Source organism: Rhodoferax sp. (genome assembly GCF_023700745.1).
In the GTDB taxonomy this organism is placed as follows: Bacteria; Pseudomonadota; Gammaproteobacteria; order Burkholderiales; family Burkholderiaceae_C; genus Rhodoferax.
In genome coordinates this window covers 1-57,671 of the sequence record NZ_JAMPYG010000008.1, presented here as the reverse complement: position 1 = coordinate 57,671, position 57,671 = coordinate 1, and the positions used below count along the sequence as shown (strand labels likewise).

Sequence of the window (57,671 nt, the reverse complement as noted above, 5' to 3'; positions counted from 1 at the left end):
GAGTTCGCCATAGAGTTTTTGGCCGTTGGCCTGCGGGAAATTCAGGGTGCCCCGGTCTTCGATGGTTCTGCGCAGGTGGTCGTAATAGATCGCGTACACCGCCTCGCGCGTGGCCGGGCTGATGTAGCGCTTTTTCGGGCGGGCGTTTTCCAGGTTGATGCGGCGCTCGATTTCGGCCAGCAACTTGACCAGCTGTTTCTGCTTTTGCTCGCGCTGCGCCTGTTCGGGCGTCTGCGCCTGCTGTTGCGGCTCGCTGGGCGGCAGGCTGCTCAGCAAGCGCTTGACATGGAGCAGCAAGTTTTGTTGTTCCTGCATTTCGCGCAGCTGGCGCGCCTGCTCCTGCGCCTTGTCTTCGCCGTCCAGATTCAGCAAGGCCGGCGGCAGCGGGCTTTTGGCCCGGCCGCGGGCTGCTTCACCGCCCCCCGCCATGGCCACCTGGGCAATGGCCTGTGCCTTGTCCGGGCGCTCCTGCGGGTTGGCATTGACCAGGATCACCTCCAGCGCGGTGTCCTGCATGACCTGCTTGAAGGCCTCGGGGTCAACCAGGCGCACGGTCAGCAGTGAGGCGTGTACCGCGATGGACGCGCCCAGGGCCAACTGAAGGGTGCTGAACGACGACAGCTTCACGGCGTATCGAGCGCCTCTGGTTCACCGGATTTCGGGCTGGCATCCGTGTCGTTGAGATCCACGGCAATTGCAATCGGGCCGGCCACGTCCTCCTCGTCCTGCTCTTCGTCGGCGTCAAAGACCTCGGGCTCGGCGTCAAGCCGCTCCAGCACGGTGCCGTGGATGTCAAGTGACACCAGGTCGATGTCGCCCAGCTTCACGCGCACCCGCGCGCCGCGTGGCAGCCCCTGCGCGCCCATCACCGGCAGCACCAGCGGCAGGTGGTCGGCGCGCACCAGGTTGTCCTTGAACAGGGTGGCCTCAATTTCGGTGACGCCCTGCTGCTGCACGTACTTGAGCGTCCAGAAACGCTCAATCGCGTTCTGGTAGCCGTTGTAGGCAAAGTAGGCGGCGTCAAAGCTGGAGATGATCGAAAACAGCTCGGCGTCTTTCGGTTTGAACGGCGCCACCAGGGCCGCCGTTTTGCCATGGCGGGCGCAGGCAATGATCTGCCACTGGTTCAGCAAGTCCACATAGCGGCGCAGCGGCGAGCTGCTCCAGGCGTAGCTTTTGACGCCAATGCCGGCGTGCGGCAGCGCCCGGGTGCCCATGCGCACCTTGACGCCGGGCAGCATGGAAGCCTGACTGCGGTAAATGCCGGGCACGCCAAGCTCGGCCATCCAGTTGCCCCAGGTGCTGTTGGCCAGGATCATGGCCTCCGAGACGATCAAATCAAGCGGTGCGCCGCGCTGGCGCACGCTGATCTGCACGTGCTCGGTACCCTGTGGCTCCGCACCGTCGTTACCGACCAGCCGGAAGTTGTAGTCGGGCCGGTTGAAGTTTTCGGGCTTGCCGCGCACCACTTCGCGCTTGGCCTTGAGGTCTTGCGCCAGCCGGTACAAAAACGACAGTTGCTCTCGCTTGTGCTGCAGCGGTGGTGGGTCGGTGTCGTGCATGAAAGCCGGGTCTTGCAGCCACTCCAGGGTGACCACGGCATCGAGTTGGTCGTGGCGCAAATTGGCGCCGATGTGCACCCGCTCCAGCCTGGTCTCGGAGGCCTTGATCTCCAGCGTGGTCTCGTCCAGCGTCACATAGAGCGACACCGCCGGGCAGTCGCAGCCTTCGGTCAGGGTGTAGCTTTGCACCACCTCGTCGGGCAGCATGGTGAGTTTGTAGCCCGGCATGTAGACCGTGGACAGCCGCGCGCGGCCCAGGTGGTCGATGGCGCTGCCGGGCTGGATCGCAAGGCCGGGCGCGGCAATGTGGATGCCCAGCACCACCGTGCCGGTGCCCAGGCCCTGTACCGACAGCGCATCGTCGATCTCGGTGGTGGCCGAATCGTCAATCGAGAAGGCGTGCGCCGGGGACAGCGGCAGCTCGTCCTTGATGAGCGGCGCCTCGAGTTTGGGAAATCCTGTGCCCTTGGGGAAGTTTTCCAGCAGGAAGCGTTTCCAGTGGAACTGGTAGGGCGAATCGATGGCACCGGCCTGGATCAGCAGGTCCAGCGGGCCCAGGTGCGTGGCGCGCGAGGCTTCGACCACGGCCTTGTATTCGGGCGCGTTCTTGTCGGGTTTGAACAGGATTTTGTAAAGCTGGTCGCGGATGGCTTGCGGGCAGACGCCTTCGCTCAGTTCCTTGACCCAGGCCTCAATTTGCAGCGCAATCTGTTTCTTTTTCTCGATGGCGGCCAGTGCTTGCGCCAGGATGTCGGCCGAGGCTTTGCGAAAGCGCCCCTTGCCGGCGCGGCGAAAGTAGTGCGGCGCCTCATACAGCGCCATCAGCGTGCCGGCCTGTTGCTCCTGCGTGGCGTGTTCTGAAAAATAGTCGCGCGCCAATTCAGTAAAGCCAAAGTCGCCGTCGGGCGCAAATTCCCAAGCCATGTCGAGCTCCATGCCGGCGGCCACGGCCTGTGCGCCGGCCATCAGCTCAGCCGGCGTGGGCTTGTCGAACTTGAGCAGCATGTTGGCAGACTTGACCTTGACGCGTTTGCCCGAGTCCAGCTCCACCTGTGCCGACGTGTCGGCCTCGGAGAGGATGCGCCCGGCCAGGAATTTGCCGGTTTCTTCAAATAATAAGTACATGGGCGAATTGTCCCATGGCTTGCCGGTGTTGCCCGTATGGCCGCCACCTTGCGGTCCTGTCTGGGCGATGAAGCGCCGGGCAAGGCGGGCGGTGCGTGCCGGCAATGTATTTGCTACCATCTATCTGCAAATTTGCGGGGCCTGTCCGATGGCTTGAATTTTTACCCGTGCTTCATGCAGGAATGGGGGCTATGAAAAAGCAAACATTGGCGGTAAAAAAACCGTTGTATATCGTCTTGATCAGTGTTCATGGCTTGATCCGTGGGCATGACCTGGAACTGGGCCGCGATGCGGATACCGGTGGCCAGACCAAATATGTGGTGGAGCTTGCCCGTGCCTTGGGTGAGCGCGTGGATGTTGAAAAAGTGGTGCTGTTGACACGTCGCGTGGTTGACAGCCAGGTCAGCGCCGACTATGCCGAAGTTTGGGAACCGCTTTCCGACAAGGCCGGCATCGTTCGCATTGCCTGTGGCGAAGACAAATACCTGCGCAAGGAAATGCTGTGGGACTCGCTGGAGAACTTTGCAGACAACGTCCTGCTCTACCTTAAGAGCCAGCCCCGCCTGCCGGATGTTTTTCACAGCCACTACGCCGATGCCGGCTACGTGGGTTCGCGCCTTGCACACCAATTGGGGATTCCCCTGGTGCATACCGGCCACTCCCTGGGGCGCAACAAACGCCTGCAGTTGCTGGCCAGCGGTATCCAACGCAGTGAGATTGAATCCACCTACCACATCTCACGCCGCATCGAAGCCGAAGAAACCACGTTGGGCAGCGCTGAGCGCGTCATCACCAGCACCCAGCAAGAAATTGAGCAGCAGTACGGTCTGTACGATTTTTACCAGCCCGAGCGGATGCGGGTGATTCCGCCGGGGACGGACCTGACGCAATTTTTTCCGCCACAAGGCGATGAAAAAACGAGTCCGATGGCCATGGCGCTCAAACGTTATTTGAAGCAGCCCAACAAGCCGATGATTCTGGCGTTGTCGCGCCCTGACCCGAAAAAGAACCTGGTGGCCCTGATTGAGGCCTACGGGGGCTCACCCGCGCTGCAACAAGCCGCCAACCTGGTGATTGTGGCGGGCAACCGTGATGACATTCAGGAGATGGAGAACATTTCAAAAGCGGTGCTCACCGAGATCCTGCTGGCGATCGACAAATACGACCTGTATGGCAAGGTGGCGTACCCAAAACACCACAAACCGGAAGAGGTGGCTGTGCTGTATCGCCTGGCGGCCGCCTCGGGTGGCGTGTTCGTGAACCCCGCATTGACCGAGCCCTTTGGTTTGACGCTGATCGAGGCGGCGGCCTGCGGTTTGCCGATTGTGGCCACCGAGGACGGCGGCCCGACCGACATCATCCGCAATTGCCGCAACGGCCACCTGATCAACCCGCTCGACAGGGCGGCGCTGGCGGACATGCTGCTGCAGGTCCTGGCAGACAGGGTCGCGTGGCGGCGCTTTTCCAGGAACGGGATCGCGGGCGTGCGCAGCTTCTACTCGTGGCCGGCGCACGTGGAAAGCTATCTGTCGGTGATCCGGCCGCTGGTGGAAAAAGCAGAACCCCGGACCCGCATGTCTTTGCGACGACGCTCGGGCACTTTCCGTGAACAGGCCATTTTTACCAGCCTGGACCAGAACCTGATCGGTGACACGGTGTCATTGGTGCCTTTTTTGCAAACCATGCAGGAACACCGCAAGGCAATCATCTTTGGTATTGCCACTGGCCGCAGCCTGGACGATGCACTGGCCATTTTGAAACGGCACAACATACCCCAGCCGGATGTGCTGATCACCGGACAGGGCACGCAGATTCATTACGCTCCCAACCTGACCGAGGACGCGGTTTGGGCGCGCCACATCGACCACTTGTGGAGCAGGCAGGCGGTGCACGACATCCTCAAGGAGGTGCCAGGACTGACGATGCAGCCCAAAGGCAACCAAAGCGCGTTCAAGCTGAGTTATTTCATCGATCCCGCGGCGACGGATGTCAATGCAATCCGGCGACTGTTGCTGCGCAATGAGCAAGCCGTGAACGTGATTTTTTCGTTCGGACAGTTTCTTGACGTGCTCCCGGTGCGTGCCTCCAAGGGGCTTGCCTTGCGCTGGTGCGCCGAGAAATTTGGTTTTCCGCTGGAACAGACCCTGGTCGCCGGTGTCACGGGTGCCGACGCAGACATGTTGCGCGGCAACACGCTGGGCGTGGTGGTGGACAACCGTCACCTTGGCGAGCTGGCGGATCTGGCGAATATCGAGAAGATCTATTTTTCAAAACAGCCGCACGCGGCGGGCATTCTGGAGGCCATGACGCACTACCGCTTTTTCGTCGACGACAACGCCGGAACCGCAGCATGAGGCGCTTGTTGCTTTGCACCGATCTGGACCGTACCCTGATAGCCAACGGTGCTCAGCCCGCCTCTCAGGGGGCGCTGGCACTGTTCAGGCAACTGGTGCGCCGCGAAGACGTGACGCTGGTCTACGTGAGCGGCAGGCACCGGGTGCTGATTGCGCAGGCGATGCTTGATTTCGATCTGCCAGAACCCGCTTTTGTCATCGCCGATGTGGGGACAACGATCTACCGGGTCGCGCCCTCCGGCTGGCAGCAAAACGAGGCCTGGTGTGCGCAGATCGACCCGGACTGGCATGGCCAGGCGCACGACGACCTGTGTCGCCTGCTGGCCGTGTTCCCGGCGTTGCAGTTGCAGCCTCGCGAAAAACAGAACCGCCACAAGCTCAGCTACTACGTGGCGCCGGCAGAGGATGCGCCAAGCCTGATCCGCGCGATTGATGCCCGCTTGAGACAGGCGCACATCAAGGCGAACCTGATCTGGAGCGTGGATGAACCCGCCGGGCTGGGCTTGCTTGATATCTTGCCTGCCAGCGCCAACAAGCTGCACGCCATCCGTTTCCTGATGCAGCAACAAGGCTATCAGGACGAGGAAACCCTGTTTGCGGGTGACAGCGGCAACGATCTGGACGTGCTGCTCAGCGGTATTCCGGCTGTGCTGGTGGCCAATGCCGACCCGCAAGTGAAAAATCTGGTGGCAGCCGCCAGCCCGACCGCCTTGTATATGGCAAGGGGCGGCTACCTGGGCATGAACGGCAATTACAGCGCAGGTATTCTGGAGGGCATTGCCCATTACCACCCTGCGCTCGATGCGTGGTTGCGCGCGCAAAACTGAATCTCTTGGAGAGCACTCATGTACGAACAAGCGTCCCACGCGATGTTGAACGAAATCCTGATGGAGCTCAAACCCGAGATCGGCAATTACAGGCTGCGCCATTTCTACACCCGGCTCGGGGCCAATTTTTATGCCATCCATTCCCTGTTCCACCTGCTCTATGGTGAACGCCCCGACTTCAAGGCGCAAATGGTCAGTCTGGTGGAGACGCTGGCCGTGCGCTACATGGCGCGCAGCCCCCAGTTGCGCAAGTCGGACCTGGCCAGGGAACGTGACTACAACTGGTTCCTGAGCCAGAAGTGGGTTGGCATGGCGCTGTATTGCGACCGCTTTGCCGACGACCTGAAAGGCCTGCGTACCAGGCTGCCCTACCTGCAGGACCTGGGTATCAACATGGTGCACATCATGCCGATCCTGGATTGCCCTCCGACGCATGCCGACGGTGGCTACGCCGTCAGGGATTTCTTCAAGGTGGATGCACGGTACGGCACCACGGAAGAGCTGGAAGCGTTGGCGGCCACGTTAAAGAAGCGCGACATGTTGCTGGTGCTCGATGTGGTCGTCAATCACACTTCCAACGAGCACGAATGGGCGCAAAGGGCACGCCGGGGCGAGAAGACGTTTCAGGATTACTACTACGTGTTCGACGACCGCGAGATGCCCGATACGTTCGAGGAAACCATGCCCGAGGTCTTTCCGGCCACGGCGCCTGGCAACTTCACCTGGGACGAGGTCATGGGCAAGTGGGTCATGACGGTATTCAACAACTACCAGTGGGACCTGAACTACCGCAACCCGGCCGTGCTGATCGAGATGATCGACATCATCCTGTTCTGGGCCAACCAGGGTGCAGATGTTTTGCGCCTGGACGCGGTGGCATTCCTGTGGAAAAAAATCGGCAGCACTTGCCAGAATGAGCGTGAGGCGCACTTGCTGTTGCAGTTGATGAAGGATTGCTGCCAGGTCACCGCGCCGGGCGTGCTGTTCATTGCCGAGGCCATCGTGGCGCCCAGCGAGGTGGCCAAGTATTTCGGCGAAGACGCCATCAACGCCAAGGAATGCGAGATTGCTTACAACGCCACGCTCATGTCCCTGCTGTGGGACGGGGTGGCCACCAAGAATGCCATGTTGCTGAACCTGGGCATCAAGCACCTGCCCAACAAACTGGAGCGGGCCACCTGGCTCAACTATGTGCGCTGCCACGACGACATTGGTTTGGGTTTTGATGACAACGATGCCCGACTGTCGGGCTATGACCCGGTGCAGCACCGGCATTTTCTGATCGATTACTTCACGGGGCGATACCCCGGCTCAACCGCCCGCGGGCTGCCGTTTGGCACGAACCCCAAGACCGGCGATGCGCGCATTTCGGGGTCACTGGCTTCGTTGGCCGGGCTTGAGACCGCGCTGGAAAGCGAAGATCCGGTGGCCATTGAGACCGCCATCAAAACCATTGTGCTGTTGCACGGCGTGATCCTGTCCTTTGGCGGCATCCCGCTGTTTTACTACGGTGACGCCATCGGTACGCTCAACAGTCTGGAATATCTGGCCGATCCTTTCCGGGCGAACGACAACCGGTGGATGAACCGCTCGAATTTCGACTGGGACAAGGCGGCGCTGCGGCATCAAAGTGGCACGGTGGAACAGCGCATTTTCAATACGCTGAAAAAAATGATCGCCTTGCGCAAGGAATTGAACGCTTTTGCGGACTTCGACAATCGCCAATTGTTGAACGTGGACAACCCCAACCTGCTGGTTTTCTTGCGCACGGACATACATCACGCACATAACGGGCGTAGCAGGGTGCTGGTCGTGAGCAACTTCAACACCGACGCGCAACGACTTCAGCTGGGTGCGCTACGCCCCCATGGCTTGTTTCAGCAAGTGGCCATGCGGGAGCTGTGTTCTGGCGAGCGCATCATGGTTGAAGACGATGCGGTCATGGTGCCGCCACTGACCTGTTGCTGGTTGATCGACTGAGCGCACCCACTGCAAATAATAAGTACATCGGCGAATTGTTCCATGCCCCCCTTGTGGGAGCGGCGCCCTCGCCGCGATGGTTTTCCGATCAATACGGGTTGTCAAATCCGAGTCGCGCCATGATCTCGCTCTCGCGCAGTTCCATCACTTGGGCGTCTTCGTCCTCGTCGTGGTCCCAACCCTGCGCGTGCAGGGCGCCATGCACCAGCAGATGGGCGTAATGTGCTTCCAGGGTCTTGCCCTGCGCTTTGGCCTCCTGGGCCACCACTGGCGCGCACAACACCAGGTCGGCTGTCACCACGGGCTCCAGCGTGTAGTCGAAGGTGAGCACGTTGGTGGCGTAGTCCTTTTTTCGGTAGTCGCGGTTGAGCGACTGGCCTTCTGCGGCATCGACGACGCGCACCGTGATTTCGGCATCGCTTTGCAGCGCGGCGCGCAGCCAGCGCGCGACCTTGTGGCGGGGCAGGGCTGCGCGGTGCAGCGCCACGTCGTCAAATTTGCCGAATTGCAGGGAGAGGGTGAGCTGGTTCATAGGTCGGGACCTTGGAGGCGACGGGAAGGGCGTTTGGCGGCCAGGGGTTCGGCGTCGTCGCGGCGCAGCACGCCGATGCGACCGGGGGCGTCGTAGGCGTCCACAATGCGCGCCACCAGCGGGTGGCGTACCACGTCGGCGCTGGTCAGGCGGCAGATGGCAATGCCGTCGACACCCTTGAGCACGCGCTCGGCGTCGATCAGGCCGCTGAGCTGGGTGCTGGGCAGGTCGATCTGGCTGACGTCGCCGGTGACCACGGCCTTGGAGCCAAAACCGATGCGCGTCAGGAACATCTTCATCTGTTCCGGCGTGGTGTTTTGCGCCTCGTCCAGGATCACAAAGGCGGTGTTGAGGGTGCGCCCGCGCATGAAGGCCAGCGGCGCGATCTCGATGGTCTGGCGCTCAAATGCTTTTTGCACGGCCTCAAAACCCATCAGGTCATACAGTGCGTCGTACAGCGGGCGCAGGTAGGGGTCGATCTTTTGCGCCAGGTCACCGGGCAGGTAGCCCAGGCGTTCACCGGCCTCCACCGCCGGACGCGTCAGCACAATGCGCTGTACCGTGCTGCGTTGCAGCGCATCCACCGCCATCGCCACGGCCAGGTAGGTCTTGCCGGTGCCGGCCGGGCCGATGCCGAACGTGATGTCGTGGCTGATGATGCTGTCGAGGTAATGCGCCTGGTTCAGCGAACGCGGTTTCAAGTCGGCGCGTCTGGTCTTGAGCGACGGGCCTTCGGCGCCATTGACGTCACCGTCGCCGGCCAGCATCAACTGCACCGTGCGTGGCTCGATCGGGCGTGCCGCCATTTCGTACAAGGCCTGCAGCATCTCCATGCCGCGCTTGGCGTTGGCCTTGAGGCCGTCGACCTTGAACTGCTCGTGGCGGTGTGCAATCTTGACCTGCAGCGCGGCCTCGATGGTGCGCAGGTGCTCGTCCATGGGGCCACACAGGTGGCCCAGGCGGGTGTTGTTGGGTGGCGAAAAGAGGTGTCGGAGGATCACGTTGATAATTCCATAAATACTCCTCGATGATAGGCACAAAATGATCGGTAAATTAACGGGCACCCTCGATGACAAGAATCCGCCGCAGGTCATGGTGGATTGCCATGGCGTCGGCTACGAGGTGTTTGTGCCCATGAGCACGTTTTACAACTTGCCTGAACTCGGTGTCAAGGTGAGCCTTTTGACCCACTTTGTGGTGCGTGAGGATGCGCAGATTTTGTACGGTTTTGCCACCACGGCAGAGCGCGCGGCGTTTCGCGAACTCATCAAGATCTCGGGCGTCGGTCCGCGCACGGCTTTGTCCGTGCTGTCGGGCATGAGCGTGACCGAGTTGGCGCAGGCCGTCACCCTGCAGGAGGGCGGCCGGCTCATCAAGGTGCCCGGCATCGGCAAGAAGACGGCTGAGCGCCTGCTGCTGGAACTCAAGGGCAAGCTTGGCCCCGACATTGGCGTGCCCAGCAGCATCGCCAGCGACGCGCAAGGCGACATTTTGCAGGCCCTGCTGGCGCTGGGCTACAGCGACAAGGAGGCCGCCGCCGCCCTCAAGGCCCTGCCGAATGACATTGGCGTGAGCGATGGCATCAAGCTGGCGCTCAAGGCGCTGGCGAAGTAGTTTGAAAGCTCCGCGACAATGGCGGCCTGAATTGCATCCCGGCGTATTTCCAGTTCAACCCCTGATAGGATATCTTGATGAAAACGATTGGTTTTAAATCCCTGAGCCTCACACTGACCGCGGCCACCGCACTGCTCGGTCTGGCGGGATCGGCCTTTGCCGCCGACAAGGTCAAGGTCGGTCTGCTCAGCACCTTGTCCGGTCCCGGTGCGGGTCTGGGCATTGACATTCGCGACGGTTTCAATCTGGCGCTCAAGCATTCCAATGGCAAATTCGGTGGGCTGCCGGTCGAGGTGATCGTGGCCGACGACCAGGGCAAGCCCGACGCCGCCAAACAAACCGCAGACCGGCTGGTCAAGCGCGACCAGGTGGATTTCATGACCGGCGTGGTGTTTTCAAACGTGATGCTGGCGGTGGGCAAGCCGATTTTTGATGCCAAAACTTTCTATATCAGCGCCAACGCCGGTCCGTCGCAGTACGCTGGTGCCCAGTGCAATCCGTATTTTTTCAGCGCCTCCTATCAGAACGACAACCAGCACGAAGCGGTGGGCAAAACGGTGCAGGACAAGGGCTTCAAGAAAGTGGCCTTGCTGGCGCCTGACTACCCGGCGGGCAAGGACGCCCTGGCCGGATTCAAGCGTTATTTCAAGGGACAAATCGCCTTGGAAACCTACACGCCCTTAAGCCAGCTGGACTACGGTGCCGAGTTGTCCAAAATGCGCGCCTCGGGTGCGGATGCGGTTTACATCTTTTTGCCCGGCGGCTTGGGGGTGAACTTCATCAAGCAGTTCGTCGGTGCCGGTCTGTCCAAGGATATGACCTTGTTTGGCCCGGGCTTTTCGGGCGATGAGGACGTGATTCGTGCCGTGGGTGAGCCCATGCTGGGTATGTTCAACACCTCGCAGTGGGCGCACGACCTGCAAAACCCGGCCAACAAGCGGTTTGTCGCAGATTTTCAAAAAGACTATGGTCGCCTGCCCACTTTGTATGCGTCACAAGGCTACGACGCTGCCCGGTTGATGGACGCCGCCGTGCGCGATGTCAAGGGTAATCTGAGCGACAAAGCGGCGCTGCGCAAGGCCATCGCCGCTGCCAGATTTGACTCGGTGCGCGGCGCCTTCAAGTTCAACACCAACGGGTATCCCATCCAGGACTACTACCTGCGTGTGATCACCAAGGACGCCCAGGGCCGCATCACCAACCGTACACTGGGAACGGTGTTCAAGAACCACGCCGATGCCTATGTGGGCGAGTGCAAGATGCCTGCACTCTGATGCCAGCTGAGGTGGGCCGCTCACGATGACAGGCATTCTGGTTCTGGAACAGTCGCTCAACGGCCTGCAATTTGGCCTGATGCTGTTTTTGCTGGCCGCCGGTCTGACGCTGGTGTTTGGCATCATGGACATGATCAACCTGGCGCATGGCTCGATCTACATGATCGGAGCCTACCTGATTGCCAGCATCGCCTTGGCCAGTGGCTCGTTCTGGACCGGGCTGGGGCTTGGTGTGGTTGCCACGGCGGTGCTTGGCGCGCTGCTTGAGCTGGCCGTGCTGCGCCGCTTGTACCAGCGCGATCACCTGTCACAGGTGCTGGGCACCTTTGCCATTTTGCTGATGAGCAACGAAGCGGTGCGCATGGTCTGGGGTTCGCAGCCCATTGCGCTCAACCCGCCGGCTGCCCTGGCCGGCCCGGTGGAACTGCTGCCGGGCTTCAGCTACCCGGCTTACCGCCTGCTTATCATTGCCGTGGGACTGATGGCTGCCGGCTTGCTGTACCTGCTGGTGACGCGCACCCGGCTGGGCATGCAGGTGCGCGCCGGCGCCTCGAACCGAGAGATGGCGCTGGCCATGGGGGTCGATGTGCGGCGCCTGTTTACCCTGGTGTTTGCCATCGGTGCGGGCTTGTGCGCGCTGGCTGGCGGCATGCTCGGGCCGCTGCTGGCGGTGCAGGTCGGCATGGGCGAGAGCATCCTGATTCTGGCCTTTGTGGTGATCGTGATTGGCGGCATCGGCTCGATTCGCGGCGCGCTGCTGGGCGCTCTGCTGGTGGGGGTGGTGGACACTGCCGGGCGCACCCTGATTCCTTTTGTCTTTGAGCGCGTCCTGGGTCCGACGCTGGCTGCCAGCGCGGGTCCGGCCGTCGCCGCCATCCTGATTTATGTGCTGATGGCGGCCGTGCTGTTTTTCAAGCCGCAAGGGCTGTTTCCTGCCCATGGCTGATGTGGATTCACAAGCCGCCAAGCCCGTAGCGGTGGCCACGGCAACGGTGCGCCTGTTGCCCGGCTTGCTGGACCACGTCTTGTACTGGCGCTCTGGTCTGGCCCTGCTGATCACGCTGGTGCTGCTGCCCGAGTTGGCACACGCCTGGGGACTGGACTTTTACGTGGGCGTGGCCAGCCGCATCCTGATTTTTGCGCTGGCGGCCACCAGTCTCAATCTGATCCTGGGGTTTGGTGGCATGGTCAGTTTTGGCCATGCCGCGTTTGTCGGTGTCGGGGCCTATGCGGCGGGCATCCTGATGCAACATGGCGTCCATTCCGCCTGGCTGGCACTGCTGCTGGCTTTTGTGGCTGCGGCTGCGATGGCCTTGCTCATCGGGGCTATCAGCCTGCGCACCCGGGGCGTCTACTTCATCATGATCACGCTGGCCTTTGCGCAAATGCTGTACTACCTGATGGTGTCGATCAAGACCTATGGCGGCGACGACGGCCTGTCGCTGGCGGGGCGCTTCAAGCTGGGGTTTGACCTGGACATGAGCCAGGATGGTATGTTTTATTACCTGGTGCTGGCCGTTACCACGCTGGTGTTTCTGGCGGTGCATCGCTTGCTGAATTCCCGCTTTGGCCACGCCTTGCAGGCGATTCGAGAAAACGAGACGCGCATGGCGGCCATCGGTTTTCCGGTGTACCGTTTCAAATTGACGGCTTTTGTGCTGGCGGGTGCGCTGGCTGGCCTGGCCGGTGCCCTGCTCGCGCATCAGGGCGGTTTTGTCAGTCCGTCGATGATGCAGTGGAGCGAGTCGGGCATGTTGATGGTGATGGTGATTCTGGGCGGCGTCGGCCATTTGTACGGCGGCCTGGTCGGTGCCGTGGTGTTTTTGCTGCTCGAAGAACTCTTAAGTAGCACCACCATCCACTGGCAGTTTGGCCTGGGCGCGGTGTTGCTCACCGTGGTGCTGCTGGCGCCGAACGGGCTGTTGAGCCTGCAGCGCAAAAGGCAGGCGCCATGAGTCCCGGCGTGCTGTTGCAGGTGGACGGGCTGGTCAAGTCCTATGGCGGCCTGCGCGCCACCGATCATGCCAGCCTGAGCGTGCAGGCGGGTGAGATCCATGCGCTGATCGGCCCCAACGGCGCCGGTAAAACCACGCTGATCCAGTTGATTTCCGGCGCCCTTGCGCCCGACGCCGGGCGTGTCCAGTTTGACGGCATGGACATCAGCCGCATGCCGATGTACCAGCGGGTGGCACATGGCCTGGCGCGCTCGTTCCAGATCACCAGCATCTTCAGCCGCCTGTCGGTGCTGGACAACATTGCACTGGCGGTGCAGGCATATAGCGGTCACAGCCTGAACTTCTGGCGCTCGGCACGCCGCGATGCCGGGCGCTACGCGCTGGCGGCCGATGTGGCACAGCGGGTCGGTCTGGCGCTGCAAATCCATCAACTCGCCGGCGCGCTGTCGCACGGCGAGCAGCGCCAGCTGGAGGTCGGTCTGGCGTTGGCCACCCGACCCAAACTGCTGTTGCTCGATGAGCCCATGGCTGGTATGGGGCCGGATGAATCCGAGCGCATGCTCAATCTGTTGCAGAGCCTGCGCGGTGAGACCACGCTGCTGTTGATCGAGCACGACATGAACGCGGTGTTCCGCCTGGCCGACCGCATTTCGACGCTGGTGGCCGGCCGGGTCATTGCCTGCGGCACCCCCGATGACATCCGCCAGCACCCCGAAGTACGACGGGCCTACCTGGGTGACGATGAAGAGGCCAGGGCATGAGCGCGCTGCTTGAAGTTGAGGCTCTGGAAACCGCCTATGGCGCCAGTCAGGTCCTGTTTGGCGTGACTTTTGCCGTGCAGCACGGCGAGGTCGCCACGCTACTCGGGCGCAATGGCATGGGCAAAACCACCACGGTGCGCTCGCTCCTGGGTCTGACGCCGGCGTTCAGCGGCAGCGTGCGCTTTCGCGGCGAACGCATCGACCGCTACACGCCCGACCGCATTGCCCGCATGGGCTTGGCGCTGGTGCCTGAAGGGCGGCAGATTTTTCCGAATCTGTCGGTCAGGGAAAACCTGCTGGCCTTTGCCGCCAACCGCAACGGCTCGACCGACCCCTGGTGCCTGGAGGCGGTGTTTGATTTGTTCCCGCGCCTGGCTGAGCGCGTGCGCCACATGGGCAACGAACTCTCGGGTGGCGAGCAGCAAATGCTGGCGATTGGTCGCGCCCTCATGACCAACCCTCACCTGCTGATTCTGGACGAGGCCACCGAGGGCCTGGCGCCGCTGGTGCGCGAGGACATCTGGCAATGTCTGCATCAGTTGAGCAGCCGTGGCCAGACGATTCTGGTGATTGACAAATACGTCGAGCGGCTGATCAGACTGGCGCATCACCACAGCATTCTTGAGCGCGGCCAGGTGGTGTGGCAAGGCGACTCGGCGCAATTGGCGGCGCAGCCGGCCCTGTGGCAACGTTATGTTGGCGTGTGATTTTTCCTTATTTGAGCCATGACACCTCTTTACCGTGAATTTGAAACGCAGGCCCAGCTTGATGCACAGTACAACCCCGCCATCAAGCTGACTGACCCCACGGCACCGGCTAAACATTACGCTGCGCGCTCGGCCCAGGCTCGCGCCAGCTTGCGCTGTGTGCTTGATGTGCCTTGCGGCCCCACACTGGCCGAGACACTCGACATCTTTCCAGCCGATGCCCCCAATGCACCGGTGTTCGTGTTCCTCCACGGTGGTTACTGGCGCGCGTTCTCCAGCAAGGAATTCAGCTGTGTGGCGCTGGGCCTGCAGCCGCTGGGGATCACCACTGTGGTGGTCAACTACGCCCTGTGCCCTTTTGTGACGCTTGATGAAATCACGCGCCAGGTGCGCGCTGCCGTGGCCTGGACGCACCACCACATTGCCGATTACGGTGGCGATCCGGCACGACTGGCGCTGGGCGGGCATTCGGCGGGCGCCCATTTGACCGCCATGTGCCTGCAGACGCGCTGGGCCGAGGACTACGGTATGCCCGCCGACCCGATCGCGGCCGCGCTGCTGGTAAGCGGCATCTACGACATTGCGCCGCTGCGCTACAGCTATTTGCAGCCCATGATCCAGCTCGACGAGGGCCTCATCCGCCGCAATTCGCCGATGTTTGGCGTGCGCCCTTGCGCCACGCCGATCTGGGTGAACTGGGGCAGCGAAGAAACCCCGGAATTTGAACGCCAGGCCAGCAGTTTTCTGGGGGCCTGGCAAGCCGCTGGCAATGCGGGTGAGCTCAGCGCCTTGCCTGACGCCGACCATTACCGCGGTATCCATGGCTTTGAAAACCCCGCCAGTCATTTAAGTCAGTGGCTGGCGGCCCGGCTGGCGCTATAGTGCCTGTTTTTGCCGCTGAATTGAGCCTGCCTTGAGTATTCAAACCGACGACTTTGCCCCGGTGCCGCCCAAGCGGGTGGTGTCCAACGCGCCTGCCTCGCCCAACGAGGAAGCGATCGAACGCGCGCTGCGGCCCAAGCTGCTCGATGAGTATGTGGGCCAGGCCAAGGCACGCGAACAGCTCGAAATTTTCATCGGTGCGGCCAAAATGCGCAGCGAGGCGCTCGACCATGTGCTGCTGTTCGGCCCGCCGGGTCTGGGCAAGACCACGCTCTCGCACATCATTGCGCACGAGCTGGGCGTGAACCTGCGCCAGACCAGTGGCCCGGTGCTGGAAAAACCCAAGGACCTGGCGGCACTGCTGACCAATCTGGAAAAAAACGATGTGCTGTTCATCGACGAGATCCACCGCCTGAGTCCGGTGGTTGAAGAAATCCTGTACCCGGCGCTGGAAGACTACAAGATCGACATCATGATCGGCGAAGGCCCGGCGGCGCGCTCCATCAAGCTCGATCTGCAGCCCTTCACCCTGGTGGGGGCCACCACCCGCGCGGGCATGCTGACCAACCCGCTGCGCGACCGCTTCGGCATCGTGGCGCGGCTTGAGTTTTACAGCGCCGAAGAGTTGGCGCGCATCGTCAAGCGCAGCGCCGGGCTGCTGAACGTGCCGACCGATGAGCGCGGCGGCTTCGAGATTGCGCGGCGTTCGCGTGGCACACCGCGCATTGCCAACCGCTTGTTGCGCCGGGTGCGCGACTATGCCGATGTGAAAGGCGTGGGCGACATCACGCTGGACATTGCCAACCGCGCGCTGGCCATGCTTGATGTGGATCCGCAGGGCTTTGACCTGATGGACCGCAAATTGCTCGAAGCCGTGATCCACCGTTTCGACGGTGGTCCGGTCGGCCTCGACAACATTGCCGCCAGCATTGGCGAGGAACGCGAAACCATCGAAGATGTGATCGAACCCTACCTGATCCAGCAAGGCTATCTGCAGCGTACCCCGCGCGGGCGCATTGCCACGCTGGCCGCCTACCGGCATCTGGGCGTGACGCCACCCGCAGACCAGGCCGGCGGCGAACTGTTTGGGGTGTGATGCTTGGGCGTCATTGACCTGAAGGAGCCGTCTCTTGAAATACACCGCCAGCAGCCGTGCCTTTGCGCACATTGCCGCTTTCCACCCTGAGCTGACCGCCCTGCGGCGCGACCTGCACGCCCATCCGGAGCTTGGCTTTGAAGAGGTCTACACCGCTGGTCGCGTACAGCAGGCGCTGAAAGTCTGTGGTGTCGATGCCATCCATACCGGCATCGGCAAGACCGGCGTGGTGGCCGTGATCCAGGGCAAACGGCACAGCAGCGGCAGGATGATTGGCCTTCGCGCCGACATGGACGCGCTGCCCATGACCGAACACAACGACTTTGCCTGGAAGTCTGCCCAGCCCGGCCTGATGCATGGCTGCGGCCACGACGGCCACACCGCGATGCTGGTGGGCGCGGCGCGCTACCTGGCCGAGACGCGCAACTTTGACGGTACCGCCGTGCTGATCTTTCAACCCGGAGAAGAAGGTTACGCCGGTGCCCAGGCCATGATCGACGATGGCTTGTTCGCGCGTTTTCCGGTGCAATCCGTGTTTGGTATGCACAACTGGCCGGCCATGCGCCCCGGTACCATCGGCCTGAATACGGGGCCGATGATGGCGGCGGCAGACCGTATTTCCATCGAGATCACCGGCAAGGGCGGCCATGGCGCCCACCCCTACCAGACGGTGGACCCGGTGCTGGTGGCGGGGCACATCATCACCGCCGTGCAGAGCATCGTGTCGCGCAACGTCAAGCCGGTGGACAGTGCCGTCATCAGCCTGTGCGCCATGCAGGCGGGTGACCTCGGCGCCATGAGCGTGGTGGCGGGCAGCGCCACCCTGGTCGGCACGGTGCGCACGTTCAGGACCGAGGTGCAGGCGCTGATTGAGTGCCGCCTCCATGAGTTGTGCAGTTCGGTGGCACAGGCGTTTGGTGCCAGCGCGACAGTGACTTACCAGCGCATGTACCCGGCCACGGTCAACACCACGCTTGAGGCCCGCTTTGCCGGTGACGTGGCGGAAAGTCTGGTGGGGGCCGCCAACGTGGTGCGCGACCTGGAGCCGAGCATGGGCGCCGAAGATTTTTCCTTCATGCTGCGCGTCAAACCCGGGGCCTACCTGCGACTCGGCCAAGGCACCGAGAATGGCATGGGCAGTTGCCACCTGCACAACAACCGCTACGACTTCAACGACGAGGTGTTGCCCTTGGGCGCCGCGTTGCACGCCAGCCTGGCAGAGCAGGCGATGCCTTTGTCAGACTGACGACTCAGGCCACCGCGCCGGCCGCTCGCAGCGCCTGCACGGCGCCCGCATCCAGGCCCAAGGCATTCAATAATTCATCGGTATGTGCGCCCAGCTTTGGTGGGCTCAGGCGCACGCCCAGGCGCTGGCCGTCCATGGTGAAAGGAAACAGCGTGGCCTGGGTGGTTTGCCCGGCGCGCTCACCGTCGGGCAGGATGATGTCGGCCAGGCCGCCGGTGGCCAGCAGGTGCTCGTCGTCAAACAGTTCCTCGGGCTTGCGGATGGGTGCGTAGGGCAGTTTGTTGGATTCCATCAGGTCGCTTAATTCGGCGGCGCTGTAGCGGCCCAGGCGCTCGCGCAGGATAGGCATCAACGTGGGGCGCTCGCGCACGCGGTCGTTGTTGCTGGCATAGCGCGCATCGGCTTTCAGGTCGGCAAAACCAAAGACGTCACAAAAAGTGGCCCACTGCGCGTCACTCACGGCCGAGATAAAAATCTGCTCGCCGTCTTTGACCGTGAACACGTCGTACACCGCCCAGGGCGAGATGCGCGCCGGCATGGGCGCGGCGGGCTGGCCCGTGATGGCGTATTGCAGCATGTGCTGGCCGACCAGGAACACGTTGTTCTCAAAAAGCGCGCTTTGCACTTCCTGGCCTTTGCCTGTAATGCCGCGCTGGATCAACGCACCCAAAGTGCCAATGGCGCCAAACATGCCCCCCATGATGTCGTTCACGCTGGTGCCGGCGCGCAGCGGGTCGCCGGGACGGCCGGTCATGTAGGCCAGGCCGCCCATCATTTGCACCACTTCATCCAGCGCGGTGCGGTGCTCGTAAGGCCCGGGCAAAAAGCCCTTGTGGCTCACAAAAATGAGCTTCGGGTTTTGGCCGGACAGGGCGGCGTAATCGAGCCCGTATTTGGCCATGGTGTCCGGTTTGAAGTTTTCCAGCACCACGTCGGCGCTCAAGGCCAGCTGGCGTGCAATGGCGGCACCCTCGGGCTTGCGCAGGTCGATAGCGATACTCTTCTTGTTGCGGTTGAACATGGGGAAAAAGCCGGCACCCGCGCCCAGCAAATGGCGGGTGCGGTCGCCCTCGATCGGTTCGACCTTGATCACCTCGGCGCCCATGTCGGCCAGTACCATGCCGCATGTCGGGCCCATGACCATGTGGGTGAATTCGACCACGCGCAGACCGGTCAGCGGCAGGGAATGGGGTTTTTCTTCGGGGCTTGGGTTCATGGCGATGCACTTTCTGGATTGAGCCGATTATTTCGCAAACAACACCATCGGACCGGATCAATGGAAGAGGGGAGGCGAACCGGCGCTGGTTGCAAGGTGCTGATGGCTCTGGCATTTCAGCGCCTTGACAATTATCAACAAATCATTCCGCAGCAAGTCCACAGTGAACGCACGCTGCTTGAGCAGGGTAAGGGGGATTTTTATGAAACACTGGGTTCAATCGGCCGACGCAGTGGCTTGTGCCGTGTCGGCCGTGGCCATGGGGGGCGGACTATGGTTTGGCAGTGCATCACCCGTCCGGGCTGCAACCATTGGTTCGTGCGCCACCCTAGCGGAGGAACGGATTCGAGTCACATGTGCCACGAAAGACAAGCCTGTTCGTGCCTGTGACCCTGCGGATGTCAAACTTGCATGCCAGGGTGCACACGACGCAATTTACTTTCTCAGAGCGCAGGGCTTCAATACAGCCAATCGGGTTGTGATCGTGATCGCACAGAAACTGCCCCCCGCCGGGACGGCTAGCACAGGAGGTCTCTATCTGGATTCGCCAGACGTTTGCCATGGTGATACGGATCAAGCGGTCCATCTATTGACCTATTCGGAATTCAAAAAATTCAAAAACTGGTTTCACATCCCAATGGAGGGCTCGCTCTACCGCAGCCTCGCCGCGCACGAAGTCGCGCATGCCATAAGCGACTGCAACTTCAAGTTTGCCAGGCCGACCATCCAAGCAAAAGAGTATCTGGCCTACGTGACGATGTTTGCGACCATGGCTCCCGCAGTACGAGAGCGCATTCTGAGGAAATCCCCCGGGCACGGTTACGAAGGCGATTGGCAGATGGGGACCACCATCTACCTGGCTGATCCGATGAGATTCGGCGTGCAGGCGTACCGGCATTTTCTTAAGCCGGACAATGGGCGAAGTTACCTGCATGCCATCCTGGCTGGAAAAGTCCTGATTGAATAAGGGCTTGGCCACAAGAATTCCGTGTGGCCATGGATGCTTTCATTACCTGCATTTTGGTTAAAGCTCTTGCGCGGTGGTTCAAGGTCTGTGATCAGCATCCATTCATAAAATCGGGGCATGCCAAGTTCAACCCAAACCTTGCAGGCTCAAGCCACTGGACCCCGCCGCAACCCGCCGCGCGCCGTGCTGTTTGACGCCTACGGCACGCTGTTCGATGTGTACAGCGTGGCTCAATTGGCCGAAGAACTTTTTCCAGGCCAAGGCCAGGCCCTGAGTATGTTGTGGCGTGACAAGCAGATCGAGTACACCCGGCTGGTCACCACCAGCAACCACGGTGCGCACTACCAGCCCTTCAGCGCGCTGACCCGGGCCGCGCTGGTCTTCGCCATGAAGAGAGTCGTGGCGGGCAAGCGTGAAGCATTGGCCCAGGACGATTTCCTGCGGGCGTACGAGCCTGCCATCGAACTGTTGCTGGCCCAGTACCAGCATCTCGATGCTTTCCCGGAAAACCTCGCAGTGTTGCAGCAGCTCAAAGCGCAAGGCATTGCTATCGGCATTTTGAGCAATGGCGACGCTGCCATGTTGCAGGCTGCCGTGCATTCGGCCGGCTTTGACGGCCTGCTTGATCACGTCATCAGCGTCGACCCGATCCGTAAATTCAAGACCGACCCCGAAGCCTACGCACTGGGTGAGCAGGCTACCGGCTTGGCGGCGCGTGACATCCTGTTCGTCAGTTGCAACGGCTGGGACGCCTTGGGCGCCACCTGGTATGGCTACACCACGCTGTGGGTCAATCGCTACCAACTGCCTTTTGAAGAACTGGGCACCCAGCCCACCCGCAGCGGAGCCGACCTGCGCGCCGCGCTGGACTTTTTCCACCCTTGATTTTTAACTCTGAGCCTCACCACCATGACTGAACGCATCACCAAGAACGGCCTGCAAGTCGCCAGCAATCTGTGCCAATTCATTGAAACCCAGGTGTTGCCCGGCACCGGCGTGGCACCCGCCAAATTCTGGAAAGGTTTTGGCGCCATCGTGGCCGACCTGGCCCCCAAGAACATCGCTCTGCTGGCCGAGCGCGACCGCCTGCAAACCGAGCTTGATGCCTGGCACAAGGCCAATCCTGGGCCCATCGCCGATATGCCTGCCTACCGCCGCTTTCTGCAAGAGATCGGCTACCTGGTCGAGCCGCCCAAAAAGGCCCGCATCACCACCTCGAACGTGGACGCCGAACTGGCCAAACAGGCTGGCCCACAACTGGTGGTCCCCATTCTGAACGCGCGCTACGCGCTGAACGCCGCCAACTCGCGCTGGGGCTCCCTGTACGACGCGCTGTATGGTACCGATGCGATCGACGAAGCCAAGGGTTGTGAAAAAGTCGGCAAAAAGGGCGGTTACAACCCCAAGCGCGGCGCGAAAGTGATTGCTTATGCACGCCATGTGCTGGATCGCTGCGCGCCGTTGCGCAAGGGCTCGCATGTGGACTCGGTGGGCTACCGCATCAAGGGCGGCAAGCTGGCCGTCCATCTGGCCGACGGCAGCCACACCAGCCTGGCGGACGCCAGTCAGCTGGCGGGTTACCAGGGCGAGGCCAAGGCACCTTCGTCGGTGCTGCTGGAACACAACGGCCTGCACCTGGATTTGATCATCAACCGCGCCACCGCGATTGGCGCCAGTGACCCGGCCGGCGTGTCCGACCTGGTGCTGGAAGCGGCGCTGTCAACCATCCTCGACCTGGAAGACTCGGTGGCCGCCGTGGACGCCGACGACAAGGTGCTGGCTTACAGCAACTGGCTCGGCATTTTGAAGGGCACGCTGACCGAAGAAGTCGCCAAGGGCAATAAAACCTTCACCCGTGGCCTCAATCCCGACCGCGTCTACACCGCGCCCGACGGCAAAAAGCCGGTGCGCCTGCATGGCCGCTCGCTGATGTTTGTGCGAAACGTCGGCCACCTGATGACCAACCCGGCCATTTTGTACACCGACAAGGCTGGTACTGTGCGCGAAATTCCCGAGGGCATTCTGGATGCCGTGGTCACCACCGCCATCGCCATGCACGACCTGGCCAAGACCAAAAAGGACGCCATCCGCAACTCGCGCAAGGGCTCGGTCTACATCGTCAAGCCCAAGATGCATGGCCCGGCCGAGGTGGCTTTTGCCGGCGAACTGTTTGGCCGCGTCGAAGCCATGCTGGGTCTGCCTGACAGCACCGTCAAGCTCGGCATCATGGACGAAGAGCGCCGCACCAGCGTCAACCTGAAGGCCTGCATTGCCGCCGCTGCCAGCCGCGTCGCTTTCATCAACACCGGCTTCCTGGACCGCACCGGCGACGAAATGCACAGCGCCATGCAGGCGGGGCCGATGATCCGCAAGGGCGACATGAAATCCAGCGCCTGGATTGCTGCCTACGAGCGCAACAACGTGCTGGTGGGCCTGGGTTGCGGCCTGCGCGGCAAGGCACAGATCGGCAAGGGCATGTGGGCCATGCCCGACCTCATGAAGGCCATGCTGGAGCAGAAAATTGGTCACCCCAAGGCGGGTGCCAACACCGCCTGGGTGCCGAGCCCGACCGGCGCCACGTTGCACGCGCTGCACTACCACCAGGTGCTGGTGAAAGACGTGCAAAAAGAGCTGGAAAAAATCAACGCCGACAAGGAGCGCGATGCCTTGCTCAATGGCCTGCTGACCATTCCCGTGACCGCCACGCCGGACTGGAGCGCGACCGAGAAACAGCAGGAGCTCGACAACAATGCCCAGGGCATTCTGGGTTACGTGGTGCGCTGGGTGGACCAGGGCGTGGGTTGCTCCAAGGTGCCCGACATCCACAATGTAGCCCTGATGGAAGACCGCGCCACGCTGCGTATTTCCAGCCAGCACATGGCCAACTGGCTGCACCATGGCGTGGTCACGTCCGAGCAGGTGAAAGAAACCTTCGAGCGCATGGCCGCCGTGGTCGATGCCCAGAACGCTGGTGATCCGTTGTACCAGCCGATGGCCGGCCACTTCGACACCAGCATGGCGTATCAGGCGGCCTGTGATCTGGTCTTCAAGGGGCTTGAACAGCCCAGCGGTTATACCGAACCGCTGCTGCATGGCTGGCGGCTCAAGGTGAAGGCGGCAGCGCGCATGGCTTGATTCCCGCGTCGACGGATCAATAGCCGCTGGCGCCGTGATCATGCGTGCCGGCGGCTATTCTCAGGTATAAACATGCCCATGACATCCACCTCACCCGTCCATCCGCAAAACTGCCCGCTGTGCGGCCAGCCTAACCAATGCGCCATGGAAGTTCAGCTCGCCACCGGCATCCCGCAGCCACCCTGCTGGTGCACACAGACGCAGTTTTCACAAGATTTGCTCAACAAGGTTCCTGAGGCTGCGCGGGGCAAGGCGTGTGTCTGCGCCGCCTGCGCCAAAGGGGCAAACGCCTGAGGCATTTGCACATCATGGCTGGCGTCCGATAATGGTGTCTTGATTGATCCATCACCCCAAACGGGGGCGAACCCGATGACTGCTGAAAACCAAACCTCTTCTGCTGCCCCTGAAGCAGTTCCCGTGCGCGCCGAGCCACGCCTGACCAGCCTGTCGCACGGCGGCGGTTGTGGTTGCAAGATCGCCCCCGGTGTCTTGTCCAGCATCCTCAAGGGCACCACGGCCATGCCGATGCCCAAGGAGCTGCTGGTGGGCATCGAGACCGCCGACGATGCGGCGGTGTACCAGCTCAACGACGAGCAGGCGCTGATTGCCACCACCGACTTTTTCATGCCGATCGTCGACGACCCGTTTGACTTCGGCCGCATTGCCGCCACCAATGCCATCAGCGACGTCTATGCCATGGGCGGCACCCCCATCATGGCGCTGGCGCTGGTGGGCATGCCGATCAACGTGCTGTCGGTGGAAACCATTGGCAAGATTCTGGAGGGTGGCGCCAGTGTCTGCCGCGCCGCCGGTATCCCGATTGCCGGGGGCCACACCATCGACTCGGTCGAGCCGATTTATGGCCTGGTGGCGATGGGCCTGGTGCACCCGGGCCGTGTCAAGCGCAACGCCAGCGCGCAGGTGGGCGACCGCCTGATCCTGGGCAAGCCGCTGGGCGTGGGCGTGATGTCGGCTGCGCTCAAAAAAGACAAGCTCGATGCCGCCGGTTACGCCCGGATGATAAGCACCACCACCCAGCTCAACACACCCGGCCCGGCGCTGGCTGCGCTCGAGGGTGTGCATGCCTTGACCGATGTCACCGGCTTTGCGCTGGCCGGTCATGTGCTGGAGATGGCGCGCGGCGCTGGCTGTACGGTGCAACTGGAATGGCAGATGGTGCCGTTCCTGAGTGGCGTGCGCGAACTGGCGCAGCAGGGTTGCATCACTGGTGCGTCGGCGCGCAATTGGGCGGCCTATGGTCATGAGGTGCATTTGCCCGACGATTTTTCAGCGGTCGAGCAAGCCTTGCTGACCGATCCGCAAACCAGCGGCGGTCTGCTGGTGAGTTGTGCGCCAGAGGCGGTGGCGGCGGTGCTGGCGATCTTCAGGGAACAGGGCTTTGCCGAGGCGGCCGATATTGGCGAGATGACCGCTTTCAATGGTGCGACTTATTTGACACTGCGCTAGTCAGTTGTGTGATGGCTACTCCAGGTGATAGTGGCGTCGTAAAAACTGCTTGAACTGACGGATGATGCCCAGGGCATCGGTGAGCTGGTCCCGGTCCAGGGTGCCCAGGCTGCCAAGTTCGACCAGGTTGCTGATGGCTTGCCCCAACGAGCGTTGACGCAGGTTGTTGTGCAGTTTCAGGGCCATCAACATGTGCAGCGTTGCAACCAGGTCGCGTGCCAGTGTGGCGGGCAGGATCTGGAGATGGGCCAAAGCCTGCAAGCGCTCTACCGTGCCCAGTTCTTCCAGCCGGTATTCCAGCGCCAGTGCGCGTGTGCCATGCACGATCGGGAAGCTGCCAATTTTCTTCAGGTCAAAAGTTTCAGCTTCGCGGTTTTGCAGCAAGGGCAAACGGTTCCACCAGGCACTGCCGGGTTCCTGGAATTGGTCGATGGCACTGGCCAGGCGGCTGATAAAGGTATCGCTGCCAATGGCCATGGTGAGTGCGAAGGCGCGCGCGTTCAGCAACAGCGCGGTATCGCCTGCAACGGCGCGGGCATCCATGAAAATGGCCAGGTACATCTGGCCTTCGGGGTCAGCACCATACAGCCATTGACCAATGGTCTGCCTGAAGGCACCAAGGCTTTGACACCACATCGGGTTGGTCACCATGATGTTGCCGGGGCAGGGCGGGTAGCCAAAGTCAAGCAAGGCGGCGTTGAACTGTCGGGTGATCTTGGGCAAATCAGGGTGTTGGTACCCGTCGCGCAGTAGTAGCGCATTGTCCTGGTCGGTTTTCAGAATTTGTTCGCTGCGCCCCTCGCTGCCCATCACCAGCAAGCAGCTGTTTTGTACCAGTTCCGGCGGCGCCAGCAGTGCCCACAGGCGGGCGAATATCTGGCTGTTGAGCTCACTGACCAATCTGGAGATGATTTCGATGCGCATACCGCCGCGCTGCAGCAGTTTGATGGTGTCGTCCACCTGCAGGGCAGCCACTTGCAGTTCGGCCACGCTGTGGGCCTGCTCCACCTGCAAGGTGATCAGGTGCGAATGGTTCGACATGAAGCTCATCAGGTCGAGCTGGCTCAGCACACCCACGATGCTGTCGCCATCTTTCACCAGTACTCGGTGCACCCGGTGCCGCAGCATGATCAGCAGTGCATCAAAGAGCTCGGCTTCCGGCGCGACGGTGATCAGGTCAAAGCGGGCCACGTCGCGCACCGCCAGTTGTGCCGGCGGCGTCGGGTGCAGCAGGGCCTCGCGCAGGTCGGTGGTGGTGAACATGCCAATGCGTTCAACGCCATTCTTCTCATCGCGAACCAGCGCATGACTTGTTTTGTGCTCGGACAACAGACGGCAAACCGACACCAGATCAAGCTGGCCGTCCACATAAAAAGGCTTTTGCAGGTAGGCATCCCTGACGCGCACCAGCATCAGTGACAGTAATTCACGGTGCTGGTCCATCCCCTCGTCGTCTGCGAGATGGCCGGCGACCTCACTGAACACTTTGGCGCTGAAGCGGGCATTGTCGGCCAGCAAGTGCAGCAGTGTTGCCCTGGGTAGCTGCCATAGCTGCACCTCATCAAGGGCTGTGACCGTCGCCTGGTTGTGTCCGGTCAGAACCGCGCGCCAATTGAATGATTCGCCAGCGCCCAGAATATGGATTTGCCCCCTGTCTTCCTGCTGTACATGACCGCTATGCACCACCCACAAGCACTGCGGGTACTCAGTATGGGGCCACAGAATCATCTCACCGGGTCGATGGCGGACCGTGACCGCAAGTTCCTGCAACAGCGTTCGCTCGGTCGAGGTCAGTTCGTTGAAGGGTGCTGTATCGAATGAAAAGTCGTCGGACACGATCACCTTCTGTAGATAAAAAGGGCTGCAGACACCTTGTCAGCAGCCCCTTGAGCTTATCGCATCGACACCCTGAGGTGCAGCGATGTCAGCGGTTTTACATCAGTGTCCTGACGCGCCATCAGCACCAATGCCGGTTTCCGAACGCACTTGTTGCGCCAGGAAGCCCGCACGGTCCTGCTTGGCACGGGCGCTGTTATCAAGTACCGAGAACAGCCAGATGCCGATGAAACCAATCGCCATGGAGAACAGGGCAGGCGAGGTGTAGGGGAACAGCGCCGAGCCCTTGGGGTTGCCCAGCGTGGCTTCCCACACCGAGGGCGACACCACCGTCAATGCCACGGAAGAGATCAGGCCCAGGAAGCCGCCAATCACGGCACCTTTCGTGGTGCAGTCTTTCCACAGCACAGACATGAAAAGCACCGGGAAGTTGGCTGACGCGGCAATCGCAAAGGCAAGGGACACCATGAAGGCAATGTTCTGCTTCTCGAACACAATACCCAAAGTCACCGCCAGAATGCCAAGACAGATGGTGGTGATTTTGGAGATGCGCAGCTCGTCGGCACTGTTGGCCTTGCCCTTCTTGATCACGGTGGCGTAGATGTCGTGAGACACCGCAGAGGCACCAGACAGCGTCAAACCAGCCACCACGGCCAGAATCGTGGCAAAAGCCACAGCCGAGATGAAGCCCAGGAAGACATTACCGCCGACGGCGTTGGCCAGGTGAATCGCCGCCATGTTGCCGCCGCCGAGCAGGGCACCTTTGGCATCGATGAATTGCGGATTGGTCAGCACAAAGGTGATCGCGCCAAAGCCGATGATGAAGGTCAGCAGGTAGAAGTAGCCGATCCAGCCAGTGGCCCACATCACGGACGAACGTGCCGCCTTGGCACTGGGTACTGTGAAGAAGCGCATCAGGATATGCGGCAACCCAGCGGTGCCGAACATCAGCGCCATGCCGAAGCTGATCGCCGAAATCGGGTCTTTCACGAAATTACCCGGGCCCATGATGGACTGGCCCGCAGCCGCCGCGACTTCGGCGATCTTGCCGTCTTTCAGGGCCAGATCGGTCTTGATCTGGACGGCCCCTGCGAACATGGCTTCAAAGCTGAAACCAAAGTGCCACAGCACCGACAAGGACATGAAAGTGGCGCCGCCCAGCAGCAGGCAAGCCTTGATGATCTGCACCCAGGTGGTGGCGGTCATGCCGCCAAACAGCACATAGACCATCATGAGCGCGCCGACAATGATCACGGCCACATAGTATTCCAGGCCAAACAGCAGCTTGATGAGCTGACCGGCACCCACCATCTGGGCGATCAGGTAAAACGCCACCACCACCAGCGTGCCCGACGCCGCAAAAATACGCACCGGTTTTTGCTCGAAGCGGAAAGCGGCCACGTCGGCAAAGGTGAACTTGCCCAGGTTGCGCAGGCGCTCGGCCATCAGGAAGGTGATGACCGGCCAGCCCACCAGGAAGCCGATGGAATAGATCAGACCGTCAAAACCGCTGGCCATCACGGCGGCGGAAATACCCAGGAAGGAGGCAGCAGACATGTAGTCGCCCGCGATGGCCAGGCCATTCTGAAAGCCGGTGATGCCGCCACCTGCCGTGTAGAAGTCAGCGGCCGACTTGGTCTTGGCGGCCGCCCATTTGGTAATGAACAGCGTGAACACCACAAAACCGGCAAACATGCTGATGGCCGTCCAGTTGGTGGGTTGTTTGACAGCCTGGCCCAGGTCAGCACCAGCGGCAAAGGCGCCAGCGGAAACAGCGAGCAGCGAGATCAGCGCGAGAAGGCGCTTGTTTGTATTTGTAATGGTCATTTCAAAACCGCCTTGGTGATGGCGGCAGTCAGGTCGTCGTACTCGCTGTTGGCGCGACGGACGTAAATCGTGGTGATAACGACGGTGAACACAATCACACCAAAGCCAATGGGCACGCCAATGGTCATGACGCCAGTGCCCAGCTTTTGCGACAGGAACTCCTTGTTGAACGCCACTAGCAGGATGAAGCCGTAGTAAACGATCATCATGGCCCAGGTCAGCGTCCAGCCAAAGCTGCTTCGCTTGCGCTTGAGCTCCTGGTATTGAGGGTTGCTGACAACCCTCTGTATCAAATCATCTTGCATAAAGTGTCTCCTTATAAATTGCGACGAGAGCAAGGCTAAGTGGCGGTACTTACCAAGCACTTACCCCGCGCTTACCCGGTGCTTACCCAGGGGCTGATGAATGCCAAATTTGCCTATGAAGAGGTCCGGCAAAGGACGAACAAAGTATTCGGTAAGTGTTTACCCTTGTTTCATGCACAGAGGCTGGGTTTATCAGAAAACTGTAAGCAAGTGCCTTAATAGTCCGCCTTGCATAAGCGAGGGTACACACCACGCACTGTAAAGGCGCAGCTAATTTAGCTGTTTCGACTCATTACAACTTAGGAGACTTCATGAAGCATGACTACGACAGTGGTGCCTACTGGAAGGAAACCTTGAAACTGCTGAGGAATGTGCTGATCCTCTGGTTTCTGGTGTCCTTCGGGGCGGGCATTTTGTTTGTTGACTTTTTCAACCAGTTCCACCTTGGCGGTTATCCGCTGGGATTCTGGTTCGCCCATCAGGGTGCCATGTACATCTTTGTGGTGCAGATCTTTTATTACGCCTGGCGCATGAACAAACTGGACGTTGAGTTTGACGTTCACGAAGACTGAGGACTAAAGCATGGATCTTCAAACAACAATCTATTTGATGGTGGGCTTGAGCTTTTCGCTCTACATCGGCATCGCCGTCTGGGCACGTGCCGGCTCCACCAGTGAGTTCTATTCTGCGGGCGGCTCGGTGCACCCGGTGCTCAATGGCATGGCGACTGGCGCCGACTGGATGAGTGCGGCGTCTTTCATCTCCATGGCCGGCCTGATCGCCAACATGGGCTATGGCGGTGCGCTGTTCCTGATGGGTTGGACCGGCGGCTACGTGCTGCTCGCCATGTTGCTGGCGCCGTACCTGCGCAAGTTCGGAAAATTTACCGTACCGCAGTTCATCGGTGACCGCTTCTACTCTAAGGGTGCTTCGCTGATCGCCGTGATTTGTCTTTTGACAGCCTCGCTGACCTACATCATTGGTCAAATGACCGGTGTGGGTGTGGCTTTCTCGCGCTTCCTGGGCGTGTCCAGCGACGTCGGCATTTATGTGGGTATGGGCATCGTGTTCCTGTACGCCGTGTTCGGCGGCATGAAAGGCATCACCTATACCCAGGTGGCGCAGTACATCGTGCTGATTCTGGCTTACACCATTCCGGCCATTTTCATCTCGCTGCAACTCACCGGCAACTTCCTGCCGCAGTTGGGTCTGGGCAGCACCATGACCGGTACCGACATGTCCCTGCTGGCCAAACTGGATGGCGTGGTGACTGACCTTGGTTTTGGCAAATACACCACGACCACGGCCGGCAGCACACTCAACATGTTTGTCTACACCATGTCGCTCATGATTGGTACTGCCGGTTTGCCGCACGTCATCATGCGATTCTTCACGGTGCCTACCGTGAAAGACGCCCGCTCGTCTGCGGGTTGGGCGCTGGTCTTCATTGCCATTCTGTACACCACGGCACCGGCTGTGGCTGCCATGGCCAAACTGAATCTGCACTCGACAGTGAACACCGCCGTGGCCAAGGGTGGCGACTTGTACGCTCCTGAGGCCAGTATCCAGGCTGAGACACGTCCGGACTGGATGAAGCGTTGGGAAAAGACAGGCTTGCTGAAGTTCACCGACAAAAACGCTGACGGCCGCATCCAGTACTACAACGACAAGACCAAGAACGAAGCCGCTATCGCCAAGGCAACTGCTGCCGGCTGGAAGGGTAACGAGCTTGATGTGAACGCCGACATCATTGTGCTGGCCAATCCTGAAATTGCCTTGCTGCCCAACTGGGTGATCGGTCTGGTGGCTGCCGGTGGCCTGGCTGCTGCGCTGTCCACGGCGGCTGGTTTGCTGATGGCCATTTCTGCTGCGGTGTCCCATGACCTGATCAAGAACATCTTCATGCCGGATATCTCTGAAAAAGGTGAGTTGCTGGCAGGCAAGGTCGCCATGGCTGCTGCGATTGTGGTGGCGGGCTATCTGGGCTTGAATCCGCCCGGGTTTGCGGCGGGTACCGTGGCCCTGGCCTTCGGTATTGCCGCTTCTTCGCTGTTCCCTGCCATCATGATGGGTATTTTCAGCAAGAAGATGAACAAGGAAGGTGCCATGGCCGGTATGCTGGCAGGCTTGTTCATCACCTTGTTCTATGTGTTTGCGCACAAGGGTATCTTCTTTATCAAGGGTACCGAATACCTTGGCCTCATTGGTGGTCCCAACTCCTTCTTTGGCATCACGCCCGAGGCCTTCGGTGCCATTGGTGCGCTGGTGAACTTTGCCGTGGCTTTCGCTGTCGACAAGGTGACACCCGAGCCACCTGAGCACATCCAACACATGGTGGAGTCGGTGCGTATTCCGCGCGGTTCCAAGCTGGTGGATGGCGCCCACTGAAGGTGAGCTAAGCGCTTAAATCAAACCCTTGTCCGTAGCAACGGGTCGGGGTGACAATCAAAGCCCTGCCGGTCATCAAGCTGGCAGGGCTTTCCAATTTGTTCTGGAGCCTGACATGGTATTTGATATCAGCGTCGCAATGACGTGGATTTTGTTTTTGGCGCTGTTTCCTATCAGCTTTGTCTGGCTGCGCCGGGCCTGGCGCATTGTGGTGTACCGTGATTTTTCCGAGGTGGCCATCAGGCGTGGTGAGGCACCCGCCAACCCCGAAAAATTTGCACCCTATGAAATGGCGATCAATCTGGTGGCCGGGGTGATTGTCGTTTGTGTGATTGGCGCGGTACTGGCGGGTTATTGGGACTACAGCACCTGGAGCGCCATTGCCGGCAGCACCATCTGGTGCAAGTTCATTGCTAGTTTTGCGCTCAGTCGCCATGCCCATGCCAGCTGGCTCAAGGGCAAGGCCTGAGGTAAATGGTTTCCTGCAACCGCAGTATGGCCAGCAGTTTGACGACCCAGCGCCTGGTAGCCTTGTTTTGCTGCGGCTGGGTGTTGTTGAATTTTCCGCTGTTGGGGCTGTGGGACGTGGATACCACGGTGCTTGGTGTGCCGCTGTTTCCAGCGGTGTTGATGGTCCTGTGGGCCTTGTTGATTGCGGTCGTTGCGTGGTTGATGGAGCGGCACACGCCTGAGGTGAAGGACGATTAACCATGCTGTCACCCGTGCTGGTTGTCGGGGCGTCCTTTGCTTACCTGCTGCTGCTTTTTGCCGTGGCCAGTTTTGGCGACTGGCGCGCTGCCCAGGGTCGTTCCATCATTGCCAACCCATGGACCTATTCCCTGTCGCTGGCGGTCTATTGCACCGCCTGGACGTACTTTGGCAGCGTCGGACGTGCGGCGTCGGGCGGTATCTGGTTCTTGCCGATTTACCTGGGGCCGACGCTGGCCATGACGCTGGGCTGGCTGGTGCTGCGCAAGATGATCCGGATTGCCAAAACCTACCGCATCACCTCGATTGCCGATTTTATTGGCAGCCGTTACGGCAAAAGCCGCTTGCTGGCCGGCTTGGTCACCTTGATTGCCCTGGTGGGCATCGTGCCCTACATTGCACTGCAGCTCAAGGCGATTTCTGCGGGTTACGGCTTATTGACAGCGAGTTCCCTGAGTGAGTTGCCCACGCAAGCGCACTGGACGCAGGACAGCACTTTTTACATGGCGCTGGCGCTGGCGGGATTCACCATGGTGTTTGGCGCGCGGCATCTGGATTCAGCGGAGCGTCACGAAGGGTTGGTGGCGGCCATTGCCTTTGAGTCGGTGGTCAAACTCATTGCTTTTCTGGCGGTGGGTCTGTTTGTGGTGTATGGCATGTTCAATGGCCTCACCGACGTTTTTGCGCGGGCCCACGCGGTGCCCGACCTGGCCAAGCTGATGCGGCTGGAGCAGAGCGGCAGTTTTGCCTGGACGCAATGGTTTGCGTTGACGCTGCTGTCGATGCTGTCAGTGATTTTTTTGCCGCGCCAGTTCCAGGTGATGGTGGTGGAGAACGTGCGCGAAAGCCATTTGCGTCGCGCAGTCTGGGTGTTTCCGCTCTACCTGCTGGCCATCAATCTGTTTGTACTGCCGATTGCCCTGGGCGGCTTGCTGTATTTCGGGGCAGGGCAGATGAATGCAGACAACTTTATCCTGTCATTGCCGCTGGCGACAGGGCAGCCGGCGCTGGCTTTGTTTGCGTTCATTGGCGGCTTGTCGGCTGCCACCGGCATGGTGATCGTGGAGACCATTGCCGTGTCCACCATGGTCTGCAATGAACTGGTGATGCCGTTGCTGCTGCGTACCCGACATTTCAAATCCGGGGTCGGGCACGACCTGACGCGCGTGCTGCTGGTGATCCGTCGTGCCGCTATTCTGGGCGTGCTGGTGCTCGGTTATGTGTACTTCCACCTGGCAGGCGAGGCCTATGCGCTGGTCAGCATTGGCCTCATCAGCTTTGCCGCAGTGGCCCAGTTTGCACCCGCGGTATGGGGCGGCCTGTACTGGAAGGGGGCTACGCGAGCGGGTGCATTGGTCGGTTTGCTGGCGGGCTTTTTGATGTGGTGCTACACGCTGATGTTGCCGTCGCTGGCCAAGTCGGGCTGGTTGCCCGACGCCTTCCTGACCGAGGGCCTGCTGGGCTTGAGCTGGTTGCGGCCCGAGCAGCTGTTTGGCCTGCGTGGGCTGGACAACCTGACGCATTCGCTGTTCTGGAGTCTGCTGGTCAATGTGGGTGCTTATGTGGGCTTGTCACTGTGGCGTGCGCCCAATGGCCAGGAGGCCAGCCAGGCGCTGCTGTTTGTCGATGTGTTCGAACGCACCACTACCGCGCGTCCCGTGTTTTGGCGCGGTCGCGCCACGGTGCCGGATTTGTTGCGCCTGTGTGAGCGCTTCCTGGGGGCGGAGCGGGCGCAGGCCTTGTTTGCGGGCTATGCGCGTGAGGTGGGGGCGAGCAGTCCGACGGCGATCACGCCCGACGCGCGCCTGGTGCAGTTTGTTGAAACCCAGTTATCGGGTGCGGTCGGCAGTGCATCGGCACGGGTGCTGGTGGCCAGCAGTGTCGAGGAAGAAACCCTGACACCAGACGATGTGTTGCGCATTCTGGACGAAACCTCGCAGTTGCGCGCGCACTCGCTGGAGCTGGAAGAAAAGTCTGCCTCGCTGGAGCGAGCCACGCGTGAATTGCGCTCGGCCAATGAGCAACTCAAGAGCCTGGACCGGCTCAAGGACGACTTCATGTCGTCGGTGACGCACGAGTTGCGTACGCCGCTCACCTCAATCCGGGCGCTGGCCGAACTGATGCGTGACGCCCCCGCGATGGAAGAGGCCCAGCGCAGTCAGTTCATCGCCATCATTGTCAGCGAGACCGAGCGCCTGTCCAGGCTGGTGAACCAGGTGCTGGACATGGCCAAGATCGAGTCGGGCCATGCCGAGTGGCACAACGCCGAGGTGGATTTGGGCGCGCTGGTGCGGCAAGCCGTGGTGACCACCTCGGAGCTGTTTCGGGAGCGGCAAACGCTGGTGCAGGTCCATGTGCCTGAGCGTCCGCTGGTGTTGCTGGCCGACCCCGACCGACTGACCCAGGTGATGCTGAATTTACTCTCCAACGCCGTCAAGTTTGTGCCGGTACCAGGTGGTCGGGTTGATGTAAGCCTGAGCAGCGACGATACGGGTGCGACGCTGGTGGTTCGTGACAACGGCCCCGGTGTATCGGCTGAGCAGCAGGCGCTTATTTTTCAGAAATTCCGCCAGGGCGGAGATGCCGCCAACCGGCCGCAGGGCACGGGTCTGGGGCTGCCGATCAGTCGCCAGATTGTGGAGCATTTTGGCGGCAGGCTGTGGCTGGAGTCAGCGCCCGGGCAGGGAGCCGCATTTTGTTTTTACCTGCCCTTCAAAACATAAGAGAGGAGAGTGAGATGAGTCCCAAAATACTGGTGGCAGACGATGAGCCCAACATTGTGATTTCGCTGGAGTACCTGCTCAAACGCGAAGGCTACGACGTGGTGATTGCGCGTGACGGCCAGGAGGCGGTGGATGCCATCATGCGTGAACTCCCGGACCTGGTTCTGCTGGATGTGATGATGCCCAAAAAAACCGGTTTTGAGGTGTGTCAGGAGGTGCGCAGCCTGGATGCGGTGCAGGCCACCAAAATCCTGATGCTGACGGCCAAGGGGCGCGACACCGATGTCGCCAAGGGCCTGGCGCTCGGCGCGGATGGCTACATGACCAAACCATTTGCCACCCGCGAGCTGGTGCAGAAGGTGGCAGAAATGCTGGGCAAAGCCGCGTGAACCGCCTCAGCGTCGACCGGCGGCTGCTGCTGGCGATTGCCGTCATCGGCCTGGCCACAATCGTCTGGCTGCTGCTGACGATGGGCTTGATTGCTTCGACCCTGGCACCCGAACAGCGCGCTTTGCTGGCGGATCAATTGGCACCCCGTTTTGTCCTGATCTGCCTGACCTGGGTGTTTGGTCTGGTGGTGATTGGCGCTACCCTGCGCTGGCTGTTTCGGCGTTATGCCAGTGCGCCGGGGCGGCTGCTGGAGCAAACCAGGGTGTTGCTGGCGGCGCCGCAAGCCGCCCCCATGAACCACCACGGCACCACCGAAACGCAGGCGCTGGCGGAGGTGATTTTCCAACTGGCGACACAGCGCGATAGCTTGCGCCTGGATGTGGCAACACAAATTGCCCAGGCCAGCTTGAGCGTGCAGCAGGAAAAAAATCGTCTGGCCGCGCTGATGTCCGAGTTGACCCAGAGCGTGGTGGTGTGCAATCTGGATGGTCGCATCATCTTGTACAACAACCGTGCCCGCCTGCAGTTCAAAACCTTATCGGTGGCGCCCACATTGGCCGGTGGTGCCGAACTGATGGGCATCGGGCGATCCATTTACGCGGTGTTCGACCGGCAGCTGGTGGCGCACGCGCTGGAGAGTATCCAGCAGCGCATCAAGCGGGGCGCGGGCACCCCGTCAGCCCAGTTTGTCACCACCACCCAGGCCGGCCAATTGCTCAAGGTGCAAATGGCCCCGGTGCGCAATGTCGATGCAATGGGTGCTGCGACTGAAATCAGTGGCTTTGTCCTGATGCTCGACAACGTGACCCGGGCTTTTGAGGAGGAGCATTTGCGCGACCAGTTGTTGCATGGCCTGACCGAGGGCAGCCGTTCCTCGCTGGCGAACATGCAGGCTGCTGTCGAGATGCTGGCCTACCCGGATCTGGAGGCGCCCATGCGCGAGCGTTTTCTGACCGTGGTGCGTGAAGAAGTGAGCAGCCTGAGCACGCGCATCAACACCATGACGCAGCAAGCTGCGCAGGGTCTCAAGGCCCGCTGGCCCCTGGAAGAAATGCTGGGCGCTGACGTCTTGCTGGCCAGTCAGCGCCGCATTGAGGCGCGCAGCAAACGCCCGGTGACGCTGGAAAATCTGGATGCCAGTGTCTGGCTCAAGGTGGACAGTTTCAGCCTGACGCAGGCGCTGGACTATCTGGCGCTGCGTCTGGTGGACGAGTTCGACATCAAGTTTTTCCGCTTGCGCCTGCAAGCCAACGGCAACCGGGCCCAGCTCGATCTGATCTGGACCGGCCAGGCCATGAGCACCGAGACCGTGATGGGCTGGGAAATGGACAGCATGCGGTTTGGCGCCGAGAGCACGCCGCTCACGGTGCGTGATGTCGTTGAGCGCCATGGCGGCGAGATGTGGTTTGAGCGCCAACGCGTGCGTCACGAGGCATTTTTCAGGTTCTTGCTGCCCATGGCCAGCGTGCAGGAGCAACTCGAAGCCACGCAAATTCTGCACAACGACAGCCGTCCCGAGTTTTACGACTTTGACCTGTTTCAGGTCACTGACCAAAGCAGCGCGTTGGAGGATCGCCTGCTCAATGAACTCTCATTCACTGTCTTTGATACCGAAACCACGGGGCTGAATCCGGCAGAGGGTGATCAGATCATCCAGATCGGCGCGGCGCGCATTGTCAATGGCAAGCTGTTGCGTCAGGAGACCTTTGAGCAACTGGTCAACCCCGGCCGGCTGATTCCGACGGCCACCATCCCCATTCACGGCATCACGCAGGACATGGTCAAAGGCAAGCCCCCCATTGCCGAGGTATTGCCCGCCTTTTACACCTTTGCCCAGGATACGGTGCTGGTGGCGCACAACGCTGCTTTTGACATGAAGTTTTTGCAACTGCAGGAGCGCCACACCGGCCTGGTATTCAACCATCCGGTGCTCGACACGCTGCTGTTGTCGGCGGTGGTGCACCCCAATCAGGAATCGCACCGGCTCGAAGCCATTGCCGAGCGCTTCAATATCACCGTGCTGGGACGCCACACCGCGCTCGGCGATGCCATGGTCACTGCCGAAGTCTGGTTGCGCCTGCTGCCCCTGCTGCAGGCCATGGGCATCACGACGCTGCGCCAGGCGCGTGAGGCGGCGCAAAAGACCTATTACGCGCGCTTGAAATACTGAGCGTCAGAAGCGCCCGCCCGAGTAGCGCTGGCTCAGCACGCCTTGCAGGGTCTGCACCACGCTGAAGGCGTCCTTGAGGTGGCTGCGCTCAAAATTGGAGAGATCTTCCAGTGCCAGAAAGTTGTCCGGTGCCTGACCTTGGGCCATTTGCCGCGCCTGGTGGGCAATACGCAGCTTGCCCAGGAACTCCAGCGCGCCGCGCAGGTCGCGGGCGCTTTGCTCGGTTACCTCACCGGCCTGCGCCGATTGTTCGAGGCGGTCATGGGTGTTGGCTACCGTGACGCCGGCGGCCAGTGCATAAACCCGCGCCAGATCCACAATCGGCACGATGCCGGTGTGTTTGAGGTCGATGGTGTGCGGTTTGTCGCCGCCTTTGCTGAGGGTGATCTGGCCAAACATGCCCAGTGGCGGCCGGTGTTTGAGGGCGTTGCTGACCATGTGCGCCAGAAACAGGCTGTTGCCCCTGGTGTGTTGCACCACCTGCTGGCGCAGCCCGTCGAGCAGCTCGGCCTGGCCGTGGATGGCGCGCAGGTCAAAAAACACGCAGGTCAGCATCAGCGACTTGGGCTTGGGGCTATCCACCCACTTGCGAAAATAGTCGGCCCAGATGTGGCGCGGCTGGCGCCAGGTGTCGGTCATGGCCATCATGTCGCCCGGGCAGTGGATGTAGCCGCACTCGGCCAGGCCGTCACAGACAAATTTGCTGAACGCCCTGAAATACCCGCCGTGCGCCGTCTCGTCAAACGCATCGTCCAGAATCAGGCAGTTATCCTGGTCCGATTTGGCGGTTTGTTCGTTGCGTGCCTGGCTACCGGCGGCCACCCAGACATAGTCAATCGGGGCGGGTCCCAGTTGCGCTTCGGCCAGGTGGATCAACCGGGTGGTGATGGCATCGGTGATGGCGGTGATGATGTGACCGGTGCTGTAGGCGCTGGCGTCAGCAACTGCCAGGTTCTGTTGCAGTTGCCTGACCCGTGTGCTGATGCTTTTCAGGCCATCGAGTGTGCTTTGTTTGTAGATGTCTCCGGCCATATAAACTGCCGAGGTGCTGTGTTGCTCGGTCAGGTCGGTGGCGGTGATCATGCCCAGGATGTTGCCGCCTTCCATCACCGGAACGTGGTGGATGTTGTGGCGCGCCATCAACAGCAGGGCTTCAAATGCTGGACTGTTGGCGCTCACGGTCATGGGCGCCAGGGTGGCAATGTCGGAAACGGGGCGGCTGATGTCCAGGTTGAGCGCGACCACGCGGTTGCGCAGGTCGCGGTCGGTGACCAGGCCAAACAGCAGGCCTTGCTCAACCAGCAGCACGGAGGACACCCGCAGGTCGCGCATCAGCACCGCAGTGGCCTGGATCGAGGTGTTGGGGGCCAGGGTGATGGGCGCGCGCTTGATCAGGGTGCGGATGGGGGTGCTCAGCAGGTTCAGGGCCGTGCTGGACTCGTTGACCTGCTGGTTCTGCTCTGTCGCCGGTAGATGCACCGGTTGTAGGGACGGTAAAAAATACGCCAGTTGGACATGTTTGTTACACAGTTGGACCAGGGCTTGTGCGGGTAGCCAGGCCAGTTCGCAATCGGCCGCAGCGACGGCCTGCCAGGTCGCCAATTGCGGCGTGGGCGTGGCACCAAAACCAAACAGGTCACCTGCTTCGAGCAGCACTGACAAATTCAGATCGGGATCGCTCAGGCGTACCGAGCCATTCAGGATCAGGCCCAGCTGCTGTGGCAGCTGGCCTTGTGCCAGCAAGGTTGCGCCTGCTGTGGCGCTGGCCCGTGTGAATTGGCCCGCCAGTGCCTCACGGCTTTTGCTGCTGAGTTGGGCAAAAACCCGCTGCCGGGACAAGTGGCTGTTCAACAGAGACGGGAGCTTGGGCGTGGCGGGCATGACGGATCACTCAGAGTTGTGCTGGTGGGCTGGACCATTTTCGGCGAACTGGCTCAGTTTGCAATTGCCGGCACACCTTATCCGGCCGACTGCAGCGCCAGCCCGGCATGCTCGCGCAGCGGGTGGAAGTGGATTTTGGGAAAGCGCTCCTGCGCCAGACGCACATCGTAGGGGCTGGTGCACAGGTAGGCCAGCGTGTCGGCCGCATCGCGCGCCATGCGCTGCGGGTAGGCGTAGACAAATTCTTTGAGTTCGGCGGGCGAGTCGGCGGTGATCCAGCGCGCGCCGGTGTACTGGCTGCTCTCCAGCCGGACGTCTGCATCGTATTCACCTTTGAGGCGGTGCTGCACCACCTCGAACTGCAACTGGCCAATGGCGCCGAGCAGCATGTTGCCGCCCATCTCCGGTTTGAACACCTGGATTGCGCCTTCTTCGCCCAACTGTGCCAGGCCCTGTTGCAGTTGCTTGGTGCGCAGCGGGTTTTTCAGCACCACGGTCATGAACATCTCGGGGGCAAAAAACGGCAGGCCGGTGAACAGCAGGTTGACCGAGCCGTCGGTGATGGTGTCGCCGAGCTGCACGCCGCCATGGGTGGTGAAACCGACGATGTCGCCGGCGTAGGCTTCCTGCACCGCCTCGCGGCGCTGGCTCATGAAGGTCACCACGCTGGTCGGCCGCAGCTCCTTGGCCGTGCGCATGACCTTGAGTTTCATGCCTGGCGTGTATTTGCCGGAGGCAATGCGCACAAAAGCGATGCGGTCGCGGTGGTTGGCGTCCATGTTGGCCTGCACCTTGAAGACCACGCCCGAAAAAGCTTCGTCTTCGGGCTGCACCTGTTTGATGACCGGTTGCTTGTTGACCACGAACGAGCTGGTGCGCGAGCCTGGCGACGGTGCCAGGTCGACCAGCGCGTCGAGCACTTCCATGACGCCAAAGTTGTTGACGCCCGAGCCAAAGAACACCGGGGTTTGTTTGCCGGCCAGAAAGGCCTCGCGGTCGAACTTTGGGGAGGCACCCGTGGCCAGTTCCATGCTTTCCAGCGCGGTGTCCCACGCATGGCCAAAGCGGGCCTGGAGTGCCGCCGGATCAGACAGCGGCATGGACTCGAAGTCCTGCGGCAGGCGCTCCGACCCCGACTCAAACACGGTCATCGCCTGCTTGCGCAGATTGATGATGCCGCCAAAGGTCTTGCCCTGGCCCACGGGCCAGGTCATGGGCACGCAGGGCATGCCGAGTTCGCGCTCCACCTCGTCGAGGATGTCGAGCGGGTCGCGCACCTCGCGGTCCATTTTGTTGATGAAGGTGATGATGGGCGTGTCGCGCTGGCGGCAGACTTCGATCAGGCGCCGGGTTTGACTTTCGACACCGTTGGCCGCGTCAATCACCATCAGCGCCGAGTCCACGGCGGTGAGCACGCGGTAGGTGTCCTCGGAAAAGTCCTTGTGGCCGGGGGTGTCGAGCAGGTTGATGACATGGTCGCGGTAGACCATTTGCATGACCGAACTGGCCACCGAGATACCGCGCTGCTTTTCGATCTCCATCCAGTCGCTGGTGGCATGGCGCGATGCCTTGCGCGCCTTGACCGAGCCGGCAATCTGGATCGCGCCCGAGAACAGCAACAGTTTTTCGGTCAGCGTGGTTTTACCTGCATCGGGGTGCGAGATGATGGCAAAGGTGCGGCGGCGGCGGGTTTCAAAAGCGTAGGTCACTGGCGTTTCTCAAATCTGGGGTGGCTGCGAGCCCGGTTGGGCGCTGGCTGCGCATCGCGCCTGGTTTTGAACCGGCGGTGCAAGAGTGAACAATTCAGCCATCAGGTATTTTGGCTATTTTAAAGGTTGGGTGGCGCCGATTGGGGCTTCGAAATGGTGCTAAATTCAAGTGGTCACAGTTGCAGCAGGTGTTCCCCATCATGGCCATTCAGACAATCCCAACCCAGCCCTTTGCAGGGCAGCGGCCCGGCACCTCAGGTTTGCGAAAAAAAGTAACGGTGTTCACCCAGCCTTACTACCTGGAAAACTTCGTCCAGGCGCTGCTGGATGTGCTCAATGCGTCTGGGGCTGACGGCCAGACCTTGCAAGGGGAGACGCTGGTGCTGGGTGGCGATGGTCGTTTTTACAACCGGACGGCGGTGCAGGTGATTCTGAAGCTGGCTGCCGCCAACGGCGTGGCGTGTGTGCTGCTTGGGCGGGGCGGGATTTTGTCGACGCCTGCGGCCAGTGCCGTGATTCGCCACCGACAGGCTTTTGGTGGCATCGTGCTGTCGGCCAGCCATAACCCGGGGGGGGCAGAAGGTGACTTTGGCATCAAGTACAACGCGGGCAATGGCGGCCCGGCCAATGAGGCGCTGACCGAGGCGGTTTATGCTCGCACCCAGCTCGTGCGTGAACTGCGCATCAGCGATGCATCCGATATCGATATTGATCGCCTGGGTCTGCAGCAGCTTGAACAGATGCAGGTCGAGGTGATTGACCCGGTGGCGGATTACGCGGCGGTGATGCGCAAATTGTTTGACTTCGAGATGCTGCGCGGCATGTTTCGGCGCGGCTTTAGCTTGCGTGTCGACGCCATGAATGCGGTGGGTGGGCCTTATGCCAGGGCGATTCTGGAGGATGAACTGGGGGCGCCTGCCGGCACCGTTGTCAATGCCGAGCCGCTGGAAGATTTTGGCGGCCTGCACCCCGACCCGAATCCGGTCAACGCTGACAACCTGATTGCCCACATGCAGCGGCCCGACGCCCCTGACTTTGGCGCAGCCATGGACGGCGATGCCGATCGCAACATGGTGGTTGGGCGTAACTTTGTCGTCGCGCCCTCTGACAGCCTGGCACTGATGACGGCGTACGCCAGGCTGATTCCAGGCTACCAGGACGGTTTGCGCGGGGTGGCGCGCTCCATGCCGACCTCGGCGGCGGTGGACCGGGTGGCCAAAGCCATGGGTTTGCCCTGTTTCGAGACCCCGACCGGCTGGAAATTTTTTGGCAACCTGCTTGATGCGGGTCGCGTGAGTTTGTGCGGCGAAGAGAGTTACGGCACAGGCTCCAGCCATGTCCGCGAAAAGGACGGGTTGTGGGCCATTCTGTTCTGGCTCAGTTTGCAGGGGGCGACCGGCCGTTCGGTGGAGACGCTGGTGCGCGAGCATTGGCGTGTTTATGGACGCAATTACTACACCCGGCACGACTACGAGGGCATTGCCGTGGATACGGCCAATACCTTGATGGCCGATTTGCGCGCCGCTCTGCCTGCCCTGCCCGGACACTGTTTTGGATACCGTCGAGTGGTATTGGCTGATGATTTTTCTTACGCCGACCCGGTGGATGGCTCGGTATCTGGCCAGCAGGGCATCCGACTGGTTTTTGACGACGGCGCACGGGTGATTTTCAGGCTTTCGGGTACCGGTACCGAAGGGGCGACGCTGCGGCTGTACCTGGAACGTTATGAGGCCGATGTGACCAAGCAGGACCAACCGGTGCAACAGGCCCTGACTGAACTGGCTGCGGTGGCCGAGCAAGTGGCTGGCATCAGGGCGCGTACCGGCATGGCCGGCCCCACGGTGGCCACCTGAGCCAACAGGATTCATCAACGAGGAGACCTTCATGGTGCAAGTGCAAGTCGACAAAAGGGCCCCCGAAACCCATCAACTGGTGCGGCACACCGTCGCCCTGATTCTGGCCGGTGGGCGCGGCTCGCGGCTCAAGCAGTTGACCGACAAACGCGCCAAACCGGCGGTGTACTTTGGTGGCAAGTTCCGCATCATTGACTTTGCCCTGTCCAATTGCCTGAATTCGGGCATCCGGCGCATGGCGGTGGTGACGCAGTACAAGTCGCATTCGCTGATGCGCCACATGCAGCGCGGCTGGAGTTTTTTGCGCGCCGAGCTCAATGAAATGGTGGACTTGTTGCCGGCCCAGCAGCGTGTCGGTGAAGAGCATTGGTACCGTGGCACAGCCGATGCCATTTACCAGAACCTCGACATCATCCGCTCCAGCAAGCCGCAGTACATTGTCATCCTGGCTGGTGACCATGTGTACAAGATGGACTACTCGATCATGCTCAAGGACCATGTGGCGCGCGGTGCCGGCTGCACGGTGGGCTGCATTGAGGTGCCGCGTGCCGAGGCCAGTGCGTTTGGAGTGATGGCCGTGGATGAAGCGCGCCAGATCACGGCGTTTGTCGAGAAGCCCGCTGACCCGCCACCGATGCCGGGCAACGAGGCGGTGTCCCTGGCCAGCATGGGCATCTACATTTTTAATGCCGACTACCTGTACCGATTGCTCGATGAAGACCTGGCCAATCCGCAGTCCGAGCACGACTTTGGCAAAAACGTCATCCCGCGGGCGGTGGCTGACGGCCGTGCGCTGGCGCATCCGTTTGGCCTGTCCTGCATTTCCCGGGTCAAAGGTATTGCGCCCTATTGGCGCGATGTCGGCACGATCGACGCGTTCTGGTCGGCCAATCTGGACCTGGCATCGACCGTGCCCGATCTTGACATTTATGACACCGACTGGCCGATCTGGACTTATCAGCGACAGTTGCCACCCGCCAAGTTTGTTCCTGACAAGGATGGCAACAACGGTATTCATGTCAACACCGTGGTGTCGGGCGGTTGCATTGTGTCGGGCTCTTTTGTGGCGCACTCGGTGCTGTTTTCTGAAGTTCGGGTGCATTCGGATTGCCATATCGACGAGGCTGTGGTGTTGCCGGATGTGACCATTCACCGCCATTGCCGCTTGCGCAAAGTGGTGATCGACCGTGGCTGTGAAATTCCCGAGGGCATGGTGGTGGGTGAAGACGCGGTGCTGGATGCGCAACGCTTTGAGCGCAGCGAAGGTGGCGTGGTGTTGATCACCCGTGAGATGTTGGCCCAATTGAAGTAAAGAAATGCCGCGATGAAAGTGTTACAGATCAGCGCCGAAATCTTCCCCTTGCTCAAAACCGGGGGGCTGGCGGATATTGCCGGCGCCTTGCCGGGCGCCCTGAATGCAGTGGGCTGTGCGGTGCGCGTACTACTGCCGGGTTTTGCCCCCATCATGGCCGATCTGCAGTCAGCCAGTGTCTTGACCGAGTTGATGACGCCCTGGGGCGAACGCGTACTGCTGCGCCAGGGGGTGCTTGGCAGCTTGGGCATTCCTGCCTATGTGATCGATGCGCCGCACCTCTACGTCCGCGCCGGCACGCCATACGAGGATGCGCAGCGTCAGCCGCACCACGACAACCACCTGCGGTTTGCACTGCTTGGTTGGGTGGCTGCGCAGCTGGCGTGCGGGCTCGATCCCCACTGGCAGCCCGCCGTGGTGCACAGCCATGATTGGCATGCCGCCCTGACCTCTGCCTACCTGGCCTTCGGGCCCACGCAGGGCCGTCGGGTGGCCAGCGTGTACACCGTGCACAACCTGGCTTATCAGGGGGTCTTTGCTCCGATCCATTTCTTTGATCTGGGTTTGCCCACCTCGGCGTTTTCCGTGAATGGCCTGGAGTTTCATGGCCAGTTGTCGTTCATGAAAGCGGGTTTGTATTACGCCGACCACATCACCACGGTGAGTCCGACCTATGCGAAGGAAATCCAGACGCCGGAGCAGGGCTGCGGGCTTGACGGTTTGCTGCGCGCCCGTGCTTCTGATCTGAGCGGCATCCTCAATGCGGTGGATGAAGCGGTATGGAATCCGGCCACTGATGCCGCCATTCCCCATCGCTTTGATGCCAAAAAACCTGCCGGCAAGGCACGCTGCAAAGCGGCACTGCAGCAGGAACTGGGTCTGGCAATACAGCCCGATGCGCCGCTGTTTGGGGTGGTGAGCCGCCTCACCGAGCAAAAAGGACTGCATCTGGTGCTGGCCGTGCTCGATGACCTGATCGCCCGTGGCGGGCAATTGGTGGTACTTGGTAACGGCGATGCCAAGCTCGAATCGGCTTTCAAGGCCCGTGCTGTGGCCAACCCGCAGGCGGTGTCGGTGCGTATCGGATATGACGAGGCTTGCGCCCACCGCATTTTCGCGGCCACCGATGTGACGCTGGTGCCGTCGCGCTTTGAGCCCTGCGGCCTGACGCAGATGTACGGCCTGAAATACGGCAGCTTGCCGTTGGTGCACCGGGTCGGGGGGTTGGCTGATACGGTGGTGGATTGCGCACTGGAACATCTGGCCGATGGCACGGCCAACGGGTTTGACTTTGTTGAGTTCACGCCGCAAGCGCTGGATCGTGCGGTGCGTCGCGCCTTGGCGCTCTATGCCCGCAAAGAAGAGTGGCGCCGCGTGCGTCAGCACGCCATGCAGCAGGAACTGGGCTGGGACAAGGCCGCAGCCCAGTACGTGGCGCTGTACCAGCACTTGATCGCCTGAGCAGACTTACTGGCGCAACCTTTCTCTCACTGATTTTTCTTTTTTGGAGCGGATGACGCATGGCTGATTCATGGATGGCGCAGCGCGCCGCCGGGGTGGTGTTGCACCCTACCTCGTTGCCTGGGCCGCACGGCATGGGTGACTTCGGCCCCAATGCGTATTTCTTTGTTGACTGGCTGCACACGGCGGGGCAGGCGCTTTGGCAAACGCTGCCGCTGGGCCCCGTGGGGCCGGGTGATTCGCCTTATATGGGTAGCTCGGCGTTTGCCGGCAACCCCCTGCTGGTGGCGTTGGAGCCTTTGGTGCAGCGTGGTTGGCTCGATGCCCAAAGTTTGCTGACCGATTGGAGCCATGAGCGGGTTGACTATGCCGTGGTGACGCCCTGGCGGCTGCAAAAACTGCGTGAGGCCTTTGCCGGGTTCGAGCTGCATGCGACAGCGCAAGAGAAGTCTGAGCTGGCCGCCTGGGCTTTGAGTCAACAAGCCTGGCTGGAGGATTACGCCCTGTTCATGGCGCTGGACCAGGCCCACAGTCCCGCATTGTGGCCCGAATGGCCGCCCGCACTGGCCCGGCGCGACGCCATGGCGCTGGCCGGGGCACGCACCAGTCATGCGCACGAGATCGATTTCTGGTGCTTTGTGCAATGGCAGTTCGAGTTGCAGTGGCAGGCCGTTAAAAGCTACGCCCACAGCAAGGGCGTGCGACTGGTGGGCGACCTGCCGATTTTTGTAGCGCACCACAGCGCCGACTGCTGGGCCCGGCCCGACCTCTACGAACTCGATGCCACGGGTCAACCGCGCGTGGTGGCGGGTGTACCGCCCGACTTTTTTTCGGATACCGGCCAGCGCTGGGGCAACCCACTCTACAACTGGGCTGCCATGGCGCGTGATGGCTACCGCTGGTGGATTGAGCGGGTGCGCCGGCAACTGCATTTGGCTGACGTGGTGCGCATTGACCACTTTCGGGGGTTTGTCGATTATTGGGAAATCCCGGCCAGTGAGCCCAATGCTGTCAGAGGCCGCTGGCAGCCGGGTCCGGGTGAGGCCTTGTTCAAGGCGCTGGCCCTGGCACTGGGTGATTTGCCGATCATTGCCGAAGACCTGGGCATCATCACCCTTGAGGTCAGCGTGTTGCGCGAGCGCACCGGTTTCCCCGGCATGCGGGTGCTGCAATTTGCTTTTTCAGGCGATGCCGGCAACGCCTTTTTGCCGCACAACTTCGAACCCAATACGGTGGTTTACACCGGCACCCATGACAACGACACCGTGCCCGGCTGGTGGGCCAGTTGCAGCCCGCATGAACGGGCCTTTGCCACGCACTACCTGGGCATCGACGGGCAGGAGGTGCATTGGGCGATGGTGCGTGCCGCGAGCTTCTCTGTGGCGCGTTTGTCGCTGTGCCAGTTCCAGGATGTGCTGGGTCTGGGGAGCCAGCACCGCATGAACAAGCCTGGCACCATGGGCTGCTGGTCGTGGCGTTTTTCATGGGACTGGGTGGGGCCTGAGCTGGCACAGCAGCTGGGGCAGATCACCGCCGCCAGTGGTCGTACCGGGTTTGACCGGCTGCGGTTTTAGCCGTGATGCGATGCGTTTTCTGGCGCCGGGCGGAGAGGTTTCACCGGGGCAGATGAGGTCGAGGTCTGTTGTAGCAGCACCAGGCTGTGCGCTGCCACGGGCAGGTTCATGCCCGCCGTGTCCTGGCGTTCGGGCTTCCCGTGCCGGTGGCTGGTGTCGAGCCGGGCTTGCCATTGACCGGTCGGCAGCACAAACGTTTCACGCATGGCACCGGCATTGAACAGCAGCAGCAAGGGGGTGGCGCTGCGCCCGGGTTTGCCGATGAGGCAAGCCAGGGTGCGGCCGGTGGGATGGTGCCAGGCCTCATGCTGTAGCGCGCTGCCGTCAGCGTTCCACCAGGACACGTCATGGAGTCCGTTGGCATCGGCGATGCCGGTGTACCACTGGTTGGCAAAAGGCTGTAGTTCATGCCTGAGCGCAACCAGGTGCTGGGTGAAAGCCAGCAAATCGGCGTCTGGCGCTGACCAGTCGATCCAGGTGGTGGCGTTGTCCTGGCAGTAAGGGTTGTTGTTGCCGTCTTGGGTATGACCGAATTCGTCGCCGGCGCACAGCATGGGTGTGCCCTGGGCAAGCAGCGTATTGGCCAGCAGCACGCGCTGCAAGCGTCCGCGCAGTACCGTCACCATGGGGTCATCGGTGGGACCTTCGATGCCGCAGTTGAAGCTCAGGTTGTCATGGTGGCCGTCGCGGTTGTTTTCACCGTTGGCCTGGTTGTGACGCTGGTTGTAGCTCACGAGATCGTGCAGGGTAAAGCCGTCGTGTGAGACCACATAGTTCACCGACTTGGCCGGCGCGCGGCGGCGCTCCTGGTACAGGTCAGATGAGCCACACAGGCGCATGGCAAAGTCGCCGCGCGTGCAGCCCGAGGGCATTGCATCGCCAGCGGCTGCGCCTTGAACCCAGAATCGTCGCATGCAGTCCCTGAACTTGTCGTTCCATTCCAGCCAGCCGCGCGGAAAGCCGCCTACCTGGTAGCCACCTGGCCCGGTGTCCCAGGGCTCGGCGATCATCTTGACGCGTGACAGCACCGGGTCTTGTGCCATCGCCACAAAAAATGCGGCCTGGGCACTGAAGCCAGTGTCGGTGCGGCCCAGCACGGGTGCCAGATCAAAACGGAAACCATCGACGTGCATGTCTTCAACCCAATAGCGCAAACTGTCCATCACCATTTGCAGTACCTTGGGCTGGCTCAGGTTCAGGGTATTGCCACAGCCACTGTAGTTCTCATAGTGGCTGGGGTCATGGGTAGACAAGCGGTAGTAGCTGGCGTTGTCGAGCCCACGAAAGCTGATGGTCGGTCCGGACGCATCGGCTTCTGCGGTGTGGTTGTAGACCACGTCCAGAATCACCTCGAGACCGGCCTGGTGCAGCGCACGCACCATGGTGCGGAACTCATCGCGTGCGGACTTGCCGTCCTGGTTGCTGGCCAGCTGCGGGTTGATGCAGAAAAAGCCGAGGGTGTTGTAGCCCCAGTAATTGGAGAGCCTCTGGCTGATCAGGCGTTCTTCGCTGAGGCTGTATTGCACCGGCAACAGGCTGACCGCGGTCACACCCAGGCCCTTGAGATGGTTGATGGAAGCCGGGTGGCCCAGCCCCGCGTAACTGCCCCGCAGTTCAGGTGGTAGCTGCGGGTTGAGTTTGGAGAAACCCTTGACATGACATTCATAAAGCACGGTGTCGGTCAGGGAAATGTCTGGGGTGCTGTCATCACCCCAGTCAAACGAGTCCTGCGTGACGCGCGCCTTGAGCGCCAGTGCGGCGTTGTCATGACTGCGCTTGTGTCCTGGGAAATGGCGGTCAGGCGTGAAATGTTCGTCGCGCCAGTCGAATTGGCCCACGATCTCTCGCGCATAAGGATCCAGCAGCAGTTTGCTGGCGTCAAACCGGTGTCCCTTGTCGGGCCACCAGGGGCCATGAGCGCGCAGGCCATAGACCAGCCCGGGTTGTGCGCCCGGCAGGTAGCCGTGCCAGACGTCGACGGTATGGCACGGCAACGGCATGCGCGCCAGCTCCTGCTTGCCCTCGGCGTCGAACAGGCACAGTTCCATGGCCTGGGCGTGTGTTGAAAACACCGCAAAGTTGACCCCGTGGCCATCAAAATGGGCACCCATCGGCCAGGGGTGGCCGGCCTGCAGGCCATGGGCGATCAGGCGGTCCATTCGAAAAATACCGTGGCCAGGGGGGGCAGCGTCAGCAGGACGGACCACGGCTTGCCATGCCATGGGATGGATTCGGTCGTGGCGCTGCCCAGCGGGGTGCCGACATTGCTGCCGCCGTAATGGGCGGAGTCGGTGTTGAGCACCTCGCGGTAGCGACCCGGCTGTGGCACGCCCAGACGGTAGCCTTGCCAGACTTGCGGCGTGAAGTTGCACACCACCACCGTGAAGGTGCTGGCGTCGAGCCCGTGGCGGGCAAAGCCCAGTACCGAGTGCGCGGCGTCGCTGTGTTCAATCCATTCAAAGCCTGCCGGTACAAAGTCCTGTTGGTAGAGCGCGGGCGTGGCGCGGTACAGCGTGTTGAGGTCGCGCACCAGGTGCTGCACACCGGCATGCGCTGGGTTGCCCAAGAGATGCCAGTCCAGGCTCTGGTCATGGTTCCACTCACGTTCCTGGGCAAATTCGCAGCCCATGAACAGCAATTTTTTGCCGGGATGACCAAACATGTAGCCCAAAAAAGCGCGCACATTGGCCAGTTGCTGCCAGCGGTCACCGGGCATTTTGGTCAGCAGCGAGCCTTTACCGTGTACCACTTCATCGTGCGAAATCGGCAGTACAAAGTTTTCATTGAAGGCGTACACCAGGCTGAAGCTCATTTCGCCCTGATGGTGTTGGCGGTAAATGGGGTCGCGCGCCATGTAACTCAGGGTGTCGTGCATCCAGCCCATGTTCCACTTGTAATGAAAGCCCAGGCCGCCCGCGTAGGTGGGGCGCGACACGGCGGGGTAGGCGGTGGACTCTTCGGCCAGTGTGATGGCCTGCGGACACTCCACTCCCACCACCTCATTGACACGTTTAAGGAAGGCAATGGCCTCCAGGTTTTCACGCCCGCCAAACACATTGGGTATCCATTCACCTGCTTTGCGGCTGTAGTCGCGGTAGAGCATGGAGGCCACGGCATCGACGCGCAGACCATCGACGCCAAAGCGCTCCAGCCAGTAGAGCGCATTGCCCACCAGAAAGTTGCTGACCTCGGTGCGTCCCAGGTTGTAGATGAGGGTGTTCCAGTCCTGATGGAAGCCTTCGCGCGGGTCGGCGTACTCGTATAGGTGGGTGCCGTCAAAGTTGGCCAGCCCATGGGCGTCAGACGGAAAATGCGCGGGTACCCAATCCAGAATCAGCCCGATGCCTGCTGCATGGCAGCGCGTCACCAGGCGGCCAAAACCATCGGCGTCACCGAAGCGGGAGGTAGGTGCGTACAGGCCAATGGGCTGGTAGCCCCAGGAGCCGTCAAATGGGTGCTCGCTCACCGGCATCAACTCCAGGTGGGTGAATCCCATGTCCTGCGCGTAGGGGATCAGGGTGTCGGCCAGCTCGTCCCAGGTCAGCCACCGGTTGCCGTCTTCAGTCGTCCGTCGCCACGAGCCCAGGTGCACCTCGTAAATGCTGACCGGAGCGTCGAGTGCGTTGGCCTGTTTGCGTTGATCCGACGGTGCTATTTTCTGGGGCAATTGACGCACTTTGCTGGCGGTGGCTGGCCGCAGTTCCGCTTGTAGGGCGTAGGGGTCGGAGCGTGCCGGCAAGACTTCGCCGCTTTGTGTGCGGATTTCAAATTTGTAAAGAGCGCCCGTGCATACGCCGGGCAAAAATAGCTCCCACACACCGCATTCACGTCGCAAGCGCATCGGGTGACGGCGGCCATCCCAATGGTTGAAGTCGCCCACCACGCTGACGCGCGAAGCATTGGGTGCCCATACGGCGAAGCGCGTGCCGTCCACGCCCAACAGGGTGCTCGGGTGTGCGCCCAGCACTTCAAACGGGCGCAAATGGGAGCCTTCGCCCAGTAGCCAGAGGTCCATCTCACCGAGCACCAATGGGAAGCGGTAGGGGTCCTCGAGGGTGCTGCTCTGGCCACTTTCCCATTGCACCTGTAACTGGTAGGCATCACCAACCGTCATTGGCACGCTGCCTTCAAAGAAATCAGTCCCGTGGCGTGGCCCCAGCGTGGTCAGTGATTTGCCTTCTGGTGAAATCACGTGAACCTGGGTAGCGTTTGGCATGAAACACCGCACGCTGCATCGCATTGGCGATACCTGGTGTGGACCCAGTACCGAAAAAGGGTCACCATGGCTGGCGTTGCAAATCAACTCAATGTCGTGGCGTGACAGCATGGTGGTTTTTCTGGATGGGGTGTTGGGCATCAGGAGGTCAAACTTGACACATGCCAGATGTCACTGGCGTACTCGGCAATGGTACGGTCCGATGAAAATACCCCCATGCCGGCCACGTTGCGAATGGCGCGCTGGCACCATTGGTGGGGCTGGCGGTAGAGCGCATCCACCTGCGCCTGGGTGCTGACATAGGAGGCGTAGTCGGCCAGCAGCATGTAATGGTCGCCGCCCCAGACCAGTGAGTTGATCAGCGCGCTGTAGCGGCTGGGCTCGTCCGGCGAGAACTGGCCGCCGCTGATGGCGTCAAGCACCTCCTTGAGCGCAGGGTTCTTGTCGTAATAGTTCAAGGGGTGGTAGCCCGCGACCCGCAGATCTCGTACTTCCGGGGTTTTCAGACCAAAGATGAAAATATTCTCGTCACCCACGGTTTGTCGGATCTCAATGTTGGCACCGTCGTCGGTGCCAATGGTCAGGGCGCCGTTGAGCGCCAGCTTCATGTTGCCAGTGCCCGAGGCCTCGGTGCCTGCGGTAGAAATTTGCTCTGACAAATCCGCCCCGGGCATGATGATTTCAGCGACCGACACGCCATAGTTGGGGATGAACACCAGCTTGAGTTTGTCGCCTATGCGGGGGTCGTTGTTGATGGTCAGGCCGACATCATGAATCAGCCGGATGATTGATTTGGCAGCTTGGTAGCTCGATGCCGCCTTGCCTGCAAAAATGACCGTGCGCGGGACCCAGGGGGCATCTGGTTCGGCCAGAATGGCCTGGTAACGGCCAACCACGTGCAGCACATTGAGCAACTGGCGTTTGTATTCGTGAATGCGCTTCACCTGCACGTCAAAAAGACTGTCAGGGTTCACAGTGATGCCCGTGGTTTTTTCAATCAAGTGCGCCAGACGCACCTTGTTTGCGTGCTTGATCGCCATGAAGGCGTTCGAAAATTCATGGTCCTCCAACCGGTCTTCCAGTCGTTTCAATTGGCTGAGGTCGTTTCGCCATGCCTTTCCGAGGGTCTCATCCAGCAGGCTGGACAGTCCTGGATTGGCCTGTGCCAGCCAGCGCCGGGGCGTGACACCATTGGTCATGTTGGTAAAACGCGTGGGCCAAAGTGCCGCGAAGTCAGCAAAAATGGTATGCACCAACAGATCGGAGTGGAGGGCCGACACGCCATTGACCTGGTGGCTGCCCACCACCGACAAGTGGGCCATGCGCACGCGGCGCTCGCCGTCTTCGTCGATGAGCGATAAGCGCTTCAGAAATTCATGGTCACCTGGGCGGAAGCGCGCCGCATGGTCCAGGAATTCCTTGTTGATGCGGAAAATGATTTCCAGGTGCCGCGGCAGCACATGCTGCATCAGCGACACGGGCCAGGTTTCCAGCGCTTCGGGCATCAAGGTGTGGTTGGTGTACGAAAACGTTCTGCCGCACAAGGCCCAGGCCCGGTCCCAGTCAAACGCATGTTCATCGCACAAAATGCGCATCAACTCGGCCACACCAATGGCAGGATGGGTGTCGTTAAGGTGAATCGCCACGTGCTCGGCCAGGTTGTCCAGCAAGGGGTGTTCTTCCAGGTGGCGTTTCACCAGGTCCTGCATGGAGGCGGCGACAAAGAAATACTCCTGTTTGAGGCGCAATTCACGGCCGGCGGGCGTGCTGTCGTTGGGGTACAGCACCCAGGAGATGTTTTCGTATTCATTCTTGGCGCATGCGGCGCGTGCATAGTCACCGGTGTTGAAAGCACCCAGGTCGATGTGCTCGGGTGCGACCGCTTTCCACAAACGCAGCGTGCTTGTTTTCTCGGTGCCATGGCCCGGTACCACCATGTCGTAGGCCTTGGCTGCCACTTCTCCGGCGTGTTGCCATGTTGCCTTGTCGTGTTCGTGCGTGACCCAGCCGCCAAAACGAACCGGGTACGTCAGGTCGGGCCGTGGGAATTCCCACGGCGTGCCGTCCTTGAGCCAGGAGTCCGGGTATTCAATCTGGCTGCCATTTTGAATTTCCTGGGCAAACATGCCGTATTCGTAGCGAATGCCGTAGCCAAACGAGGGTAGCCCCAAGGTGGCCATGGAATCCAGAAAGCAGGCGGCCAGGCGCCCCAGGCCGCCGTTGCCCAGGGCTGCGTCGGGTTCAAGGCTGGCAATTTCTTCTAGCTTTTGGGCGTGTTGTGCCAAGCCCTTGGCGGCACCGTCGGTCAGGTCAAGTGCGGCTAAGGCATTTGAAAGGGTGCGCCCCATCAAGAATTCCATCGACAGATAGATCACGCGACGTGCCTTTTGCGTCCGTTCCTGCGCCTGCGTGGCAACCCAGCGCCTGGAGAGTTGGGCGCGTGCTACCTCGGCAGTGGCCTGCATCAGGTCGCAGGCTGAGGCGCGGTCTGGAGCCACGCCAACGGTGTGCAGCAGATGGGCGTTGATTTGCTCCGCAGGGGTAGCTGATAGTGGCGTGGCAGAAACGTTCAAGTGGGTTCCTTGGGGCGTGGACAAATGAAGACGAACCGCTATTTTGCACGCCAATGCGAGGCTAGCTTTGCTAGGCTGCCATCACAATTCACATACGGATATTGGCGCATCTCTATAATTGCCCCCATTCCGAGGAGCGTTGCAGCTCACGCCAAGGGCAAAAACCTGGCGCTGAGTGAGGCTCGGTACCCGCTGTGGCTGTCCTGCCTGGCGTTTCATAACGGCGCTCACCCACGGGTCATGTGAGGTGAGACTTATCCCAAGTTTGCTTGCCATCCCCGTGGTTGAATCATCAACTTTTGGAGTGAACCATGAGCGTTGTATCAAAAACTGCCAAACCTGCCGACTTCATCATCGCCGACATTGGCCTGGCCGACTGGGGTCGTAAAGAACTGAATATTGCCGAGACCGAAATGCCCGGCCTGATGGCCATTCGCGAAGAATTTGCCAAAGAGCAGCCGCTCAAAGGCGCGCGCATCACCGGCAGCCTGCACATGACGATCCAGACCGCTGTGCTGGTGGAAACACTGCAGGCCTTGGGCGCACAAGTGCGCTGGGCTTCGTGCAACATCTACTCAACCCAGGACCACGCCGCCGCTGCCTTGGTGGCTGCCGGCACGCCAGTGTTTGCCTACAAGGGCGAGTCGCTCAGCGACTATTGGGACTACACCCACCGCATTTTTGAATTTGGCGGCAAAAAAGGGACGGCGGCAGAAGGCCCCAACATGATTCTGGACGACGGCGGCGACGCCACGCTGCTGATGCACCTGGGCACCAGGGCCGAGAAGAACCCCAAGCTGCTCGACAACCCGGGCAGCGAAGAAGAAACCTGCCTGTATGCCGCCATCAAGGCCAAGTTGGCTGTTGACCCCACCTGGTACAGCCGCCGCATCAAGCACATCATTGGTGTGACCGAAGAAACCACCACCGGCGTGCATCGCCTGAACGAGATGTCGGCCAAGGGTGAGCTGATGCTGCGTGCCATCAATGTGAATGACTCGGTGACCAAAAGCAAGTTTGACAACCTGTACGGCTGCCGTGAGTCGCTGGTGGACGGCATCAAGCGCGCCACCGACGTCATGATTGCCGGCAAAGTGGCCGTGGTGGCAGGCTACGGTGATGTGGGCAAAGGCTGCGCCCAGGCTTTGCGCGCCCTGTCTGCACAGGTGTGGGTGACCGAGATCGATCCGATCAACGCGCTGCAAGCGGCCATGGAGGGCTTCAAAGTGGTCACCATGGAATATGCAGCTGACAAATGTGATATTTTTGTGACGGCGACCGGTAACCTTAATGTCATTAACTACAAGCATATGGCGGCCATGAAAGACCAGGCCATCGTCTGCAATATTGGCCATTTCGACAATGAAATCGACGTGGCATCGCTGTCCAAGTGCAAGTGGGAAGAAATCAAGCCCCAGGTGGATCATGTGATCTTCCCTGCCAAGGGCAAAACACCTGCCAAGCGCATCATCCTGTTGGCCAAGGGCCGCCTGGTCAACCTGGGTTGCGGCACCGGCCACCCGAGCTTTGTCATGAGCTCCAGTTTCGCCAACCAGACCATCGCGCAGATCGAGCTGTTCACCAAACCCAAGAGCTACCAAGTCGGGCAGGTCTATGTGCTGCCCAAGCATCTGGATGAAAAAGTGGCGCGTCTGCATTTGAAAAAGGTGGGTGTACAACTGTCCGAATTGACCGATGAGCAAGCTGCCTACATTGGTGTGAGCAAGGCCGGCCCATACAAAGCTGACTCTTACCGTTACTAAGGATCCCATGCGCATTGACCAACTGCTGGTGCAGCGTGGCTTGGCCAGCACCCGCTCTCAAGCCCAGCGCCTGATTGCCGGAGGCGTGGAATGGCAACACGGTGACGCTTGGCGACGTGTGGTCAAGAATGGTGACGATGTGCGAGAAGATGCGCCAGTGCGCCTGCTTGACGATGCGGAGGCGCGTTACGTGTCACGCGGTGGCCTCAAACTGGAGGCGGCACTGAAGCACGTGGGTCTGTCTGTTTCCGGTTTTCAATGCCTCGATGTGGGCCAAAGCACAGGCGGCTTTACCGATTGCCTGCTGCAGCACGGGTCGGCTTTTGTGGTGGGTGTGGATGTAGGCAGTGCCCAGTTGCACCCCAAACTGCACGCAGATCCACGGGTGTTGTGTGTTGAGGGTGTCAATGCGCGTGCCCTGGAGACTTCAGACCTGGTGGCTGCCTACGAAGAAAGTACCGGGACTGAAGGCCAGTTTGACCTGGAAGAATCAGAGGAGGGTGCTGCTCTTGGTTTTATCCCCGAGTTCGATTTGATTGTGACCGACCTGTCGTTCATCTCTCAGACACTTGTGTTGCCGGCGGTGGTGCCGCTTCTCAAAGTCGGTGGCACCTTGTTGTCATTGGTCAAACCCCAGTTTGAATTGCAGCCGGGCCAGGTCGGCAAGGGCGGCATAGTGAAAGACGCTGATATGTACCGCATCGTTGAGCTGCGCCTGCGTGAGGCCTGTGCCGAACTGGATTTGAAGGTGACCCATTGGTTTGACTCACCGATCACCGGGGGGGATGGCAACCGCGAGTTTTTCATTGCTGCAACTTTGTGGGACAGGCCGTAGCGCTGCCAAGTGCGACAGATCTGTCCCCAATACTTTAAACCACTGTTATGACTTCAACCTCACGTTTCCCCGTCAGTATTGAGTTTTTCCCGCCCAAAACGCCTGAGGGTGTCGAGAAGCTGCGCATCGTGCGCCACCAGCTTTATGCGTTAAAACCCGAGTTTTGCTCGGTGACTTTTGGCGCTGGGGGCTCTACCCAGGAGGGCACGTTCAGCACAGTGCGAGACATTCTGAGTGAGGGGGTGAATGCCGCCTCGCATTTTTCCTGCATCGGTGCCACGCGTGAGCGGGTGCGAGGGCAACTGGCCACACTGAAAGCCATGGGCGTTAAGCGTCTAGTGGCCTTGCGAGGTGACCTGCCGAGTGGTTATGGTACGGGTGGCGAGTTCCATTACGCCAGCGATTTAGTCGCGTTCATTCGCGCAGAGATGTCGGATGACTTTCACATTGAAGTGGCAGCCTATCCCGAAATCCATCCGCAAGCCAGATCACCCGAGAGTGACTTGAAGGCCTTTGCCGTCAAGGTGGAGGCCGGAGCCAACTCGGCCATTACCCAGTATTTTTATAACTCAGATGCCTATTTCCGGTTTGTCGAGGATGCGGATGCGCTGGGTGTGCAAATTCCCGTGGTGCCAGGCATCATGCCAATTGCCAGTTCCTCGCAGTTGATGCGCTTCAGTGACGCCTGCGGCGCCGAGATTCCGCGCTGGATACGACTGCGTTTACAGGGGTTTGGCGACGACACTGCATCGATCAAGGCCTTTGGTCTGGATGTCGTGACGGATTTGTGTGAGCAGCTCCGCGCAGGGGGTGCACCCGGCCTGCATTTTTACAGCATGAATCAGAGTGCCGCCGCGCTTGAGATTTGCCAACGGCTGGGGTTGGTGGCATAACTGACTCGCTGTCGATCCATCTTCTCAAAGCACGCAACGTCATCTCTCGCTCAGGTAAGACAGATATCGGCTGTACTTCAATCATTGCAAGTGCCTCGCCTCCCGGGGTTCCAGTTGGTGGGCAGTGCCCATGAGGGTGAAGGTGATTTACGTATCTGGCAGTAGAAATTTATTGAAAATCGAAAGTTATAAGTGGTATCATCTATGGCTCGGATACTTAGTCGCACAGTGCAATGTCAATCAGTTGGCTTTTGCTTTCCAGATCCAAGCAAGCAAAGTTTTTCTTAGAAATCCTAAAAATTTCTAAGAAAAACGCAAAAAAGGCGTGCTAGAATACAAGGCTTCGCTGATCACAGTGAAGCAAAAAAGAAGTAGTGTGAAAGCTGCTTTGAGATCATTAAAAACATACAGCCGATAAGCGTGGGCGTTTGAAGGTAATTACCAAGTTCTTCGGAACTTAGTCTTAATTGACTAACAAACGCTCATGAAGTAAAAAAGATGTGAAAGTCAGAGATGATATTCACGTCGATTCCAATTTATGAGTTGCTCGAAAG

General features: G+C 60.6%; 44 protein-coding genes and 1 riboswitch (1 of these 45 running past the window's edge). Of the genes, 31 read left to right on the top strand and 13 right to left on the bottom strand.

Annotated features, from left to right (window positions below):
* Together NDJ10_RS08260 and NDJ10_RS08255 are read right to left on the bottom strand one after the other, a co-directional pair.
* On the bottom strand, positions 1-627 hold the 5' portion of the coding sequence (locus tag NDJ10_RS08260) for a TonB family protein (RefSeq protein ID WP_296161028.1). 228 nt of this gene lie to the left of the window's left edge; 627 of the gene's 855 nt are visible here — the first part of the coding sequence; its start codon is at positions 625-627; its stop codon lies beyond the left edge, outside the window.
* Complete coding sequence (locus NDJ10_RS08255; protein ID WP_296161026.1) at positions 624-2,687, bottom strand: RNB domain-containing ribonuclease; 2,064 nt, start codon at positions 2,685-2,687, stop codon at positions 624-626. Before NDJ10_RS08255 ends, NDJ10_RS08260 begins: the two co-directional genes overlap by 4 nt.
* A 191-nt stretch (positions 2,688-2,878) precedes the next feature.
* Between NDJ10_RS08255 and NDJ10_RS08250 the strand changes: the two genes are divergently transcribed.
* The 3 genes from NDJ10_RS08250 to NDJ10_RS08240 are packed head-to-tail and all read left to right on the top strand — an operon-like array spanning position 2,879 to position 7,848.
* The gene (locus NDJ10_RS08250) at positions 2,879-5,041 is read left to right on the top strand and encodes an HAD family hydrolase (protein ID WP_296161024.1); all 2,163 of its coding nucleotides are present in this window, start codon (positions 2,879-2,881) and stop codon (positions 5,039-5,041) included.
* On the top strand, positions 5,038-5,868 hold the full coding sequence (locus NDJ10_RS08245) for an HAD-IIB family hydrolase (RefSeq protein ID WP_296161022.1): 831 nt from the start codon (positions 5,038-5,040) through the stop codon (positions 5,866-5,868). Before NDJ10_RS08250 ends, NDJ10_RS08245 begins: the two co-directional genes overlap by 4 nt.
* 18 nt (positions 5,869-5,886) lie before the next feature.
* Positions 5,887-7,848, top strand: coding sequence for an amylosucrase (locus NDJ10_RS08240; protein WP_296161020.1), 1,962 nt, complete (start codon positions 5,887-5,889; stop codon positions 7,846-7,848).
* An 88-nt stretch (positions 7,849-7,936) separates the two neighbouring features.
* On the opposite strand, the gene ybeY is transcribed toward NDJ10_RS08240, so the two are convergent.
* Together ybeY and NDJ10_RS08230 are read right to left on the bottom strand one after the other, a co-directional pair.
* Complete coding sequence (gene ybeY / locus NDJ10_RS08235) at positions 7,937-8,380, bottom strand: rRNA maturation RNase YbeY (protein WP_296161018.1); 444 nt, start codon at positions 8,378-8,380, stop codon at positions 7,937-7,939.
* Positions 8,377-9,381, bottom strand: coding sequence for a PhoH family protein (locus tag NDJ10_RS08230; protein ID WP_296161015.1), 1,005 nt, complete (start codon positions 9,379-9,381; stop codon positions 8,377-8,379). The genes ybeY and NDJ10_RS08230 overlap by 4 nt, the downstream gene beginning before the upstream one ends.
* A 40-nt stretch (positions 9,382-9,421) precedes the next feature.
* Here NDJ10_RS08230 and ruvA point away from each other — a divergent pair, with 40 nt between their 5' ends.
* From ruvA to NDJ10_RS08185, 9 genes are all read left to right on the top strand, one after another.
* The gene (gene ruvA, locus NDJ10_RS08225; RefSeq protein ID WP_296161012.1) at positions 9,422-9,994 is read left to right on the top strand and encodes a Holliday junction branch migration protein RuvA; all 573 of its coding nucleotides are present in this window, start codon (positions 9,422-9,424) and stop codon (positions 9,992-9,994) included.
* A gap of 77 nt (positions 9,995-10,071) precedes the next feature.
* Positions 10,072-11,268 (top strand): ABC transporter substrate-binding protein, encoded by a 1,197-nt coding sequence (locus NDJ10_RS08220; protein ID WP_296161010.1) that lies wholly within the window; start codon positions 10,072-10,074, stop codon positions 11,266-11,268.
* A gap of 25 nt (positions 11,269-11,293) precedes the next feature.
* Positions 11,294-12,214 (top strand): branched-chain amino acid ABC transporter permease, encoded by a 921-nt coding sequence (locus NDJ10_RS08215; RefSeq protein ID WP_296161008.1) that lies wholly within the window; start codon positions 11,294-11,296, stop codon positions 12,212-12,214.
* Positions 12,207-13,223, top strand: a complete 1,017-nt coding sequence (locus NDJ10_RS08210; protein ID WP_296161007.1) for a branched-chain amino acid ABC transporter permease — start codon at positions 12,207-12,209, stop codon at positions 13,221-13,223. The genes NDJ10_RS08215 and NDJ10_RS08210 overlap by 8 nt, the downstream gene beginning before the upstream one ends.
* Positions 13,220-13,984: an ABC transporter ATP-binding protein gene (locus NDJ10_RS08205; protein ID WP_296161004.1), complete on the top strand. Its 765-nt coding sequence runs from the start codon at positions 13,220-13,222 to the stop codon at positions 13,982-13,984. The genes NDJ10_RS08210 and NDJ10_RS08205 overlap by 4 nt, the downstream gene beginning before the upstream one ends.
* Complete coding sequence (locus NDJ10_RS08200) at positions 13,981-14,691, top strand: ABC transporter ATP-binding protein (RefSeq protein ID WP_296161002.1); 711 nt, start codon at positions 13,981-13,983, stop codon at positions 14,689-14,691. Before NDJ10_RS08205 ends, NDJ10_RS08200 begins: the two co-directional genes overlap by 4 nt.
* Before the next feature lie 18 nt (positions 14,692-14,709).
* Positions 14,710-15,573 carry an alpha/beta hydrolase gene (locus tag NDJ10_RS08195; protein WP_296161001.1) on the top strand — a complete coding sequence of 288 codons (864 nt, stop codon included), beginning with the start codon at positions 14,710-14,712 and terminating at the stop codon, positions 15,571-15,573.
* 31 nt (positions 15,574-15,604) lie between these two features.
* The gene (ruvB, locus tag NDJ10_RS08190; RefSeq protein ID WP_296160998.1) at positions 15,605-16,669 is read left to right on the top strand and encodes a Holliday junction branch migration DNA helicase RuvB; all 1,065 of its coding nucleotides are present in this window, start codon (positions 15,605-15,607) and stop codon (positions 16,667-16,669) included.
* A 34-nt stretch (positions 16,670-16,703) separates the two neighbouring features.
* A complete protein-coding gene (locus NDJ10_RS08185) occupies positions 16,704-17,915 on the top strand; it encodes a M20 aminoacylase family protein (RefSeq protein ID WP_296160996.1) in 1,212 nt (403 codons plus the stop codon).
* Between the two features lie 4 nt (positions 17,916-17,919).
* Here NDJ10_RS08185 and NDJ10_RS08180 read toward each other — a convergent pair whose 3' ends face one another.
* Positions 17,920-19,131 carry a CaiB/BaiF CoA-transferase family protein gene (locus NDJ10_RS08180; RefSeq protein WP_296160994.1) on the bottom strand — a complete coding sequence of 404 codons (1,212 nt, stop codon included), beginning with the start codon at positions 19,129-19,131 and terminating at the stop codon, positions 17,920-17,922.
* Between the two features lie 124 nt (positions 19,132-19,255).
* On the opposite strand from NDJ10_RS08180, the gene NDJ10_RS08175 reads away from it, so the two are divergent.
* From NDJ10_RS08175 to selD, 5 genes are all read left to right on the top strand, one after another.
* Complete coding sequence (locus tag NDJ10_RS08175) at positions 19,256-20,098, top strand: DUF6639 family protein (protein ID WP_296160992.1); 843 nt, start codon at positions 19,256-19,258, stop codon at positions 20,096-20,098.
* A gap of 117 nt (positions 20,099-20,215) precedes the next feature.
* The gene (locus tag NDJ10_RS08170) at positions 20,216-20,983 is read left to right on the top strand and encodes a haloacid dehalogenase type II (RefSeq protein ID WP_296160990.1); all 768 of its coding nucleotides are present in this window, start codon (positions 20,216-20,218) and stop codon (positions 20,981-20,983) included.
* A gap of 24 nt (positions 20,984-21,007) precedes the next feature.
* On the top strand, positions 21,008-23,233 hold the full coding sequence (locus NDJ10_RS08165) for a malate synthase G (protein ID WP_296160988.1): 2,226 nt from the start codon (positions 21,008-21,010) through the stop codon (positions 23,231-23,233).
* A gap of 78 nt (positions 23,234-23,311) precedes the next feature.
* A complete protein-coding gene (locus NDJ10_RS08160) occupies positions 23,312-23,527 on the top strand; it encodes a cysteine-rich CWC family protein (protein WP_296160986.1) in 216 nt (71 codons plus the stop codon).
* 75 nt (positions 23,528-23,602) lie between these two features.
* Entirely contained in the window at positions 23,603-24,700 is a 1,098-nt protein-coding gene (selD, locus tag NDJ10_RS08155; RefSeq protein ID WP_296160985.1) for a selenide, water dikinase SelD, read from the top strand.
* Positions 24,701-24,715: 15 nt separating this feature from the next.
* On the opposite strand, the gene NDJ10_RS08150 is transcribed toward selD, so the two are convergent.
* The 3 genes from NDJ10_RS08150 to NDJ10_RS08140 form a co-directional block, all read right to left on the bottom strand.
* The gene (locus NDJ10_RS08150) at positions 24,716-26,536 is read right to left on the bottom strand and encodes a DUF294 nucleotidyltransferase-like domain-containing protein (RefSeq protein WP_296160983.1); all 1,821 of its coding nucleotides are present in this window, start codon (positions 26,534-26,536) and stop codon (positions 24,716-24,718) included.
* Positions 26,537-26,638: 102 nt separating this feature from the next.
* Positions 26,639-28,363 (bottom strand): cation acetate symporter, encoded by a 1,725-nt coding sequence (locus NDJ10_RS08145; protein WP_296160980.1) that lies wholly within the window; start codon positions 28,361-28,363, stop codon positions 26,639-26,641.
* Positions 28,360-28,668 carry a DUF485 domain-containing protein gene (locus NDJ10_RS08140; protein WP_296160978.1) on the bottom strand — a complete coding sequence of 103 codons (309 nt, stop codon included), beginning with the start codon at positions 28,666-28,668 and terminating at the stop codon, positions 28,360-28,362. The genes NDJ10_RS08145 and NDJ10_RS08140 overlap by 4 nt, the downstream gene beginning before the upstream one ends.
* A 311-nt stretch (positions 28,669-28,979) precedes the next feature.
* Here NDJ10_RS08140 and NDJ10_RS08135 point away from each other — a divergent pair, with 311 nt between their 5' ends.
* The 7 genes from NDJ10_RS08135 (at position 28,980) to NDJ10_RS08105 (ending at position 37,047) form a co-directional block, all read left to right on the top strand.
* Positions 28,980-29,240, top strand: coding sequence for a DUF4212 domain-containing protein (locus NDJ10_RS08135; RefSeq protein WP_296160977.1), 261 nt, complete (start codon positions 28,980-28,982; stop codon positions 29,238-29,240).
* Between the two features lie 10 nt (positions 29,241-29,250).
* Positions 29,251-31,056 (top strand): sodium:solute symporter family protein, encoded by a 1,806-nt coding sequence (locus NDJ10_RS08130; protein WP_296160975.1) that lies wholly within the window; start codon positions 29,251-29,253, stop codon positions 31,054-31,056.
* Between the two features lie 115 nt (positions 31,057-31,171).
* On the top strand, positions 31,172-31,525 hold the full coding sequence (locus NDJ10_RS08125; RefSeq protein ID WP_296160974.1) for a hypothetical protein: 354 nt from the start codon (positions 31,172-31,174) through the stop codon (positions 31,523-31,525).
* Between the two features lie 5 nt (positions 31,526-31,530).
* Positions 31,531-31,764, top strand: a complete 234-nt coding sequence (locus NDJ10_RS08120) for a hypothetical protein (RefSeq protein WP_296160971.1) — start codon at positions 31,531-31,533, stop codon at positions 31,762-31,764.
* Positions 31,765-31,766: 2 nt separating this feature from the next.
* Positions 31,767-34,487 carry a sensor histidine kinase gene (locus tag NDJ10_RS08115; protein ID WP_296160970.1) on the top strand — a complete coding sequence of 907 codons (2,721 nt, stop codon included), beginning with the start codon at positions 31,767-31,769 and terminating at the stop codon, positions 34,485-34,487.
* 14 nt (positions 34,488-34,501) lie between these two features.
* On the top strand, positions 34,502-34,876 hold the full coding sequence (locus tag NDJ10_RS08110; RefSeq protein WP_296160968.1) for a response regulator: 375 nt from the start codon (positions 34,502-34,504) through the stop codon (positions 34,874-34,876).
* The gene (locus NDJ10_RS08105) at positions 34,873-37,047 is read left to right on the top strand and encodes an exonuclease domain-containing protein (protein WP_296160966.1); all 2,175 of its coding nucleotides are present in this window, start codon (positions 34,873-34,875) and stop codon (positions 37,045-37,047) included. The genes NDJ10_RS08110 and NDJ10_RS08105 overlap by 4 nt, the downstream gene beginning before the upstream one ends.
* A gap of 3 nt (positions 37,048-37,050) precedes the next feature.
* On the opposite strand, the gene NDJ10_RS08100 is transcribed toward NDJ10_RS08105, so the two are convergent.
* The gene (locus NDJ10_RS08100) at positions 37,051-38,928 is read right to left on the bottom strand and encodes a putative nucleotidyltransferase substrate binding domain-containing protein (protein WP_296160964.1); all 1,878 of its coding nucleotides are present in this window, start codon (positions 38,926-38,928) and stop codon (positions 37,051-37,053) included.
* A gap of 77 nt (positions 38,929-39,005) precedes the next feature.
* Complete coding sequence (locus NDJ10_RS08095; RefSeq protein WP_296160962.1) at positions 39,006-40,637, bottom strand: peptide chain release factor 3; 1,632 nt, start codon at positions 40,635-40,637, stop codon at positions 39,006-39,008.
* Positions 40,638-40,837: 200 nt separating this feature from the next.
* On the opposite strand from NDJ10_RS08095, the gene NDJ10_RS08090 reads away from it, so the two are divergent.
* Genes NDJ10_RS08090 through malQ form a run of 4 tightly spaced genes read left to right on the top strand, consistent with a single transcriptional unit; the run spans position 40,838 to position 46,837 of the window.
* Positions 40,838-42,490 carry an alpha-D-glucose phosphate-specific phosphoglucomutase gene (locus tag NDJ10_RS08090; RefSeq protein WP_296160960.1) on the top strand — a complete coding sequence of 551 codons (1,653 nt, stop codon included), beginning with the start codon at positions 40,838-40,840 and terminating at the stop codon, positions 42,488-42,490.
* 31 nt (positions 42,491-42,521) lie between these two features.
* The gene (glgC, locus tag NDJ10_RS08085) at positions 42,522-43,802 is read left to right on the top strand and encodes a glucose-1-phosphate adenylyltransferase (RefSeq protein WP_296160959.1); all 1,281 of its coding nucleotides are present in this window, start codon (positions 42,522-42,524) and stop codon (positions 43,800-43,802) included.
* 12 nt (positions 43,803-43,814) lie between these two features.
* Positions 43,815-45,263 (top strand): glycogen synthase GlgA, encoded by a 1,449-nt coding sequence (gene glgA, locus NDJ10_RS08080; RefSeq protein WP_296160957.1) that lies wholly within the window; start codon positions 43,815-43,817, stop codon positions 45,261-45,263.
* A 59-nt stretch (positions 45,264-45,322) separates the two neighbouring features.
* A complete protein-coding gene (gene malQ / locus NDJ10_RS08075) occupies positions 45,323-46,837 on the top strand; it encodes a 4-alpha-glucanotransferase (RefSeq protein ID WP_296160955.1) in 1,515 nt (504 codons plus the stop codon).
* Here the strand turns inward: malQ and glgX are convergent.
* Genes glgX through NDJ10_RS08060 form a run of 3 tightly spaced genes read right to left on the bottom strand, consistent with a single transcriptional unit; the run spans position 46,834 to position 53,626 of the window.
* Positions 46,834-49,059: a glycogen debranching protein GlgX gene (gene glgX / locus NDJ10_RS08070; protein WP_296160953.1), complete on the bottom strand. Its 2,226-nt coding sequence runs from the start codon at positions 49,057-49,059 to the stop codon at positions 46,834-46,836. The two genes, malQ and glgX, sit on opposite strands and share 4 nt — an antisense overlap.
* A complete protein-coding gene (gene glgB / locus NDJ10_RS08065) occupies positions 48,984-51,164 on the bottom strand; it encodes a 1,4-alpha-glucan branching protein GlgB (RefSeq protein WP_296161197.1) in 2,181 nt (726 codons plus the stop codon). The genes glgX and glgB overlap by 76 nt, the downstream gene beginning before the upstream one ends.
* A gap of 29 nt (positions 51,165-51,193) precedes the next feature.
* The gene (locus tag NDJ10_RS08060; RefSeq protein ID WP_296160952.1) at positions 51,194-53,626 is read right to left on the bottom strand and encodes a glycogen/starch/alpha-glucan phosphorylase; all 2,433 of its coding nucleotides are present in this window, start codon (positions 53,624-53,626) and stop codon (positions 51,194-51,196) included.
* 125 nt (positions 53,627-53,751) lie between these two features.
* A riboswitch (S-adenosyl-L-homocysteine riboswitch) is annotated at positions 53,752-53,862 on the top strand.
* Between the two features lie 75 nt (positions 53,863-53,937).
* Here NDJ10_RS08060 and ahcY point away from each other — a divergent pair.
* From ahcY to metF, 3 genes are read left to right on the top strand one after another with little or no spacing between them, the layout of a single operon-like run.
* Positions 53,938-55,389, top strand: a complete 1,452-nt coding sequence (gene ahcY, locus NDJ10_RS08055; protein WP_296160950.1) for an adenosylhomocysteinase — start codon at positions 53,938-53,940, stop codon at positions 55,387-55,389.
* Positions 55,390-55,396: 7 nt separating this feature from the next.
* Positions 55,397-56,224: a TlyA family RNA methyltransferase gene (locus NDJ10_RS08050; RefSeq protein WP_296160948.1), complete on the top strand. Its 828-nt coding sequence runs from the start codon at positions 55,397-55,399 to the stop codon at positions 56,222-56,224.
* A gap of 47 nt (positions 56,225-56,271) precedes the next feature.
* Positions 56,272-57,117 (top strand): methylenetetrahydrofolate reductase [NAD(P)H], encoded by an 846-nt coding sequence (gene metF / locus NDJ10_RS08045; protein ID WP_296160946.1) that lies wholly within the window; start codon positions 56,272-56,274, stop codon positions 57,115-57,117.
* Positions 57,118-57,671: the final 554 nt, after the last annotated feature.

Coding starts and splice junctions, on each gene's coding strand:
- glgX (WP_296160953.1), bottom strand. CDS start 49,059: ATGGCATGGCAAGCCGTGGTCCGTCCTGCTGACGCTGCCCCCCCTGGC.
- NDJ10_RS08090 (WP_296160960.1), top strand. CDS start 40,838: ATGGCCATTCAGACAATCCCAACCCAGCCCTTTGCAGGGCAGCGGCCC.
- NDJ10_RS08180 (WP_296160994.1), bottom strand. CDS start 19,131: ATGAACCCAAGCCCCGAAGAAAAACCCCATTCCCTGCCGCTGACCGGT.
- NDJ10_RS08245 (WP_296161022.1), top strand. CDS start 5,038: ATGAGGCGCTTGTTGCTTTGCACCGATCTGGACCGTACCCTGATAGCC.
- NDJ10_RS08200 (WP_296161002.1), top strand. CDS start 13,981: ATGAGCGCGCTGCTTGAAGTTGAGGCTCTGGAAACCGCCTATGGCGCC.
- NDJ10_RS08120 (WP_296160971.1), top strand. CDS start 31,531: ATGGTTTCCTGCAACCGCAGTATGGCCAGCAGTTTGACGACCCAGCGC.
- ahcY (WP_296160950.1), top strand. CDS start 53,938: ATGAGCGTTGTATCAAAAACTGCCAAACCTGCCGACTTCATCATCGCC.
- NDJ10_RS08135 (WP_296160977.1), top strand. CDS start 28,980: ATGAAGCATGACTACGACAGTGGTGCCTACTGGAAGGAAACCTTGAAA.
- NDJ10_RS08100 (WP_296160964.1), bottom strand. CDS start 38,928: ATGCCCGCCACGCCCAAGCTCCCGTCTCTGTTGAACAGCCACTTGTCC.
- NDJ10_RS08195 (WP_296161001.1), top strand. CDS start 14,710: ATGACACCTCTTTACCGTGAATTTGAAACGCAGGCCCAGCTTGATGCA.
- NDJ10_RS08130 (WP_296160975.1), top strand. CDS start 29,251: ATGGATCTTCAAACAACAATCTATTTGATGGTGGGCTTGAGCTTTTCG.
- ruvA (WP_296161012.1), top strand. CDS start 9,422: ATGATCGGTAAATTAACGGGCACCCTCGATGACAAGAATCCGCCGCAG.
- NDJ10_RS08215 (WP_296161008.1), top strand. CDS start 11,294: ATGACAGGCATTCTGGTTCTGGAACAGTCGCTCAACGGCCTGCAATTT.
- glgC (WP_296160959.1), top strand. CDS start 42,522: ATGGTGCAAGTGCAAGTCGACAAAAGGGCCCCCGAAACCCATCAACTG.
- glgA (WP_296160957.1), top strand. CDS start 43,815: ATGAAAGTGTTACAGATCAGCGCCGAAATCTTCCCCTTGCTCAAAACC.
- NDJ10_RS08145 (WP_296160980.1), bottom strand. CDS start 28,363: ATGACCATTACAAATACAAACAAGCGCCTTCTCGCGCTGATCTCGCTG.
- NDJ10_RS08115 (WP_296160970.1), top strand. CDS start 31,767: ATGCTGTCACCCGTGCTGGTTGTCGGGGCGTCCTTTGCTTACCTGCTG.
- NDJ10_RS08165 (WP_296160988.1), top strand. CDS start 21,008: ATGACTGAACGCATCACCAAGAACGGCCTGCAAGTCGCCAGCAATCTG.
- NDJ10_RS08220 (WP_296161010.1), top strand. CDS start 10,072: ATGAAAACGATTGGTTTTAAATCCCTGAGCCTCACACTGACCGCGGCC.
- NDJ10_RS08170 (WP_296160990.1), top strand. CDS start 20,216: ATGCCAAGTTCAACCCAAACCTTGCAGGCTCAAGCCACTGGACCCCGC.
- NDJ10_RS08240 (WP_296161020.1), top strand. CDS start 5,887: ATGTACGAACAAGCGTCCCACGCGATGTTGAACGAAATCCTGATGGAG.
- ybeY (WP_296161018.1), bottom strand. CDS start 8,380: ATGAACCAGCTCACCCTCTCCCTGCAATTCGGCAAATTTGACGACGTG.
- glgB (WP_296161197.1), bottom strand. CDS start 51,164: ATGCTGTCACGCCACGACATTGAGTTGATTTGCAACGCCAGCCATGGT.
- NDJ10_RS08140 (WP_296160978.1), bottom strand. CDS start 28,668: ATGCAAGATGATTTGATACAGAGGGTTGTCAGCAACCCTCAATACCAG.
- NDJ10_RS08110 (WP_296160968.1), top strand. CDS start 34,502: ATGAGTCCCAAAATACTGGTGGCAGACGATGAGCCCAACATTGTGATT.
- NDJ10_RS08205 (WP_296161004.1), top strand. CDS start 13,220: ATGAGTCCCGGCGTGCTGTTGCAGGTGGACGGGCTGGTCAAGTCCTAT.
- NDJ10_RS08255 (WP_296161026.1), bottom strand. CDS start 2,687: ATGTACTTATTATTTGAAGAAACCGGCAAATTCCTGGCCGGGCGCATC.
- selD (WP_296160985.1), top strand. CDS start 23,603: ATGACTGCTGAAAACCAAACCTCTTCTGCTGCCCCTGAAGCAGTTCCC.
- NDJ10_RS08160 (WP_296160986.1), top strand. CDS start 23,312: ATGACATCCACCTCACCCGTCCATCCGCAAAACTGCCCGCTGTGCGGC.
- NDJ10_RS08125 (WP_296160974.1), top strand. CDS start 31,172: ATGGTATTTGATATCAGCGTCGCAATGACGTGGATTTTGTTTTTGGCG.
- metF (WP_296160946.1), top strand. CDS start 56,272: ATGACTTCAACCTCACGTTTCCCCGTCAGTATTGAGTTTTTCCCGCCC.
- NDJ10_RS08250 (WP_296161024.1), top strand. CDS start 2,879: ATGAAAAAGCAAACATTGGCGGTAAAAAAACCGTTGTATATCGTCTTG.
- NDJ10_RS08210 (WP_296161007.1), top strand. CDS start 12,207: ATGGCTGATGTGGATTCACAAGCCGCCAAGCCCGTAGCGGTGGCCACG.
- NDJ10_RS08050 (WP_296160948.1), top strand. CDS start 55,397: ATGCGCATTGACCAACTGCTGGTGCAGCGTGGCTTGGCCAGCACCCGC.
- malQ (WP_296160955.1), top strand. CDS start 45,323: ATGGCTGATTCATGGATGGCGCAGCGCGCCGCCGGGGTGGTGTTGCAC.